This window comes from Anaerovibrio lipolyticus (assembly GCF_021531495.1).
Classification (GTDB): Bacteria; Bacillota; Negativicutes; order Selenomonadales; family Selenomonadaceae; genus Anaerovibrio.
In genome coordinates, this window is the sequence record NZ_JADYTY010000002.1 from 1 (window position 1) to 57,671 (window position 57,671).

Consider the following 57,671-nt stretch of genomic DNA (forward strand, 5'->3'; position numbering starts at 1 on the left):
ATGATTCGAAACCAACTCCTGGCAGATGAACGTATGGCGAAACTCATGAAGCACTATGATGTAATCTACTAAACTTTTTTACACAAAGTTCTTGACACACCCTATCTCAATGTTATTATCCTTAAATTTATGTGCCATTTTCAAAATGTTATCAGCTGACATTAACCTGCTTTTAGAAGCGTTAGCAATATATGTTGGTGTTAATTCTACATCATTTTTTTCAGCGGTAGTAGCAAGCACAAGTGCAGAACCAGCCGCAATGCAAGCCATACGATCTTTTTCATCCATCTTTGCTTGTTTCTCTCTATCTAATTCAACTTATTATTGCAATTCGGGTATTTTTTAGTAATTTTCGACAGCAGCAAATCGAAATTTAGACATACCAAAAGGAGCATACTTGCCTTTTAGACATAGTATGCTCCCTGCTACGAAATATTATTATCTTCGTAATTTTTTCTGTTGTATGCAAATTATCCCTTATTACTTAAGACTTTTAGCAACAAAATCCAGTTCATCTGGAGTATAGCGACCTGTTGCACGCAATTTATCTATGGTTGTAAAACCATCTAAAATCATATCTCTTAAATTCCCAAGTCTGCCTCTGCGCTCTCCTTCAAGTCTGCCTTTAGTTACGGCTTCTTCCCACAGACCTAAACTTAAATTACACATATCGCTCACCTCCTGATCGATTTCCACAGTCATAGGAAGCTGAAATTCTTCCTGTAATTTTTGTTTCTTGGCTTTTACATCCATCTTGCTTAGCAATGTATCCAGCATACCAATAAGCTGATTATGACTGCACTCAGGATTTCCGCTGAGATGGACAACAACCACGCCTACATAGTCATAGGTATAATCAACATTGAGATGATTACTACCTTGATAAAGAATTTCTGGTTTTAGAGAATATGATACAATAGAGTCCTTTTTGTCTTCTGGACAGTCCATGCATATCCAAATACTATAGACCTTTTTCATATTGTCATATTGCGCTGAATCGGAACCATTATTGGTAAATTCAGTGTTTAATTGTGCCGAAAGCAGTCTAGCAATATAAAATATGCCTCGATTGACAATACTATAACCAGGATTGCTTTTACGCTGAGCTTCAATATTGATAATAATCTTGGTATTTTCACCATCGGGCAAATTTACTTCAAAACGCAAATCATATACAATACGTCCCTCGCCAGAAATATCATCCTCCAACTGCTTATTAACAATCTTTGGATTAGTCAGCCCAGGATCTACAAAGGTCTGACCAAGCATAACACTGTTGCCGTCAATACAGCTTTCTATTTGCTGCAACGATAGCCTAGACAGCTCGTGAACCGTGAATTTGAGAACCCGTGCCAATATAGGCTTATTCGCCAACACCTTTTTGATGCTCTTGTCATATTGAATGAAAAGATTTTCCTTTTCAATGTCCGAAGCAAGTGCTGTAGGAGTATCAACCAAATTCACCACTTCCTTATACTTACATTACAATAATTATATCATTTTCCAAACATACAGTCAATCCAATACCAGTCTTGATATTTCTCACCTCTTTCAGAAATTATGTTTGTAGGTATATTCTATCATATTTACAAAAAACATACAATCGAACAGCGAGAAAAATCATTAGCATTTTTATTTTGTCCACTGTATGAAGTCGGAACCTACAATAACTCCCAAAATGACGAAGTAATTTATGCTGATGATGAGATTCCCCAGTATGAGGGTGTTCCTGCTGACGGAATGCAACACGGAACACCTACAGCCTCTCAGCCCTTGTGCCCCAAGTCCTCCTAGTCGCCTAAGAATAAGATAGAAGAAATACCCAAACCTCCTACAGAAGAGGAGTCATATGGACGATACACTTCTCAAAGCTATCTCAACCATAGGCTTCCCCATTGCCGTGTCCTGCTATCTGCTGGTAAATCTCCAGACCACCCTAGAGCGATTCTCCACCAGATTAGACGACCTGATTGTGGAACTGCGAAAGGGATACTATACAGCCACAGTCCAGCCATAAATAAAAGAAATAGGCAATAGATTCATAACAAAATCTATTGCCTATTTTTGTACTTTCTAGAGTAGTACACTAGAAAGTATGCCAATTTCCTTAATGCAAAAAGGTATTTGCAGCTAGATTGGTTAGCTCTGCCAGCTTTTCTGGCCATACACCTATAAGGATAGTGGCCAGGACACTGAGTACAACTGCGGCTCTGGTAGTGCCGGAGATATTCAGCTTGCTGCCATCCCATTTGCCTAGATACATAGCCTTGGCTACCAGCAAATAATAATATACGGAAATCATGGACATTACGAAGCCTACAAAGGCCAGCCACAAATATCCCTGGTCTACAACCGCTGTAAAGAGATACAGCTTGCCAGCAAAGCCTGCTGTTGGCGGTATGCCTGCCATAGATAGCAGGGAAATAGTCATTACCGCTGCCAGCACAGGTGCAGACTGGGCCAGGCCATTCATCATCCGATGGGTGGTACTGCCCTTCTGAGCCTCCACCACTGCCAGCACCGCAAATGCGCCTACATTGGCAAATACATATAAGACAGCATAGAACATGGTAGCCTTCATGCCGGCTGTATCTGCAGCAATAATCCCCACCATCATGTATCCTGCCTGAGCAATGGAGGAATAAGCCAGCATACGCTTAACATCCTTCTGCTTCATAGCCATAATATTGCCAAAAATCATGCAGATAGCACAAAGCACAGCCAGCAAAGGCAGCCAGTACATTCCCAGCATGGGGAATGCCACATACAGTGCCCGCATAAAGGCGGCAATACCTGCTGCCTTGGAGCCCATAGCCAGCATAGCCGTAATGGGAGTTGGTGCCCCCTGATAAACATCCGGCGCCCACATATGGAAGGGTATAATGGATAGCTTAAAGAAGAAGCCAATCAGGACCATGGTAATCCCGGCAATCCCCAATGGGAAGAACAAATGAGGATTACGGCACACCTCAAAGAACTGAATACTGCCAGTAGCGCCATAAACCAGACTAATACCATAAAGCATAGTAGCTGTGGATACAGAGCCAATAATCAAATACTTTACTGCCGCCTCGCTGGAATCCTTGGAGCTCATTCTGGCACCTGTCAGAATGTAGAAGGAAATGGTCATCAGCTCCAGACCAATAAACATGGTAAGGAAATCCGTAGCAGAAGCCAGCACACACATCCCCAGCAGTGCCATTAACAGCAGAGCATAAAACTCACCCTTGTACCGCAGCACAGACTGAACATAATCACTGGCAAACAGCATGGTAAATACTGTGGCCAAAATAAACATCTGCTTGAAAAACAGTGCATAATTATCCACAAAATACATGCCCTGATAAAAAAATTTGTCAGCAATAACAGCCATGGCTTCTGGCTCCATAGGATTCAAAGGCCCCTGATACAGGGTAAACATATAGAGGAACCAGCCTGTCAGGGCAAAAATCAACACAGCTCCAATAGATTTGTGGGATTCCTTAGCTGGCAGGACCAAATCCATGACAATGGCAAAAAGGCCCAGACAAAGAATAAATATTTCTGTACTAATCACCGCAAAATTCATTATCTGACACCTCCTAACATGGCTGATGCATCAGAAAGCTGATCCAACAGCGGCACCAGCTGTTCTGTGCCAGAGCCTACCATCCCCATCAAAAGCTGTGGGAATATACCAAAGCCCACCAGGGCCACACCTAGGATAATCAAAGGCATCATAGCCACACCCTTGGCATCCTGGAAGTAATCAAAGCGCTGATCCCTTGGGCCAAAGAGAATTTTGGCCAACATTCTCAGGGTATAAAGGGCGGTAAAGATAATGCCAGAAATAGCAATTACCGCAAAAACCGGATATACCCCAAAGGAGCCAACAAAGATCGTAAACTCTGGCATAAAGCCAATCAGGCCAGGCAAGCCCAGAGAGGCCATACCTGCCAGCATAAAGCCAGCAGCTACCCTTGGCATCTGATGGGCCAAGCCCCGCAGCTCGTGAACGCTTCTTAAATGTGTTCTTTCATAAACATAGCCAATCATGGCAAAGAACAAAGCACTCATAACACCATGAGCCACCATATTGGCCACAGCACCGCTGACAGATACCACATTAAGAGCAGCAAAGCCCAACAGCACATAGCCCATATGGGACACTGAGGAATAACCAATAACATACTTCAAATCATGCTGAGCCAAAGCAATATAGGCTGCATACATAACATTAATAATAGCCAGCCCCGCAATCAAAGGCGCCCAGAATTTTGCTCCCAAAGGCAATACCAACAGTCCCAGACGAATCAAGCCATAGCCACCGATTTTTTTCAATACACCAGCGTGAATCATAGAAACCGCTGTTGGCGCACCAGCATAACCATCTGGAGACCAGCTATGGAATGGGAACATGGACAGCAGAGAGCCAAAGCCTATCAAGAGCAGCAGGAAGGCAAAAATCTGAAACTCCTCGCTGAAATGTCCAGCCTGAGCTGCAGCCGCCAAGGCCTGCATATCAAAGGTACGCATCTCTGGTGGAAAGGCCTGCAAGTACAAAGCCACCACGCCAACCAGCATAAAGGCAGAACCCATCAACAGATAAATGGTCAGCTTCATACCAGCATATTCCTTGCTAACCCGCTTGGTGGAACCCCAAATAATAACCATGATATAAATAGGAATAACCACAACCTCATAGCACAGCAGGAAGATAAACAAATCCCTGGCAATAAAGGTACCAGTTACACCAGCAATGAGAATCATCAGGAGAATATAGAACTCCTTGGGGCGCTCCGTAATACTCCAGGAGCTAAACACAGCTGCCAAGCCTATCAAATCTGTCAAAAGCAGCATAGGCAGGGAAATACCATCAACTCCCAGAGCATAATGTACCCCCAAATCCTTTATCCAAGGTACATCCTCCGTAAACTGCATTCCCCCAACCGACATATCATAGCTAAAGAATGCATAAACTGTCAGCACCAGAGCCACAGTCATAGCTGCTGCACAGATTACCCGCACAGATTCCTTTGCCTGAGCAGATACAAAGCAAAGCAATAAAGCAGCTGAAATAGGTGCCAGCAGAACCGTTGTCAACAATGGAAAGTTCTCCATCAGAAAGCACCTCCCAGCATAGCCATCAGCTTAGAAGCATAATATACTCCATAAGCCAGCAAAACAATCACACCAAAGAGATATACACCGGCATAGCTCTGAACCTGGCCATTTTCTGCCGGACTAAGCATCTCACTAACAGCCCGTACCAAGCCGCCAAGAGCATTGACAATGCCATCCACAATATGTACATCAATCCAATACAGTACCTTGGCAATACCATCCACAAAGAATTTTATCAAGGCTGCATAGATTTCATCAATATAGAATTTGTGGAAGCTGAGCTGATACAGCACACCCCATTTTTCAGCAAGGGCATCTGCATTCCAGCTTTTGGCCACATAAACCTTCCAAGCCAAGGCAAGAGCAATTACTGCCAACAGGGTGGAAGTACCAGCAATCATCAGATTCATGCCCTCATGAGCTGGTACACCGAAGCGCACCCAATCATCAAAGCCTGCCATGTGAGCCCAGATACCACTAACTACAGACAGTACAGACAGCACAATCAACGGCACCCGCATAAACCAGCCCACCTCATGGGCATGATCATAGGCCTCCTGATTGGCTGGCTGTCCCATAAAGGCCACAAACAGCAGACGAGCCATATAGAAGGCTGTCATAAAGGCTGTAATGGTTGCCAGAATATACAAGGCTGGACTTACCTGAGCCGCTGCTGCCAGAATCTCATCCTTGGAAAAGAAACCAGCAAAAGGCGGAATACCAGAAATAGCCAATACGCCAATGGTCATAGCTGCAAAGGTTACAGGCATCTTCTTCCTCAGACCGCCCATCTTAAAAATATCTGCCTCCTCTGCCATAGCATGCATAACAGCACCAGCACTAAGGAACAGCATAGCCTTGAAAAAGGCATGAGTCATCAAATGGAAAAAGGACGAGGTAAGAGAGCCTACCCCTAAGGCCAGCATCATATAGCCCAGCTGGCTAATGGTGGAATATGCCAAAATTCTCTTAATAGGCCGCTGAGTAATGGCAATGCTGGCGGCAAAAATAGCTGTAAAACCACCTAACCAGGCAATTACCGTCATAACAGCAGGCAGCTGGCTAAAGAGAAAGAAGGCTCTGCCTACCAGATAAACACCAGCTACAACCATGGTAGCTGCGTGAATCAAAGCAGATACCGGAGTTGGTCCCTCCATAGCATCTGGCAGCCACACATGGAGAGGGAACTGGCCGGATTTGCCAATAGGGCCTACGAACAACAGCAGGGCAATGATGGTCAGAAAACCTGCGCCACCATGCATAACATATATAGGCACCAGCTGCTGCAGTTCCATAAAGTCCAAGGTGCCAAAGGTCAGCTGCAAAAGCAGAATGCCCAAAAGCAGGCCAAAGTCACCTACGCGGGTAGTCATAAAGGCCTTTTTGGCTGCTTCTCTAGCAGAAATCTTGTAATAGTAGAAGCCAATCAAAAGGTAGGAGCACAAACCCACCAGCTCCCAGAAGAAATACATCTGCAGGAAGTTTACAGCCAGCACCAGGCCCAGCATAGAACCAGCAAACAGGGAAAGGAAGGCAAAGAAACGGCCATAGCCAGGATCTCCCTCCATATAACCACAGGAATAAATCTGCACCAGCATGGATACAGTAGTAACCACCATCAGCATCATAGCCGTAAGTGGATCAATAAGAACACCCATGGAGATGTTGACACTGCCAATATGGAACCAGGAAAGCTTCTGGACAAATGGCGCATCAACTGTAATATTGCCAGCCACTACAGCCAAGGTTACCCCTACCGCCAGCAAAAAGCTGATAGTGCTCATGCTTACAGCAATAGCAGCAGACAGCTTGCCATAGGAACGGGTTACCATGCCGATAATCACAAAGGAGATTGCTGGCAGCAAGGGAATCAGCCAAGCGTGTTCAAGGGCAAATTCATTAAACATTCAAGCTCCTCCTATCCCTTCATCCGATTCAGCTCATCAACATTAATGGTATTCCTGTCACGATAAATCCTAAAGGCCAAGGCAATACCTATAGCCACCTCGGCTACACCAACCACAATGGCAAAAAGAGCCATTAGCTGGCCTGTTAAATCGTGAACAGGCATAAACCTGTTAAAGGCCACCAGATTAATATTCACAGCATTCAGCATCAGCTCAATGCCCATCAAAACAGCAATAATATTTCGCTTGGAAAGCACTCCAAACATGCCAATGGCAAATAGCATAGCAGCCAAAAGCAGATAGTGGGTTAAACCAATGCTCATGACTCCTCATCTCCCTTCGCCAATATAATAGCTCCCAGCAAAGCAGCCAAAAGCAAAACAGCAGCAATTTCAAAGGGCAGGATATAGCTGTTCAGCATCATATCTGCCAAATCCCCTACTGTATCCTCCGAAACAAAGCCTCCCTGGCTGGAACTGGTAACAAAGGTAGATACCAGGCCCATAACGGCTATAAAGGTGCCAGACAAGGCAGCAGCCCATATCTTTCGACCATTAAAGGGATTGGAAGGTACACCCTCCCCCTTGTGAGTCAGCATAACACCCATAACAATCAGGACAGCCACACCGCCAGAGTAGGTCATAAACTCTACTGCCCCCAAGAAATCTGCTTCCAAAGTGATGTACATAATACCTACCCCGATAAAGCAGGCCGTCATCAAAAGAGCACTATGTACCAGATTATTGCTAAGCACAACCCCTAGAGCTGTTCCTAGAATAACCACAGCCAGAAGGCAAAATACAACAAGGCTAGCTAATTCACTCATTGCCATCCCTCCTGTTCTTTGCTTCCTCTACTGCATCATAAATCAAATCTTCCTTGAAATAAGTAGCAGATTCATAATTTTGATCCCATTTCAGAGCCTTGAAATTACATGCTTCAATGCACAAATCACAATACATACAACGGCCAATATCATGAACATAGGAAGTCATATGACGCTTTTTGTTTTCGTCCATCTCCACTGTCAGCTTTAGAGCTGCATTGGGACAGTTCATAGCACAAACCTTGCAGCCTATGCATTTTTCCACATCCAGCATCAAATGACCGCCCCGGAAGCGTTCAGTCATTGGCAGCTTTTCCTCAGGATAATAGACGGTTTCCTTTTTGCCAAAAAAGTGGCCCCAGGTAACCTTCAATCCTGTTACAAGTCCTTTGCCCCACATATTTGAAGCCTCCTATCATAACAACCATTTAAAGATATAAATGCCAAAGCCTGTCAGTAAAAGATTTACCAAGGCCAATGGCAGCAGCACCTTCCAGCCAAAGCTCAAAATAGTATCCATTCTGGTTCTAGGGAAGGTCCAGCCAATCCACTGATAAATCAAGACCATCAAAAAGGCCTTAATCCAGAACCACAGCTGACCTGGCAGGAAATCTGGCCCCTGCCATCCCCCCAGAAACAGGGTAGCTGTAAGAATACCAATGGACAATAGATTGGCAAACTCTGCCAGGAAGAACAAGGCCCAGCGCATACCAGTATACTCTGTAAAAGGTCCGGCAATAATCTCTGACTCACCCTCTACCATATTAAATGGAGGACGATTGCTCTCCACCAAACAGGTTACCATAAAAATCAAAAAGGCTATAGGCTGCAGGAAGATGAACCAGATATTGCTCTGAGCCTCTACAATGGCACTCATCTTCAAGGAGCCGGTAATCATCACAATACCCATGAGAGCAATAACCATAGGCACCTCATAGGAAAGCATCTGTGCTACAGTACGCATACCGCCCAGCATAGCATATTTGCTATTAGAGGCATAACCACCCATCAGGAAGGGCAGTACCGACTGAGAGGAAATAGCAATCAGTAAAAACAGTCCAATATTTACATCTGCAAAAATAACTCCATCATCAAAGGGATATAGGGCATAAACCATAGCTGCTGGAATAAAAATCAGGATTGGGGATAAAACCCACATCCATCTATCAACCCCATGAGGAATAATATCCTCCTTGGTCAAAAGCTTCAGCATATCCGCTGTAGACTGCAGCAATCCCCAGGGGCCAACCCTATTTGGCCCGATACGCACCTGAATCCAGGCACAAACCTTTCGCTCACCCAGCGTAAATACCAGGGCAGAAACTGCCACCAGCATAAACAGGATGCCGATACAAATCAGTGTCATAATCAGATTTACTATTAGCTCGCTGCCAATAATAGGCAGCATCAGCTCCTTGAGGCTTTGGCCTGCAAGGTATAATATTCCGTTATGCATTTTTCCACCTGCCTATCAAAATCAACAGTCAACCTCACCCATTAACGGGTCAATCGTAGCAAAGGCCGTAACCGCATCAGCCAGCACCATGCCCTTGCACATATGGTCCAAAGCCTGCAAATTAATGAAGGATGGACGACGAATATGAACTCTATAGGGCTTGTTGGTGCCATCACTGACAATATAGAAGCCCAGCTCACCCCGGGTATTCTCCACCCGATGATAAGCATCACCCTTTGGTGGCTTCAACATCTTGGGCACCTTGGCCATAAAAGGTCCCTCTGGCATATTATCCAGACACTGACGGATAATCTTGGCACTTTCCACAATCTCCTGAAGGCGAATGATATATCTATCCCAGTTATCTCCAGTTTTGCCTACTGGAATATCAAAATCCAGCTTGCCATAAATACCATATTTGTCAATTTTGCGAATATCGTAATCCCAGCCGCTGGCTCTTATATTGGGGCCAGACATGCCAAAACGCAGGGCATCCTCCTTGCTAATAATGGAAGTCCCCTGCATACGCTTCTGGAAAATCTCATTGCCCGTAAACAATCTATCGTACTCATCCAGCATTTCCGGTACATAATTGATAAATTCCTCAGTTTTTTGCAAAAATTCATCCTGAGCATCTGCAATTACACCGCCAATGCGAATATAATGACAGGTCATACGGGCACCGCAAATAATATTGAACAAATCCAGAATCTTTTCTCTATCACGGAAAGCATAAATCATACCGGTAGCAGAGCCTAAATCATTGGTTAAAGAACCGATAAATACATGATGGCTGGCAATACGATTCAGCTCACAGCAGATTGTGCGAATGTACTGTGCCCTCTCTGGTACCTCAATACCTGCCAGCTTTTCCACAGCCATACAGAAGCCCAGATTGTTGTTCATGGAGGATACATAATCCAGTCTGTCGGTAAAAGGCACACACTGCTGATAGGTACGGGACTCCATCAGCTTTTCAATACCTCTATGAAGATAGCCCATAACAGGCTTGGCTCCTACAATATTCTCTCCATCCAGCTCCACCTGTACCTGGAGTACACCGTGGGTACTAGGATGCTGAGGGCCCATATTTAGGACAAACTTTTCGGTTGTAGCCATTTCAGCACTCCCCCTTCAATCTTTGGCTGCAAAGGCACAAAATCCTTTCTCAACGGATAAGCCGTATAATCCTCTGGCATGAGAATCCGGCGCAAATCTGGATGATGCAGGAATTCCACTCCCATCAAATCAAAGATTTCCCGCTCCTCAAACTCTGTACCAGGCCATACCTGAGTCATGGACTCTACCACTGGCTTTTCTCTATCCAATTTGCATTTTACTGTAACCCATTTGTCAAACCGTCTGGAATACAGCATATAGACCATCTCAATATATTCCTTGTAATCTACAGAGGTAATATTGGCCATACGGTCAAAGGCCCAAATAGGATTTTCCTGCAGCTCTTTCATAAGAGCCAGCAAATCCTCAGTACCTACATAAATATGAGGCTCAGGCTGCTCACTATCAAATTCAACACTGGCATACTGCTGCTGCAGCTCCTCCAGATATTTTATCTCCAAATAGCTTCCCATATTATTCCACCTTCCCAGGGGCTATAGGACGAATCATATTTTCCAGATTCTCCCTGCTCATATTCATTCTTTCCTCAGAGCCTGCCGCTGTCTCTGGATGCTGAATACGCTTCTTCAGCTTCAGCATGGCATCAATTAAGGCCTCTGGTCTAGGAGGACAGCCTGGCAGATATACATCCACCGGCATAATCTGATCCAATCCCGTTACCACTGAATAGGAATCTGCAAAGGGGCCGCCCCCAATATTGCAATTTCCCATAGCAATAACATATTTCGGGTTTGGCATTTCCTCGTAAAGACGAATCAAAGGAGGCGTCATTTTCCAGGTCAAAGTACCAGCTACAATGAGCAAATCAGACTGTCTAGGACAGGAGCGGAAAACCTCATAGCCAAATCTTGCCAAATCAAATCTGGAGGCCGCCGCGCACATCATCTCAATAGAGCAGCAGGCCAAGCCAGAGGATAATGGCCAGATGGAATTGGCTCGTCCCCATTTAAATAAAGCATCCACGCTGGTTACAATTACGTTGTTTTTCAGCTCAGGAGGCACAAGATCTACTATTTCCATGACAAGGCTCCCTTCTTCCAGGCATACCACAGACCAATAGTCAGAATACCTACAAATACCAGCATTTCACACAGGGCAAATAAGCCTAGCTGGCCGTATTTTACTGCCCAAGGGTATAAAAATACTGTTTCCACATCAAAAAGCAAAAATACCAAGGCATACATAAAATACCCTATATGAAATCTAACCTTGGTTTTGCCAATGGTGTCCACACCACACTCATAGGGTATCTGCTTTTCAGCAGTAGGCTGTCTTGGCTGCAAAATTGGTGCCACAATCAGCGGAAAAACTGGAAAGGCAAAGGCTAAAACAAACATGATACCCAATGCTACATAACCATCCATAATATTCCCTCCCTAAAATCATATAAGAAATTTATTTAATACCTATAATATGGACACTTGCACTTATGTATTATACTATTGACTGACATTATTTTAAAATACTTTTAATTTATGGTAAAATGTACTAAATCACATGAATATTTATAATACTTTTGAAAAAGAGCAATTATAAAACAGGAGCAGTAACAAAATTACCACTCCTGTCAATAATACTCTATGAATCTTCCGGCCCATGTAGGCCGAACATACCGCTTTCCTTGCGCTTCATACTGGCAAGGCCTTTATATATGGTTGTAATGTCAACTTCATTATCTGTAGACTCCATATACTTTTCCAGCTTTCTCTTTACCCTTTGCAGGGCATTGTCAATGGATTTAATATGACGATGCAAATCCTTGGCTATTTCCTGATAGGATTTGCCATCCAGATAATACATGAGAACCTTCCATTCCAAATCGCTGAGAATCTCCAATACCTTGCCTTCAATGACAACGAACTCCTCCTGGCTGATAATCAGTTCCTCTGGATCTGCTACCTGGATACCGGATAAAACATCCAGCAGGGTTCTGTCTGAGTCCTCATCGTATATAGGCTTGTTCAAGGACACATAGGAATTAAGAGGTATATGCTTCTGACGGGTAGCAGTCTTAATAGCTGTAATAATCTGTCTATTAACACACAGTTCCGCAAAGGCATGAAAGGATGCTGTCTTATCCAAGCGAAAATCACGAATCGCCTTGTACAGGCCAATCATGCCTTCCTGAATAATATCCTCTTTGTCTGCCCCAATGAGAAAATAAGATCTAGCCTTGGCTCTGACAAATTTTCTATATTTACTTATCAGATAATACATGGCGATATCGTCTTCATTATCCTTGATTTGTGCAATTATTTCTTCATCAGTGAGTCCACCAAAGAGCTTCTCTGCTGCTTCCTCGCTGATCAGGCCATTCTCCATCCGCCATTTCCTCCATATATCATGAGTTGCCGGGACAATGCCCTGACGATTGATTCAAATCTGATTATACCGCCCTTAGGCAGTGTGAGTCAAGTCATCACACCACCTAGAGGAGCTTTTTGCTTATTTTGATTTCCGCAGAGCATCCAATTTGGCCAGAGTTTCTGCATCTATACGGGAACCGATTTCATTTCTGGAGATGGGCAAAACCACCTTGCCCAAATACTTGTCCTTGATTTCTTTTTTGGCTCTTTTCACCATGCGATGAAATTCCCCAGAAGGATGGCGATAGGCTCCTGCCCCCAAAATCACAGCTTGCTCTGCTCCATCTGAGGTAACTACATGAACCTCGCGCCCCATGCGCACAGAATCATAGGCCAGTCGCTCAATATAGCTATCCGCTGTTTCTCCCTTGCCAGTGTAAACTACCTCTAAATGCTTGTTTACCTGCTCCACACGTTCATCGTCTGCCGTAAATAAAGCATCGAAAACCACGGTCATATCGTACTTCTCGTAGGCTCCATATTCTGCCAGCATATGCACCAGCTTGTCCCTGGCCTCTGACAAATCATTGCGCAGAGCTGTAAGCTCAGGCCAGAGATTGATAACATTGTAGCCATCTACTATATAATGCTCCCTTGGCTTTTTTCTCATACAAATCCCCTTTTCCTTACATCTCTGCCAAATATTAATTCATAGCCTTACGGCGCTGTTTCATAGCCTCATACATTAAAATGGAGCCTGCCACAGAGGCATTCAGGGAATTTATTTTGCCTACCATAGGGATACGAACAACAAAATCGCACTGTTCCTTTACCAGACGGCCTACCCCTTGTCCCTCACTGCCAATAATCAAAAGCAGTGGGCCAGTTAAATCGGTGTCATAATAATCCTTGCCATCCATATCCGCAGCAGCCACCCATAGGCCCTCCTGCTTCAACTTTTTGATGGTCTGCACCAGATTGCCAACTCTGGCTACTGGCACGTGCTCCACAGCTCCGGCAGAGGTTTTGGCTACCGTAGCGGAAAGTGGACAGCTTCTGTGCTTGGGAATAAACACCCCATGCACACCGGCTGCATCTGCTGTACGCAGAATAGCGCCAAGATTGTGGGGATCCTCCAGCTCATCCAAAAGGACAATAAACGGAGGCTCATTTCTATCCTTGGCCACCTGCAAAATATCCTCCAGCTCTGCATACTGTACTGGAGCTACCTGAGCCAGTACACCCTGATGGCGAATACCTCTGGCAATACTATCCAGCTTGCTGCGGTCCCAATAGTGTATATTGACACCCTTTTCCTTGGCTACAGCAATAATTTCCTTAATAGAGCCTTCGGTGCTGCCGTTGGCAATCATCAGCTTGTTGACACTGCGGCTGCCCTTCAAGGCTTCCATAACAGCATTCCGCCCAGCCACCATATCCTCTGGCAGTTCCACCACATCCAAAGGGGCAGATTTTGCCACCTTCCCCCCAGTACGCCTATCCTTCTGAGGGCGATTTTTCTTGGCCATATACTCCAGCTTACTCCCCTTGTGCTCGTTTTCAGCTATAGACCTCTTATCCTTCTTTTTTCTATCATCCATAATTTTTGTATCCCTCTTCACAATATAATATTTATGTATTTTTTATTTAATACATCATTCAGCCATGAAGATAACATAGTAGCTAATGTAACCTAGCTTTTCTGTTGCCGTAAAAGCAACAAATTAAGCTTGTAATAATTTGTCTTTTTTACAGTATTTACAATAATATGTTCCTTGGGTATTTTGCTAAACCTAGCCATAATGGTATTTCTGCTTTTGCCCAGTTGTTTTTCAAGCTGGGCAACAGTCAAGCCCTGACCATATAAAATACTGGCTTGAAATAAAAGCACATACATCTTGGAAGTTATATCATCATCAGTTATATCTTCCAAGACTTTGACATTGGCAACAAATTGCTTTAGCTTGCGTTCCAACAATCTCTGTGTATCTATAACCGCCTGATATACAAATTCTAAAAATTCAATAACAAAGGGTGTTAAATCTCCTCGATTTAATTCTGCATCAGCATTGGCAAACATCTTATAATACTTCTTTGTATTTTTCTTTACAGCTACTGATAGTCTTAGACATACCGTATAATGCAGATTTTTAGACAATCCATAAGAAGCCATAAACCTAGCTGTGCGTCCATTGCCATCATAAAACGGATGAATATAGGCAAACATATAATGAAATATTGCATTTTTTATCAGCACAGGAATATCATGAGCATTGAATACTTCCAAAGCAGTTTCCATATATCCTATAACCTTTTCTTCTGGATACATGCCTCTATGAATTGTCTTGCCTGTACCTGAATCAATATCCACGGGGTTACGCCGAAAAATTTCTCCATCAAGTTCATTAGATGGGTTATCTTCTATAACCTCTTTGTGAGCAAATTCATCATAAAATGCCCTTACTGCTTTAGCATTTTCAAAATTTATCTCGTTTTCAGACAACAGCATTTTATACTTATTCATGGTGCTTACAAAACGATTTTTATTGCTTATGTTTTCCATAGCCTCACGCAATTCGCGCCTTGTACTGTGATTTCCTTCTATATCATTGCTGGCTTTCACCTCATCAATAATACAGAGCAGACAGAACTGCTTCAGTACAACATCAGGAGTCTTATTAAGCAATACCAATAGCTTCTGATTCTCTGCATATATTTTTTCCAACAAAACAACTAATTCTTCTGTATAGCATAAAAAAGCAGTGTAAGCGTATCTATGATTAAACTGCTTTATTTCAAAATCAAAATGCTTAGTAAATAATGCCTGAAAACGTTGCTCATATTCCTGCAAATATATTTTTTCATCTTTGTAATATATATTTTGCAACTTTTGGTATTGCACAATATCACCGCCCTAGCTAAACACATCTTATCAAAAATCGCCTTTTTTGATAAGATGTTCATGTATCTTGTCAAAAATCGCTTTTTTTGACAAGATAATTTGCAAGCAATCCATGCTTCAAAAATACGACATTATTCTGTACGCATTTTTATCATCTCAGCAAATTTGCCACAGGTCATGGCTCCCTCTGGACAATGGCCAGTAGCAACACAGGATGCACCGGCATTCTTAAACAGCAGAGGGGCTGCCTCCTTGGCCTGTTCCAGCATCTTGTAAGCCAGCTCCCGAATCTCCCACTGGGCACGATTACAGCACCGCAGATTAAAGAAATGCATCAAAGAGCGAGCGTTCATGGTAACTACAATCTTGGTTTCTGTAGCATTGGCTAATACATAACGGGCATCCTCCCGAGGAACGCCCATCTCAGCCAATTCATCATAAGTACTGCGAATATTGTCCATCAAGGCCTCAAATTTAGCCTTGGCCTCTGGCTTTTCTTCGATTGTTGGAGGCAGGATATATTCAAAATCATGCTCCGCCACATAGCGCTGGGACTGCTGGCTATAGGAAGCCAAACGATGTCTTACCAGCTGATGGGTCAGCACTCTGGATACTCCCTCAATACCAAAGGTAAAGGTAACATGCTCCATAGTAGAAGCATGGCCCATCTGCACAATCTTGGCTACCAGCTTGGCAACCTGCTCATCACTCATTTTCTCAGCCAGCTCCTCTGCCCCAGAAGCAGAATAGCACAATCTAGCTGCCATAGCCACCACTCGCTCCGGCTGTGGCGTATGCTCCAATAATTTAACCTTTATCAAAAAATAACCTCCCCTAAACAACATTTTATTCTTTCTCTCTATATAGGCTCAATATTTTCCTAGCCCGAAGCTGGATAAATTGAGACATTTTTTCCAGCGTAGCATTTGCTACATTATATTTAGGATGCTTGCGAAATTGGAAATTTAGTAATTTTCTAATACCTGGTATATGATCCGGCCTTATAAACAACTTTACCGCTGTATCAAAATTCATATATTTTCCTGATAAACTGGATATATATGCCTCTAAGTTTTCCATATCATTTTTGGCAGCTCCATATAACAAGGAAAATCCATTATCAAATATAGGGGCAGGCCGTAAATAAGCCCCTGTATTATTATCTGTTAAATAGCCAAAATTTCCCAGATGCCTATCCTTATTGCAAATCAAGGCATCGTAAATCATTAAATCCCCATATTTTTCCCGACCATATATTTCTGCCATTTTATCCTGTACTAAAATATTAGCTAAATTTGCTCTTTTCATCGCCAAGCCCTTAGCTCGGAAAAAATCATAGGCCACAGTATAGCCCACATCCTCACTGGTAAACAGCTTGCATTTACAAACTATTTCTTTTTCCCCATTGCGATGATGAAACATCTCCAAATCATAGGGTATATGCTCAAATCCCATCACCTCTGCCACCTGGACTGCATAATACTCCATAGTGGCCTGAGAGCGACCATCGGTATATTTAATAAAATCATCACCCTTAATGAGATAAATACCGTCTAAACGATTTGACCAGCATTTTTTCAACGCCCCGCTGGAGGTATATTCTGGCGAGGTAACCACACCGCTTATCTTCTCACTGTAGCCAGTAAATGCCACATAGGCCAAAACCTCATTAAAGGAATGGTGATATAGATTAAAATCCTGCCAAGCTATAGGATAAGCAGCATTGGTAATCCACAAAGCATCATTAAGAGACAGGGCATGGGAAATATCCACATAGGCCAAGGGATTTTCATCATCCCCTATGGTTTGCATTAGCTTATCCACAAACTGCCTATTTTTCGGTGCCTTACGCTTGCCTATCCATTGCAGCAAATTTTCTGGAGAGCTATCCTGCTGTAGAGAATAGGGCAACAGGGCTTGTTTTTCCTGATTCATATATTTTATTTGCAAGGAATAATCATAAGCCTCCAAGCCACCTACCTGAATTTTTTCTCGCATTAAGTCAAATTTCAATAGCGTAATATCTTTGTTTTGTAAAATATATGTACCTGCTAAATCTTTATTTCCCATTATATTCACCTGCCTTTGGTAATGCCCCTTGGAATGTATTTACCGATTGCTTAACAAAATCAAATCAACTTATTTTCCTTGCAGAAATGATAAATGCCATCATCATCACAGTTGCCACAGGTTGCCCAGGCGATTTTTTTCAAATCCTCAGAGCCGTTGCCCATTGCTACACAGTAATCAAGAGCCTGGAACATTTCCAAATCATTGTTGCCATCGCCAAAGGCCATAGCTTCTGATGTTTTCAAGCCGAAATATTCCAGTACCTTAGTTACCCCACGGCCTTTGCCTCCATCAGCCGGCACAATATCAAAGGCTCTATCCCACCAAGCCGCAATTTTCGCATTTTCTGTATTTTTAATCATATTAGGACGCTCTGGCACCCGTCCCGCTGCCATAATCTGATACACATCATCCTGTAATACCTGCTGAAAATCTGGCGCTGGCTTCAAATCTATACCGCCCATAATATAATATTCATGCAAGTCCTCATCTACCCAGTTGGCTGCCATTCTATCTACAGTGGCAACTACCATAGGCCGATTTATTTCCTGACTGTTCTTGGCTATCTGCAATACATCCTGCTTGTGAAGAGGATTGTTGAAAAGGATTTCCCCAGCACCGGTATAGCAATAAGAGCCACTATATGTAAGATAAACATCAAAGGTTACACCATCTACCTGAGGCATCTGCATTGGTGCCCGCCCAGAGGCAATACATACCTTAATCCCCTTAGCCTGCAATCCCTTCAACATCTCTACAGTCTTAGCAGACATTCCATCAGCCTTATAATCTATCAAAGTTCCGTCTACATCAAAAAACACAATCTTTATTTGTTCCATATAGCACCTGCTTTCTATTGTGAGAATCATTTAATTAAATTATCCAATTATACTAATCATCTAATTATACTATAGAAAGATATTTTATTCACGAAAAATCAGACCGTCTGCCTGCAAAATAAAATTTGAAAGACAGACGGCCATACAATTTATTTTTCCTTGCGAGGAGAGTTATTGCGTTTTGCACTTACCTGAGCCATCATTTCCTGGGAAATAGCCTGAAAAGCCGCTTCGGCAATTTCGTAAAGCCGTTGGTTATTTTCCTGCAAATAAAGTGTGCCCAACAAAGCCTCAAAGCCAGTACTGGAATGGTACTGAGCTACAGAAGCACTTTTGCTAACACGGCTGCGGCAATTCCTGCCCCGCTTGTAAATAGCAATTTCCTCCTCTGTCAGCATAGGCTCAATGGCTCGATAGGCCTTATCCTGCCAGATAGCAGAAACTATCTGAGCACTAAACTGATTCAGCACCTGCACCTTGCTTTGCTCATAGGAAAGGAGCCTTCCCCGCACAAAAAGATGGAAATAGGCATCCCCTATATAGGCTAGCACCAAAGGATGCAGAGTTCTAGGATTTACCTCCTGATAACGCTGCAACGCGCCTCCTGTGCCATCTGGCACAAACATCATATCTACCAGCTTCTGAAAATGTTCAAAGGTCATAACAGCACCTTATGCCTTTTTCCATTTGGTCCCAGCAGCAGAATCCTCCAGAATAATGCCTTGAGCCTTTAGGCCATCACGGATTTCATCAGCTCTAGCCCAATTCTTGGCCTTCTTTGCCTCTGCTCTTTCTGCAATAAGAGCCTCAATTTCCTCTGGAGAAATTCCGTCTTTTCCATCATCCTCAGTAGGCATTTCCAGACTGCCCTCAAAAATACCAATAACCTCAGCCATTTCATTGTAAACATCCATAAGCTGACCGAAATGCTTCTTGTCAAAATCACCCTTGTGATTAATGACACTATTGGCATAGGTGTTGATTTCCTTGGCCAAAGTAAACATATAGCCAATAGCCAGGGCTGTATTGAAATCATCATCCATAGCCTCATAAAAATCAGCTAGAGCCTTTTGAGCATTTTCAGCCAAAAGAACATCATTCTCTGTATTGCCCTCTCTAGCCTCCAACAGCTCCTGACCGTTGTCGTAGGCGGTTTTCAAACGCAGTAACCCAGCCTGAGCTTCCTTGATACGCTCCTCGCTGAAATCCAAAGGACTTCTATAATGAGTGCGGAGAATAAAGAAGCGCACAACCTCCCCGGGATACAGCTTCAAAATATCCGGTACAGTAATGAAATTATTCAAAGACTTGCTCATTTTCTCATTATCAATGGTAATAAAGCCATTGTGGAGCCAATACTGGGCAAAGCTGTGGTAATTGCCACAGCAGCACTGAGACTGAGCGATTTCATTTTCATGATGTGGGAAAATCAAATCACTGCCGCCACCGTGAAAGTCAAAGGTTTCCCCTAAATACTTCAAAGACATGGTGGAGCACTCAATATGCCAGCCTGGACGGCCCTTACCCCAAGGGCTTTCCCAGAACGGCTCTCCTGGCTTGGCAGATTTCCACAGGGCAAAATCCATAGGATTTGCTTTACGCTGGTCAACCTCTACTCTAGCTCCTGCCTGCATATCCTCCAGCTTACGACCGCTAAGCTTGCCATATTCAGGGAATTTTTCCACGCTGAAGTACACATCCCCTTCCAGCTCATAGGCATAGCCATTATCTATCAGCTTCTGTACCATAGCAATAATATCAGAAATATGCTCCGTAACCTTTGGATAAAGGTCTGCTCTCTGCACATTCAGCTTATCCATAGCCTCAAAATAACTCTTGATATAACGCTCACTTATAACGGAGCAATCCACGCCCTCTGTATTAGCAGCTTTGATAATCTTGTCATCCATATCCGTAAAATTCTGAATATGCTTAACCTCAAAGCCCTTTTTGCGGAAATATCTCTTGATAACATCCCAAGTTACAAAAGGACGGGCATTGCCAATATGAGGGTGATTATAGGGAGTAACACCGCAGACATACATCCCTACCTTGCCTGGCTCCTGAGGTACAAATTCCTGTTTTTTTCTAGTTAATGTATTATATACTTTAAGCATTTTTATCCTCCAATTCCTTTTCCAGCTCATTAACGCGCTTTTCCATTTTGTCCAGCTTTTCCGCCAAATCTGTAATCAAATCCCGCACTGGATCTGGCAGCTCATCATGATTCAAATCCACATCCTGCTCATCTGCCATTTCCTGTACATCCTCATCATTGTCTAAAAGCTTCATCATTTCATCAGTATAGACAGGCTCGCCTACCCTTTTGCCATGCATTACCACGACTCGGCCGGGAATACCTACAACAGTGGCATAGGCCGGTACAGCTTTAAGCACCACGGAACCAGCTCCGATTTTGGCATGATCCCCTACGGAAAAGGAGCCCAATACCTTGGCACCAGAAGCAACAACTACATTGTTCCCCAAGGTAGGATGTCTTTTGCCCTTCTCCTTGCCTGTACCACCTAGAGTAACGCCCTGATAAAGGGTAACATTCTTCCCTAGCTCCGCAGTTTCACCAATAACAATGCCTGTGCCGTGGTCGATAAACAAACCCTCACCAATGGTGGCACCAGGATGAATTTCAATACCTGTCAGGAACCGTCCCAGATTGGAAATCAATCTAGGCAGCAGTACCCAGCCCTTGAGATACAGAGCATGGGATATGCGGTGCAGCCAGATGGCATGAAGTCCTGAATAACAGCAAATGACCTCAATAACGCTGCGGGCTGCCGGGTCTCGCTCGAAAACTACCCGAATATCTTTTTTGATACGGGCTCTAAGTCTTTTAAAAAACATTTTGCCTCCAACTCCATACACACTGTTTCCTAACCTTTGACAACAAAAAACCGCCTCAGCTAAGAGGCGGCTATCAGTCGCGGTTCCACTCTAATTCCAGCAATATTTTCCACACTGGTCTGGCAAATTCCACCATAACCTAGAAAAACTGCTTCTCAATGGTTTTTAACGCATCCCTGCGTCAGAGCCTAACTTCCCGCCAAATTGGCAATAATTCAGCCCTGCAGCTCCCAGGTGCACTTTCCCTCATCGTAGCTCAGATTCCTTACAGCCTGTACATCTCCTATCTTGAATTAGTCAAGTCCAGAAGCTGTCTCCGAGAACCCTCTCTGTCAGCTCGTACAACGTACTCTGCCTGTTCACAGCCTTTAATATATGATATTTAGTATTGTATCAAAAAATTTATGTTCATGCAAGGTGGAAGAATTGTTTTACCTTTCAATTCCTGCTACAGCATAAGAAGAGATACCCTGACCGCTGCCAGTAAAGCCCAAATGCTCCTCTGTAGTGGCCTTTACATTTATCTGGTCTATATCCACACGGAGAACTCTAGCTATGTTTTCCCGCATCTGAGGAATATGAGGCAGCATCTTCGGCTTCTGTGCCACAATGGTAGCATCCACATTGCCTACTACATAGCCCTTTGCTGCCAAGAGATTGCCAACCTCCTCCAGCAGTTTTAAGCTGTCTGCTCCCTTGTAGCGAGGATCTGTATCTGGAAAATGTTTGCCTATATCTCCCAGTGCTGCTGCTCCCAGCAAAGCATCTGAAATAGCGTGCAAGAGCACATCTGCATCAGAATGGCCTAAAAGACCTTTTTCGTAGGGTATATCCACACCACCAATAATCAGCTTGCGATTCTCCACCAGCTGATGAACATCATAGCCCATGCCAAATCTTGTCATAAATTTGCCTCCCTATCTATCAATCATCTTCCCGCAGAAACTTTACCTTGATTTCCTCCACAAAGGCCTTTAAGGTATTTTCCAAGCTTTCTTCCTGTGGATTTTCCTTGGCTGTTTCATGCAAAAAGGCCTTGGCCACTACAATATCCTCTGGCGTAGTAATTTTGATATTGCGATAATCGCTATTTACAATATAAACAGGATAGCCGCAGCGCTCTACCAAGCTGGCATCATCAGTGCCCAAAAAACCATCCTTTACTGCCAGTTCATTGGCCTTTACCAGAATATCCCGACGAAACCCCTGGGGAGTCTGAACTTCCCACAAGGTGCTTCTATCTGGAGTTTCCAGTACCTCCTGCTTTTCATTGCAGATTTTAATGGTATTTTTGGCAGGCACCGCGGCAATAGCCCCACCTTTTTCTCTCGCTGTTTTTATAGTTTCCTGTATAACCTCTGTGGAAATCAGAGGCCTGGCTGCATCATGCACCAGAATAATATCATCATCAGAAGGATTTTCTATGGATTGAATACCATTCCACACCGAATACTGGCGCTCACTGCCGCCAGCCACTACCTGCCAAGGCTTCAAGCTGGGAATCCTTTTTAGGATTCCTTTGACAAACTGTACCTCGCCCTCACCTACAACCACAACCAGATTATCCACCTGAGAGCAATCAGAAAACCGCAGCAATGTCCGTACCAAAATTGGAATCCCAGACAACTCCATAAAAACCTTATTCATGCCAGCCTGCATTCTCTTCCCCCGACCAGCAGCAGGAAAAATAACACTAACCATAATCCCACAACAACTCCCTTCCTATATAGTTAGATTTTACCAATGATTCAAGATTATGTCCACTAGGAAGCACTGATACACAAAATAAATATGGGGCTGGCGACTAATTTCTTAGTATGTCAGCCCCTTTTTATGGTTGATAATTTGCGACAATCCTCTGTATGCAAATATCACCATATTCTAAAAATAAAGCTTTCAATAAACTACGATTAAACTACGATTTTGCCTTTTACGCAATCCATTTTGGCAAGAATATTAGCCAGAGTAACCAGTTCCTCTTCCGTAAAGCTGATTCCCTTCCCCATGCGCTGATGATCCTTGGACCAGGAACGAATTTCAAACTTAGCCTCTCCATCATTCCAGGCAACTTTGTTCAGTTCTTTTTTCCAACCATTTGACATGGTGCTTATAACCCCCTCCTTTTTTTCAACATTATAAGTAATCCCACTTTCTCCTACAATTGGCCTAAACCCCATTTTCTTTTACCTCCTAATAATATGTTTTAAGCTTTATTTCATGGTTATAATATAACATGTTACATATCGCCTGTAAATCGCTCTAAATTTATTATTATTGTTTTTTAGGACATTTTTCTTTATAAAATAATGTATAAAATACCCCTAAAATCTGCAATCCCTTTTGCTAGCAAGTTGAACGCTTATTTATCTCCAAACGCCCTATCACCTTAGCTTTAGACATATGGAGTGTCAATCTAATTTTTACACAACAAAAAGGACATAACCCCAAAAAGGATTATGTCCCTAAAAACATATTATTCACCAACAGGCTTGGCAAAAATCATTCTACCAGCCGAGGTCTGCAAAGCAGATGTTACCTCAACCTCAATGGCTTTATTCAGATGATAGCGGCCATTCTCAATAACAATCATGGTGCCATCATCCAGATAGGCAATTCCCTGTCCCTGTTCCTTGCCTTCCTTGACTACTGTTACATGCATATTTTCGCCTGGAATAACCACCGGCTTTACTGCATTGGACAAATCATTAATGTTCAATACAGGCACCCCCTGCAGCTCAGAAACCTTATTCAGATTGTAATCATTAGTTACAATCTTGCCTCCCAGCTGCTGGCCCAAACGTATCAGCTTGGAATCAACCTCGGTAATATCTTCAAAATCATGATTGATTATCTCTACCTGCAAGCCACTTTCTGTGCGAATTTTTTGCAGAATATCCAAGCCTCTGCGGCCTCGTACTCTTTTCAAAGCATCTGCAGAATCTGCAATATGCTGCAGCTCTTCCAGTACAAACACAGGAATTAACAACTTGCCATCCAAAAAGCCTGTACCACAAATATCTGCAATACGGCCATCTATAATGACGCTGGTATCCAACAGCTTACAGCCTACCAGACTGTCATAGCTGCCATAGCCTCCTGCTGGCATAGCCAGAGCCACGGGAACAGGCTGGGCTACAGGCTGGACAGTGCCATCCTCCCCCAGTTTTTCCCTTGGCTTTTTCTTCAGCTTCATCATTCTGCCAAAAAGCTCACCAATTTCCTTTTGCTTGCGTACAACAATATGAATGCCCAGATAACCAAATACAATGCTGAACAGCACTGGCAGATAGTTACCAATTACAGGAATATTGACAAAGGTTCCACCTAACAAATTCGCAATTATAAGTCCAATGGCCAAACCAACAACGCCAGCAATAACATCCTGCAAAGGCATCTTGCTGAGCTGTCCTTCAACCCAGATAGAAAATTTCTGCAGCTTGGCAACAAAATATGGAGATACCAGATAACCTGCAATACCACCGACAACCATACCGATGCCTATCAGGATAACATTGGCCATAGTCAGCTTGTACAGTCCCATATCAGTCTTTAGTACCTCGGTACTAATCAGCTCTGTCAATACAGGACTAGCCAAATGCAGTATCACACCACCTATTACTGCCAGCAACACAGTAACAAAGAAACGTATAACTCTTATTAGCATTATTTCACCTCCTTTTGCAACGTAAAATATATAGTATCAGAATGAAAATATCCTGTATACTGTCTATTTGCTCCTTTAGTCCCACAATCAGTTAAAGTGTTTATTTGACAAACCATTAGCATAAAAACAGCCTGTCGCACAAACAGGCTGCCAATATTCTTTGTAGAGACTATAGACTAATTATCCTTCTTATCAATCTGCTCCATCAGCCATTCCTCAGCCTGCTCCACAGAGCCAGCCAAGGCATAAGACAACTCACTGAGGAAAATCTGTCTTGCCAGGTCCAAAAGCCGCTTCTCGCCACCGGAAATCCGCTTGCGCCTATCCTGAAGAATCAGGTTGCGAATTACCGCTGCCACCTCCAGAATATCTCCAGACTTCAATCTGTTAAGATTAATATGGAATCTCTTGTTCCAGCTGCCTACAGGCTTCTCACCAGGCTGCTGCAATACCTCAGCCACCTGCTCTATAGTTTCTGGCGGGGAAATCTGCCTCAGGCCGATACCCTCTGTATTGTCCGTGGGAATCATAATCCTAATACCGCCTATTGGCAGCTGGAGAATGAAATACTGCTTTACAGTGCCCATAATCTCACATTCTTCAATACCTGTGATTTCTCCTGCGCCGTGCATAGGATAAACCACCTGATCACCAACCTGCAACAAACACACCCCCTCTTATCAATTAACCACACAATTAAATTATAGCACAAATTAATTCATAAGAAAAGTAGTAATTTTATCATATATATAGAATCATGTCAATATATTATCTAAATTCAACTGTTATTCTCTAGGCATGGCATATCGCAAGGCTTCGGTAAGATCACCTGCGCCATACAGCTTCATGCCAGTCAAAGCCTTTTCTCCCTTTAGTTGTTCATAGTTCTTTCTTGGCAGTACAGCACTGGTAAAGCCCAATCTGGCGGCCTCTCTAAGTCTGCCCTCTGCCTGGCTTACCGCCCGGACTTCTCCAGACAGCCCCACCTCTCCAAAAACTATAGTCTGAGGCCGTAAGCGGCGGTTAGCAAAGCTGGAGGCCATAGCCACACAAATTCCCAAGTCTGCTGCCGGCTCATCTATGCGAATACCACCAGCAACCTTGACAAAAACATCACAGGCACCAATGGCCAAATGAACCCTTTTCTCCAACACCGCCAACAACAGCTGCAATCTCTTGATGTCCACAGAATCCGAAGTTCGTCTAGGAGGCACATAGGGAGTCTGAGCCACCAGAGCCTGCACCTCCACCAGCAGAGGCCTGGTTCCCTCCAAAGTAGGCACAATAATACTGCCTGCCTCATCAGTCCGCTCAGACAAAAACAATTTGGAGGCATCTGGTACATCTATCAGGCCTGTTTCCCTCATTTCGAAAATACCGATTTCATTGGTACTGCCAAAACGATTTTTCACCGCCCGCAACAATCTGTATTCTGAATTGCTGCCGCCTTCAAAATACAAAACCGTATCCACAATATGCTCCAAAACTCTAGGTCCAGCCAAGGTGCCGTCCTTGGTTACATGTCCCACCACAAAGGCAGCAATACCATTGGTTTTGGCTACCCGCAGAATTTCTACCGCACATTCCCGTACCTGGCTGACACTGCCGGGAGCACTTTGAATATCTGGCCGAAAAATGGTCTGAATGGAATCCACCACCAGCAAATCAGGCTTTAGCTTCTCTACATGGTGCTCAATGTTTTCCAGATTGGTTTCGCTTACCACCAGCAAATCATTGTGAACAGCCTCCAGTCTATCGGCTCGCATTCTCACCTGACGAACACTTTCCTCACCAGTTACATAGAGAACCTTTTTCCCTAGAGCCGCTTCATTGGCACACACCTTCAAGGTAAGACTGGATTTGCCAATACCTGGATCACCTACAATCAATACCATAGAGCCGGGAATAATCCCCCCTCCCAGTACCCTGTCCAGCTCCTGAGAGCCTGTGGTCATTCTAGGCAAATCCTCCACAGTTACCTCACTGATAGGGCAGGGGGTGCTGGACTGGGACAACCCCAAATTCAATCCCCGAGAAACATTCCGTTCCTCCTTGACAATCTCCTCCACCAAGGTATTCCACTGACCACAGCCGGGACATTTCCCCAGCCATTTGGGAGTATCATAGCCACAGTTCTGGCATACATACATTGTCTTTTTCTTTGCCATGCTTTTTTATCTCCATTTCCGCCAGCACTGCTTTAAAAGCTTGATAGTCCATCTCCCCAGCCATACTACAGCAATGGCAAAATTCAGAAAAAAATTGCCAAGGCTATACCAAAAGCTTTGCCGTCCCAGTCTGTTGTATTTTGCCATTTGCCACACCTGTCCCTTTCTTTAATAAAGGCTTAGGAAGCTCTTTTCAGGAAAATTGCGCCAAGGTGCTGAACAAAGCCCGCAGCAGCTTGGTTCTAGGCTCAGGAGGCATATTCTCATAGGCAGACTTGGCAGTCTGCAAAAGCAAAGTACACTCTCTGGTACTAATCATTTCATGCTGTATCAAATAACGCAGCATGGCCTTGATTTCCACAAAATCCGTATCCTGGTCCAGCTTCTCCAGCATTTCCTGATAAATAATATTCTTCAAAGGCACCCGTACTACTCTGATAAAGCCTCCCAAACCACGGCGGGATTCTACAGAAAACCCCTTGTCATGGGTAAATCTGGTATTTAGCACATAGCTAATCTGAGAGGGGGCACAGGAAATTTCATCGGCTATATCTGTCCGACGAAGTTCCACCTGCCCTGTCTGCTGTTCCGCCAATCTGGTCAAAATATAATCTTCAATTAAATCTGCTATATTGCTCATAATAACACCCTGTTTCTTTTAATTTGCTTGACAATTTGACCTTTACTTATATTATATTTGACATTTTGACATTCAGCAAGCATTTTTTCTATTTTTAAGAAAAAGAGCCATGATATCTGCCCAAAATGGCATTATCATGACTCTCCCTAGTATTAGCACAACATCCCACCCCTAGAGGTTGGGAACATAGGACACCTGGTTATACTTTTTTGTTAGCAGAATGAATCTGCTCCTTGGCCTGATTCATAGCCTGCATTACGCCGCCCACATCGTTGTGAATGGCATTGATAGCAGAATTCATATTAGCCAGTACATGGTCAAACATCTGCACAGCATAACGCTCAGCATCTTCTTTCAGCTGCTTTACATAAGCCTCGTTTTCCTCCCGCTGCTGCTTCACATAGGCATCGGTTTCTTCTCTCTGCTGCTGTACCCAGGCAGTCGTCTCATCCTGAAGCTTCTTGACACTTTCCTCAGTCTGATTCTTAACATTCATAGCTTCCTCTTTGGCCTGAATTACCAGGACATTTTCATCCACGGTTTTCTGGGCAAAAAGCTTAGCCTTATCAATAATCTCCTGAGCTTCCTTATTGGCTCTTTCAATAATCTGGTCTGCTTCATTCTGAGCCACACTAATAATTTCATCCCTGCGATGGCACACTTCCAGAGCCTCGCTTACCTCCCGGGGAATCTCGTTACGAAGATTATCCATCAAATGAAAAAGCTCATCATCCTTGACCAGTACCTTTTCCAAAAGAGGAACTCTATGTGCCCCAGACACATAATTCTCAATTTCGTCTATTGCCGCATCAATTTTCAGCATAGCTTCTTCATTCATAGATAATACCACCCTTTATTCTAAAATCAAATTCTACTCTTCAAATATCTATATACATTGTGAGGTACCAGTTTGGAACAATTCCCGCCAAATCTGATAATCTCCCGCACCACAGAGGAACTAAAGCTATTGTACTCCGGCTTCCCTAACAGGAACATGGTATCCAGCTCCGGATGCATGGCCTTGATAATCTGAGCCTGCCCCTGCTCATATTCATAATCTGTTACTGAGCGAAGGCCCCGAACTATCACCTGAATATCTTCCTTGATCATATAATCAGCCAACAGGCCGTCAAAGGAGATTACTTTGATATTATCAAGATGATCTGTGGCCTGCGCCAGCAGGTCAATACGCTCCTCCACAGACAAAAGAGGCTTCTTGCGGATATTGTTAAAAACCCCTATATAAACCTCATCAAAAATATGGGAAGCTCTCTGAAATATATCAATATGTCCAAGGGTAACCGGATCAAAGCTGCCCGGACAGATGGCTCTTTTCATATGCAATCAACCTTCCTCTACAGGCAGATGATAAAAATTTATCTGAGTTGTTTTGCCATATTGCTGCTTTTTGACCAGTTGCAGACTAGTGGTAGCTGGCAATTCCGGCTCATCGCCGCCGTACTCCATGATCACAATGGCATCTGGAGCCAGCAATTGGCTATTCTCCAACTGCTCCAAAGCCCTGTGGGCCAATCCCTGATGATAGGGTGGATCACAGAATACCAGGTCAAATTGCTGGCCTGCCGTCTCCAATCTGCGAAGCTGGGCAAAAACATCTCCTTTGAGAATCTGGCACTTATCTGCCAAGCGGGTATGCTTGGCGTTATCCGCAATAATCTCTGTGGTAGCCTTGTCTATAAAGGTACAGCTATCCGCTCCCCTGCTTAGAGCCTCCAGCCCCAAACCTCCAGTACCAGCAAAAATATCCAGCACTCTGCCGCAGGCATCACTGCCTAGAATACTAAATAGGGATTCTTTTACCCGGTCAGATGTAGGACGGGTACTCATTCCCTTGGGAGTTTTCAAATTGCAGCCCTTGGCCGAGCCTGTAATAATACGCATAATCAACCTCAAATTTAAATTTCACACTCTATTTTAACATATTTGAAGCTAATGGTGAATAGAAAATTAATACAATTTTTCTAAGACATCATCATCAATCTTAAAGGTATGCTCGGGAGCAGGATAGCTGCCAGCCTTAACCTCTCTATCATAGGCCTGGAAGGCTTCCTTCATAGCTCCCCCCAGCTCTGCAAAGTGCTTCACAAATTTTGGTGTATATTCGCTAAACAGCCCCAACATATCCTGATAAACCAAAATCTGTCCGTCACAGCCAGCTCCCGCACCAATACCGATGGTAGGAATATCCAGCTTCTTGGTAATCATATCCGCCAGCTTGGCAGGAATACATTCCAGAACCACGGCAAAAGCACCAGCCTCCTGAATAGCCAAAGCATCCTCAATCAGTTTCTGAGCACCGGCCTCGGTTTTACCCTGAACACGATTGCCACCTAATGCGTTAACAGACTGAGGAGTAAGGCCCAAATGTGCCATAACAGGAATACCTGCATCTGTAATAGCCTTAATCTGAGGACATACTGCAGCGCCTCCTTCTAGCTTAACAGCATTGGCCCGGCCTTCCTTCATCAAACGGCCTGCATTCATTACGGCCTGCTCTACAGACACCTGATAAGACATAAATGGCATATCAATAACCACCATAGTATTATGACAAGCTCTGGCTACAGCATGGCCAAAGGTAATCATATCCTCCATAGTAACGGAAATGGTATCAGGCAGTCCCAACATAACATTTCCCAGAGAGTCCCCTACCAGAATACCATTAATACCAGCTTCCTCCTCCAGCTTGGCGGTGGAGTAATCATAGCAGGTAAGCATGGAAATCTTCTCACCCTGCTGCTTCATCTTCAAAAAGGTTGCTACTGTATTCTTCATAATATATCTTCCTTTCTTATCAAAATCGACTCAATTTCTATACCCTTTGAGTCTGCTATATTCCTCTGCCAATAATTGGCTATAGCTGTTATCCAGCAAATCTCTCATGGCTTTTTCCTGATAATCAGCTTTGCCCTTTTTAGCAACTTCCATCAGTCTTTCTGACAAAAGCAGGTACAGCAGTCTATCCTTTGGCTTTTCCAGCACAGATAAGTGCTTGGCCACTGTGGAAACATCTCCTCGCTGTACTGGTCCTGTCAGTGCCTTAACAGGCCCTACCTGAGCCACATGCTTGGCATTACCCAGAAAAATCTTCTTCAAAGCATCCATAGCTGTTTCTGGCTGAAACCCACATTCCATCAGCATAGCCTGAGCCTCAGCAAAAAGAGCTACTACCTGATTGCTGACAATGGAAGCTGCAGCATGATACTTGGGCTTGCATTTAGAATCAATAACCTGCACCTTAAGGCCTGTACTTCTTAGCCATTTCAGCATATCATCCAGCCTGGAAGCTGTTCCCTCTAAGGCAAAAAAAACATCCGTTAATTCCCTGTAGGAGTGATATTTATCACTTACAGCAAATAACGGATGAACTGAGTATCCACAGGCTCCCCGAGCCTCTATATCAGGAAAAGTCTCACCGGCAGCTGCAGCACCGCTAGCGTGACACAGTATCTTCCCTCGAATCGATTCTTGGCACAATTCCCTATATATCTGAGGAATTATTCCATCCGGAACAGTCAAAAACAATATATCACAAGCCTCCAGCAGCTTTGCTGGTACATCATAAACCCGGCTGTTGGTGAACTCCGCTGCCTCCTGGGCAGATTGAATATTGCGGCTATAGTAACCTGCAACTTCTACACCATGTTCACAAAAATACTTGCCTAGGGTAAAACCTACCCTGCCTGCTCCAATAAAACCAATTTTCATATATATCACCACCTTCATACCCGGATGAATTGGCGATTCAAGAAAAAGATAGTACAGTTCCTGCACAGCCAAGGCTGTAATGAATACCGTCCATCGTTGTCATATTAACACATACTATTGCAAAAGTAAAGTACAAGGCAAACAAGAAAAAACACCCCCATGCATAGTACATAGAGATGTTTCCAGAAAAATTATGCTTCTACCTTAGGAATGCGCTTATCCATACCCTTAATATGGCCCTGAAGCCATACAGCCAGAAAATCAATAATCTCCAAGAGACCTGCCTGCTGATTTTCATCAATATTCTTTAAATCATAGGATTCCAACTTTTCGATAAACTGGGTATGCTGATGCATCTGGCTAAATCGCTTGCCATAGTTTATGCTCTTCATATACTCTTCTTCATGACCAAAATGGTACTTGGTATAATCCTTCAGTTCCTCAAGAACATCTGCAATTTCATCATATTTGTCCATCTTGAACTGATTTGTCAGCAATTCATAGGCTCTATTGGCAATTTCAAAAAGCTTGGCATGCTCTTCATCAATCATGGGAATGCCAGTATGATATTCTTCTGTAAATTCGTATTTCATAAAAAAACCTCCCCAATCAGATTTATATCTTCATACCCTTATTATACACAAATTTGAGCAAAAATCCATTATTCTGGTAAACATTTTTTCAAAAAATTTCCTTGACATCCTCTCATCTTATCTGTATAATATTCATTGTTGTGATTGAGCAACGGAACTTCATATAGGGGTATCGCCAAGTTGGTAAGGCACTGGATTCTGAATCCAGCATTCGTAGGTTCGAGTCCTGCTACCCCTGCCATTGAGTATTAACCGCTTCTTTGGAAGCGGTTTTTTTGTGTCCAAGAAAACAGGGAGCACTCCCAGCACAAACCAGAAATACTCCCCTAAAATATATTATTCTATTTTAGAACCGCTTAGGCTGAACAAACAAGGCCTTAATGGTAATATTAACCTTCTTAACCACCATGCCTGTCATATACTCCACATCCTTGCGAACCTGAGTCTGCAGCTTCTGTACCAAAGTAGGAATATGCTTGCCGTAGGTAATAACTACCTCACAGCCAATAACGATACCAGCTGATTCAAAACCTACTTCCCCATCCCCTTTGTAGACATGCTCTATCTTTACATCAGCTACCTTGGTAATATTCTCTCCGTCTACCAGCAGCTTGCGAACAATAGCCTTCAAGGCCCAGTCATCAATAATCAGCTTGCCATAATAGCTGAATACGGGACGTACAATGGATTTTTCTCCTAGAGTCCGCCGTCTATCCCCATCTCCTCGCTTCTTCTTCAAGAAAGAGTTTATAGGATCTACCAGATAACCAGAAAAATGTGGCTTCAATTCGATGGTTGGTACAGGAATAATATGCTTGCCCTCCCGCAATCTATGGAAGCGAGCCTTCTCCATTTCAGACTGAGTAGCAATTTCCTCAATATGCACAAAATGGGAAATCTCTGGCAGTTTCAGCGCTTTGGCTATTTTTCGTGCCATATTCTCGGATGTACCCAGAATAAGAATCCGCACGGGCTTAGTTTCTTCAATTGCTTTGCGTACTTCCTCTGCATGACCTGGCAGCACAAAGATAGCTCGCTTCACAGCCAGTACCTTATTCTGCTCCCGCTTGGCAGATTTACCGGCAATTATTTTGCCGTCCTTTATCAGCAGGCCATCATCAATAATGGCATCTGCCTGGTTGTTATGGGCAACCAAAAGAGCACGATGACTTTTTCCGGTGCCACTTGGCCCCACTAAAGCTATAACCTCCATAGTACCCTCCATTTTCTATATCCAGAAATCCAATCTTGTCTATTTGCAGCATCTTGCTAGAAGAACCCCTTTATAGCTCAGGCTCTCTGTATAGTTCCTCAGCATAGCAATCCTCTACTACAAATTCTCCTATCTGCCGAGGCCATCTGCCTGGTATGCCGTGAAAATCAGAGCCGCCAGTTACCAGCAAATGATATTTTTCTGCCAGCTCCAGATACCGCTTGGTATCCTCCTCATCATGCTTAGGATAAATAGCTTCAATGCCCTCAATACCGTTTTTCAACAGCTCCTCCACCAAAGCATCATTATGTATCAGCTTAGGATGGGCCAACACCGGCGTACCACCGCTATTCTTTATCAAATCAATGATTTCCTCTGCCTCCAAACGATAATGAGACACATAGGCAGGCTTGCCCTTTTCCAGCAACTGCTCAAAGGTATCCTTGACACTGGCACAATATCCCTTCCGCACCATAACCTGAGCAATATGAGAACGGCTAATGGAGGTACTGCCATCGGCAATCTCCAATACATCTGTCTCAGATATATCATAACCCAAATTCTGCAGCTTTTCCACCATAGTAGAAAATCTCATCCACCGGGCTTCTACCACATCGTTTAACCGCTCCACCAATTCCCTATTATAAATATCAACATTATAACCAAGAATATGAATCTCGCTGGTATCATGATGGGCACTAAATTCTATACCAGGAATAATTTTGATACCTGCATTAGGATACAGTCCTGTTTCATACAGCTGACAAAGTCCATCTACTGTATCATGATCAGTAATTGCTATAAAATTAAGACCTGCTTCTTTCGCTGCCTGAACCAGCTCCTCCGGCGTTAACAAACCATCAGAACAGCTGGTGTGCATATGCAAATCGCTTGACATTAATCATACCTCGCTAACAAGGAAAAATATATTTTACACTCACTACTTATTCGCCAAAAAACCAAAAAATCCTGCTTTATTCATAAATATATTTATTCTGTAATAAAAATACGCTCTATATTCACTGTTTTTTTAGTGGCAGTATCAATATCCATTACTACAGCAGAATACACAGCCGGCCCCTCTGCCACATTAAATCGGGCTGGCATACAGGTGGTAAACTTCTTAATAATAATCTCTGGCTCTACCCCCAGTACGGAATGCCAAGGGCCTACCATACCCAAATCTGTAATATAGCCGGTACCCTTAGGCAATATTCTGGCATCAGAAGTCTGAATATGAGTATGAGTGCCAACTACCGCCTGCACCCTGCCATCCAGATAAAAGCCCATAGCCATTTTCTCTGAGGTAGTCTCTGCATGGAAATCCAAAACAAAAATATCTGCCTCATTGCCGATTTCCGACAAAATATCCTCAATTTTCTGGAAAGGACAATCCATATCCGGCATAAAGGCCCGGCCAGAAAGGTTGATTACAGCCACGTTGGCGCTGCGGAAAGGATAAATACACCAGCCCTTCCCTGGCGCTCCCTGTGGATAGTTGGCAGGTCGTACCAGATAAGGCTCTTGGTCAATAAAGCCATATACCTCTCGATTATCCCATATATGATTGCCAGAGGTAATAACATCGGCTCCTCCCCGCAACAACTCATCCATAGATTTGCGGCTGATTCCCTTGCCACCAGCAGAATTTTCGCCATTCACAATAACCATGTCCACATTATATTTTTGACGCAGTTCTTTTGTATATCTATCAAAGGCTTTGCGGCCAGTACGTCCTACCACATCGCCTACAAGCATAATCTTCATCCTAATCTCCTTGTCAATATACCATAACCCGCCCTTCCTCACGGATGCCTACCATATTTTCCCCAATGTGATTTTCCCGCAGGAAACGAATACGATAATCTATCATTTCAGACTGAGCCTCTACAGCATCTTCATCCAGATTTCTCACTCCATCTGTCAGAAGCAAATCGGCAAAATTTTCTCTTACCAAGGTAACCAGCATGTCTATTTCGGTCTTGGTAAGGCTGTCCAGATCTCTAAATATATGCAAGGCTCTTGTTTCATAAAAGAAAGCCATTCTGGCTCCCTGTATTCCTTCAAGCTCATGATAAAGTCTCAAGCTGTCTGTCAACAGTTGATTTACCTTGGTCATCCTCTCCTCAGAGGGCTTCTGACTCAGGGTAAAATCCAGCCATATTCCCTCCTCTTTGCTGTCCAATGTAACCTTCCCCATTTCTGGGAAGCAAATCAGCAGGGAGGCTACCAGCTGGATGCTGTCCATAGATGCCTCACTAGTGGTTTTACGATTTTTCTTAAATTTCATAATTGGTACCTCCTCTCACAGATATTATGAGAGAATTTTTGCCCAGTGTCTTAAAAAAAACAGGCTGCCGCCCCAGGACGACAGCCCAATTTATTTGTCAAAATTATTTTGCGTAATCAACTACGCGGGTTTCACGAATAATAGTGGCCTTAATCTGACCTGGATACTCCAGCTCAGACTCAATCTTCTTGACAATATCGTGTGCCAGAATAACAGCACCTGCATCATCAACCTTGTCAGGCTTAACCATAACTCGAATCTCACGACCTGCCTGAATAGCAAAGCAACGCTCTACACCGCTAAAGCCCTCAGCAATCTCCTCCAAACGGGTAAGACGCTTCAAATAGGACTCCAGGCTTTCGCGACGGGCACCAGGACGAGCAGCGGATACAGCATCAGCTGCTGCCACCAATACTGCTTCCACAGTATTTGGCTCCGCATCCCCATGATGGGCCATAATAGCATTGATAACATCCTTGGACTCACGATACTTCTTGGCAATATCTGCACCGATGGTTACATGAGTACCCTCAACCTCGTTGTCAATGGATTTACCAATATCATGAATGAGTCCGGCACGCTTGGCCAGCATAACATCTACGCCCAACTCAGCAGCCATCATACCTGCCAAATGGGATACCTCTACAGAGTGATTCAATACATTCTGACCATAGCTGGTACGATATCTCAAACGGCCCAACAGCTTAATCAGCTCTGGATGAAGGCCATGAACACCGGTATCAAAAGTAGCCTGCTCACCAGCCTCCTTGATGCGCTGATCCACTTCGCGACGAGCCTTCTTCACCATTTCCTCAATGCTGGTAGGATGAATACGGCCATCAGCAATCAGCTTCTCCAAGGCAATTCTGGCCACCTCACGGCGTACAGGATCAAAGCCGGAGAGAATAACAGCCTCTGGAGTATCATCAATAATCAGGTCAATACCTGTCATGGTTTCCAGAGCCCGAATATTACGGCCCTCACGACCAATGATTCTGCCCTTCATTTCATCGTTAGGCAGAGCAACTACAGATACAGTAGTTTCTGCTACATGGTCAGCAGCACAACGCTGAATAGCCATAGAAATAATATTTCTAGCCTTTTTGTCAGCCTCATCCTTAACTTGCTGCTCATATTCCTTGATTTTCATTGCCTTCTCATGCTGCAGCTCCTCATCAATTTCAGCTAACAGCATAGTCTTGGCTTCTTCAGTGGTCAAATTGGAAATACGCTCCAGCTCAGCCTTCTGCTTCTCGTGAAGCTCATCAATAGCAGCCTGGCTCTTTTCCAGCTTTGCTTCCTTGAAGGCAAGGTTTTCTTCCTTTTTCTCCAAAGAATCCAGTTTCCGGTCCAGATTCTCCTCCTTGGACACCAGACGGCGCTCCTGACGCTGCAATTCATTACGGCGGTCACGGGTTTCACGATCTAATTCCTGACGAAGACGATGTACATCTTCCTTTGCTTCTAATAGCTTTTCCTTTTTTGCAGCCTCGCCCTTGGACTCAGCAGCCTTCACAATACGACGAGCTTCTTCCTCAGCAGAACCAATCTGCTTTTCGGCAGTCTGCTTGCGCATCATATAGCCTCCGGCACCACCTACTGTCAAAGCGGCAATTGCTGCAAGTATAATCTCAATGATAATAACACACCTCCTTCTTTTATTATTCTGCCATTTCATGGCGTTTATTATCATTCATCAGCTGTATTCTCATACAACCATACCATTATATTTTACGAATTATCCGTCGTAAAGTCAAGGGAATATATTCCACTATGCATAGTCATTCCCTAAATAAAATAACATTCCCCTGCCAACTGACAAGAGAATGTTATCTATCAAAGCTTATTATTTCTTTACCATACGGTTAATAGCACTAAAGAGAGCCATCACGGAAGCGGTAATAATATCTGTATCCATACCAGCACCCCAGGTAATCTTGCCATCTGTGCCAGTTACACCAATATAGGCCATAGCACGAGAGGTGGAACCAATTTCCAGAGCGTGCTCGCTATAGGTCAAATCTGTATATCTTACATCAGTGTTTTCCTGAATAGCATTGCTAATAGCATCCAGACGACCATTACCCTTGGCCTTAAATACAGTTGGCTTGCCGTTGATTTCCAGCTCCACATAGCCGGAGCGAGTGCCATCTACTTCCTTTTTCAAGCTGAAATCAATGAGGTTATACGGAGTAGAAACATTTACATAATTATCATGGAATATCTGATAGATTTCATCTCCCAGCAGTTCCTTATGCTTGTGGTCGGATACATCCTTAACACAGTAGCCGAAATCCTCCCGCATCTTCTTTGGCATGGAAATACCATATTTCTGCTCCATAATATAGGCTACACCGCCCTTGCCAGACTGGCTATTGATGCGGATAACATCTGCTTCATATTCACGACCTACATCATGAGGATCTATTGGCAGATATGGTACAGTCCAATGATCTGGATCCTGCTCCTCACGCCACTTCATGCCCTTGGCAATAGCATCCTGATGGGAACCAGAGAAAGCTGCAAATACCAGGGCACCTGCATATGGCTGACGCTCATGGACATGCATTCTAGTAACCTTTTCATAAAGCTCCACCAACTCATGAATATTGGAGAAATCCAGCTTAGGATCTACGCCTAATACATACATATTCATGGCAATGGTTACAATATCAGCATTACCAGTACGCTCGCCATTACCAAAGAGAGTACCCTCGATACGGTCAGCACCAGCCAGCAGGCCCATCTCGGAATCAGCTACGCCACAGCCTCTATCATTATGAGGATGGAGGGAAAGCTCCACCGCATCACGATATTTCAGGTTCTGGGAAATATAAGCTACCTGCATGGCATAAATATGAGGCATGGACATTTCCACAGTAACAGGAATGTTGATAATAGCCTTGCGGTCTGGAGTTGGCTTCCATACATCCAGCACGGCATTACATACCTCTAAAGCGTACTCTGGCTCAGTACCGGTAAAGCTCTCTGGAGAATACTCGAAGCGATAGTTAGCTCCAGCCTCCTCAGTGAGCTTCTGCAAAAGCTTGGCACCATCAATGGCAATCTGCTTGATTTCTTCCTTGTTCTTGCGGAATACCTGCTGACGCTGGGCAAAGGAGGTGGAATTGTATACATGAACAATGGCGTTCTTAACACCCTTTAGAGCATCAAAGGTCTTTTTTATAATATGCTCTCTAGCCTGAGTCAATACCTGAACAGTTACATCATCTGGAATCAGATTTTCATCCACCAAACGGCGCAGGAAGGTATATTCAGTTTCAGAGGCTGCTGGGAAGCCAACCTCAATCTCCTTGAAGCCAATCTTAACCAGCATCTTGAAGAACTCTATCTTCTCATCAAGACTCATAGGTATAACCAGAGCCTGATTGCCATCTCGCAGGTCAACAGAGCACCAGGTTGGGGCCTTGTCTGGGAACTGCTTCTGAGCCCAGCTCATATCAATAGTTGGGGGCATAAAATAACCAGGCTGATACTTTTTTACATTTTCCATCATCAATCTCTCCCTTGCTTGATTACGCAAAAACTATCTACGGAGACGATGGCAACAAAAAAGCTCCGTCTCCTTTTACAGAGACGAAGCTTAAAACTCCGTGGTACCACTCATATTCACACATTGCTGTGTGCACTCATTTACGGATACTGACATATCCTCCTGTTGTAACGGCCAGTTCCCGGCACCGCCTACACCAAAGGTTCAGGGTGCTGCTCCAGGGCCAGTTCACATTGCATTGCCTGCTGTCTCGCACCAACCGACAGCTCTCTGAAGGGTACTGCAATACTACTACTCCCCATCTTTGCATTTGCTTATTAACTTGTGTATTTAAGAGTATATCAAATCATTTGCTTGATTTCAAGTAAAAATTATTTTTTGTTGAATACCAGCTGGCCATTTTCCACTGTCATAGCCACAGTATCACCTTCGCTAACATCACCCTTGATAATGGATTTACTCAGCTCAGTTTCTACAGTATGGCTTAACAGACGACGGAGTGGACGGGCACCAAAGGCTGGATCAAAGCCCTGCTCTGCCAAGAGATTCAAAGCCTTGTCGTCCCAAGTAAGATGCATCTTTATCTGCTTTTCCAGACGGTCATTAAGCTGCTGCAGCAGGAGAGCGGCAATATTCTTTACCTGCTCCTTGGCCAAGCCCTTGAATACCACAATATCATCTACACGGTTCAAGAACTCTGGACGGAAATATTCCTTTAGAATTTCCTTAACAGCCTTCTCTGCTTCTTCTGGAGCCTTGTTCAAAATCTCATGGGAACCCAGATTAGAGGTCATGATAATAACTGTATTCTTGAAGTTTACCACTCTGCCCTTGCCATCGGTAAGACGACCATCATCCAGTATCTGCAGCAGGACATTAAACACATCTCTATGAGCTTTTTCGATTTCATCCAGCAGAATAACGCTATATGGATGACGGCGAACAGCCTCTGTCAGCTGGCCACCCTCGTCATAGCCCACATATCCCGGAGGCGCACCAATCAAACGGGATACAGAGTGTTTCTCCATGTACTCACTCATATCAATACGAATCATGCTGCGTTCATCATCAAAGAGAGCCTCTGCCAGAGTCTTGGCCAGCTCAGTTTTACCAACACCAGTAGGACCAAGGAAGATAAAGGAACCAATTGGCCGTTCTGGAGCCTTGATACCTGCTCTAGCTCGCAAAATAGCCTCACTGACTACCTTAACAGCCTCATCCTGACCAATTACCCGCTCATGGAGCACATCCTCCAAATGAAGCAGCTTCTCCCTTTCACCGGTAAGCATCTTGGTAACAGGAATGCCAGTCCAACGGCTTACTACCTTGGCAATATCCTCCTCACCAACTTCTTCCTTCAAAAGCTGGCTGTCAGCGCCCTTGGCAGCAATGGATTCCTCCTCAGCCTGCAGCTTCTTCTGCAGCTCTGGAAGACGACCATATTTCAATTCAGACAGCTTGTTCAGATCGTAATCTCTTTCTGCACTTTCCATCTGACTGCGAACATTATCCATTTCCTTCTTGATGCCACGAACTCGCAAAATTGCCTGCTTCTCAGAATCCCACTGAGCTTGCAATTCCTTCTGCTGAGCCTGCAAGCCTTCCTTTTCCTTGCGAATGCTAGCCAGCTTTTCCTGACCGGCTGCATCAGTTTCCTTCTGGAGAGCCTGCTCCTCAATTTCCAGCTGAAGAATCTTACGGCGCACCTCATCTAGTGGTGCAGGCATGGATTCAATTTCAGTTCTCAGCTTGGCAGCAGCCTCATCTACCAAATCAATAGCCTTATCTGGCAGGAAACGGTCAGAAATGTATCGGTCAGACAGCACTGCTGCAGATACCAGAGCCGCATCACGAATCCGTACACCATGATGTACTTCATAACGCTCCTTCAAGCCACGGAGAATGGAAATAGTATCCTCTACAGATGGTTCACCAACCATAACCGGCTGGAAACGACGCTCCAAGGCAGCATCCTTTTCAATGTACTTGCGGTACTCATTCAAAGTAGTAGCACCAATACAGCGCAGCTCACCACGAGCCATCATTGGCTTCAGCAGGTTGCCGGCATCCATAGCACCGTCAGTAGCACCAGCACCTACCACAGTATGTACCTCATCAATAAACAGCAAAATCTGTCCATCAGATTTTACTACCTCGTTGAGAACGGATTTCAATCTCTCCTCAAACTCACCCCGATACTTGGCACCAGCCACCAAAGCACCCATATCCAAGGAGAACAAGGTCTTGTTCTTCAAAGACTCAGGTACATCGCCAGCCACAATTCTCCGAGCCAATCCCTCTACAATAGCGGTTTTACCAACACCTGGCTCACCAATCAACACAGGGTTATTTTTGGTACGGCGGGACAAAATCTCAATGGTTCTCCTAATTTCATCATCACGGCCAATAACTGGATCCAGCTTGCCCTGACGAGCCACCTGTGTCAAATCACGGCCGTATTTTTCCAGAGCTTTGTAGCCATCCTCTGGGTTGGCAGAGTTTACATTTTGCTTTCTGTTTTTCTTAATGGAGTTGGCTATACCATTCTTGGTCAAGCCAAAAGCACGACAAATATCTCTAGCCTCGTCACTGCCATCCTCCACAATAGCCAACAGCAAATGCTCAGTACTGATATAATCATCCTTCATGCTGTTAGCCAGCTGCTCAGATTTACCAATAACTCTGCTCAGCTCCACGCTCATGGACAATCTATCCTGTCCCTTGACACTAGGAATCTTCCGCAGCTCCTGCTCCACTCTTTCCTTCAGCATACCCAGGTCAACATTAGCTTCCTGGAAGATTGTTTCCAGCAGCCCCTCTGGTTCCTGAGCCAAGGCCAGCAACACATGCAAGCTGGTGATTTCCTGATGATAGTGCAAAGCCGCATTCTGTTGGGCAGCCTGCAATGTATTCAAAACTCTCTGAGTATATTTTTCCTGTTCCATAATCTCTCCACCTTTCACAATGAGATGATTTCATTTAACATGATTTTATTCTTTTGATTTTTATTATAAACAAAAAAGACAAAAAGTCAAGATTTGTTTTTGACTTTTTGTCTTTTAACTTTTTCACGGTAATTCTACAGCAAAGGTAGTACCCTTGCCCAGCTGACTTTCCACATAAATAAAGCCTTTGTGACCATCTATTATATCCTTGGCGATAGCCAAGCCCAAGCCACTGCCTCCCATAGCTCTGGAACGAGCCTTATCTACCCGGTAGAAGCGTTCAAATATCTTGGCCTTATCCTCTTCATTAAGGCCGATACCATTATCTGCTACACTGAAACGGATTTTTTTGTTTTTCAAAATCTGAGCGGAAACCTTGATACAGCCATTTTCCGGCGTATACTTCACGGCATTATCCACCAGAATGAGTATCAGCTGCTTGATTTTTTGCTCATCACCATGACAGACAATTCCCTCTGGTACATTATCCTGAATTTCAATATGTTTTTTCTCTGCCACAGGCTGCATATTCCGCACCACCTGATGCAAGGAGCCACTAAGGTCAAAATCCTGCAGATTCAGCTTTTCTGCATTGTTATCATTGCGAGCAATTACCAGCAAATCTCCTACCAGCTTGCTCATTTTCTTAACCTCATCCTTTACATCCGCAATAACCTGCTTTAGGAACGGGGACTCTATGGATGGATCATTATACAACAAATCCGCCGAGGACATAATCACACTAAGAGGTGTCCGCAGTTCGTGGGAGGCATCTGCCGTAAACTGCCTTTGCTTTTCATAAGCATTTTGCATAGGCCGTATCACACAGCCAGATAAATAATATCCTAAAATACCCGCCAATATAAGAGCCACAAGAGCCAACATTAAAAGAAAATAGGCATATTTGGTAGCCCCTCGATAGAGTGCACTAATATCTTTACCTAGGTATACCACACCGATAATTCGATCATTAAAAGTGATATAAGAGGCAGTGATAATCATTACCTTATCATCACTAAGCTCAAAGGTGGCCACATCATAAAATGGCACCTGGCCGTCCTGAATCAGGGCCAACACATCATCCTCCAGCCACTGAGGTGCCTTGGAATAATATTGCAAATCCCCATGCAAATCAAAGGCATAGAAAAACATCCTCTCTCTATACCCCAAGTCTTCTGGCATATCGTCCTTTTGCATCAGCAAGGCATCAGCATCAGCTATATCCTTGACCACTCCTAATAGTTCCCTAGCCTGCTCCGAACTAACTGCCCACAACATTCCTCTATAGCCCATAAAGATCATCACCGCAAAAATACAGAACATCATGGAGGTATAGAGAATTGCCAGTCGCCAACGGCTTTGATAAAACATGTTGGTAAGCTTACATTTATTTAATCTCCAGTTTATAGCCAACACCCCTTATCGTATTAATCAGGAATTTCCCCTCAGCAGCCTCCAGCTTTTTTCGCAGCAGCTTCACATAGGAGTCTATATTGTTGGAGCTAACCTCAGATTCCAGTCCCCAGATACGGTCCAAAATAATATCTCTTGGCACCACAATCCCCACATTCTGTACCAGCAAATCAAAAATCTGAAATTCTCTAGGGGAAAGCTGAATAATGCTATCCTTGTGGCGCAAAACTTTAGAGGTTCTATCCAAGGAAAACTCTCCCAGCTCCATAACATCCAGCTGAATCTTCTGGCTGCTGCGGCGCCCCAAGGCCCTTAACCTGGCCATAAGCTCATCAAATTCAAAGGGCTTTACCAGATAGTCATCAGCGCCAGCATCCAGCCCGGCAACCCTATCCTCCACGGCATCCCTGGCTGTCAAAAGCATAATAGCCTTTTGATAGCCATTGGCCCGCAGTTTTTTACATACCTCCACACCGGACATCTTGGGCATCATCCAGTCCAAGATTATCACATCATATTCATCGTAGGAAGCATAATCATATGCCTGCTCCCCATCCTTTACCCATTCTGTAGCAAGCTGATTTTGTTCCAGCATGTACTGAATCAGCTTACCTAACTTGAGATCATCCTCAGCCAGCAAAACCCGCATAGCCAGGCCTCCTTTAAAATTGCGTAATTTTCTAATATTATACTCATTATAGATGAAAAAAGACTAAAAAAACAGCTTGGAAGAAAAAATCTTCCAAGCTGTTAGCAAACAAATTTTAGTGGTTTATGCTGTCACGAAGCACAACATCATGAGATCCACCCTCTACAATACTGGTAGAAGAAACCAAGGTCAGGCGAGCCTTCTTCTGCAGCTCAGGAATGCTGAGAGCACCGCAGTTGCACATGGTGGAACGAATCTTGCTCAGAGTAATGCCCACATTATCCTTCAAGCTGCCAGCATATGGTACATAGGAGTCAACGCCCTCCTCAAAGGACAGCTTCTTGGCACCGCCCAGGTCATAACGCTGCCAGTTACGGGCACGGTTAGAGCCTTCGCCCCAATACTCCTTGTAATAGGTGCCGTTAATCTTAACCACATCAGTTGGGCTTTCATCAAAGCGGGAGAAATAACGTCCCAGCATCATGAAGTCCGCACCCATAGCCAATGCCAAGGTCATATGATAGTCATGAACTATACCGCCATCAGAGCATACAGGAATGTAGATACCAGTAGCCTCATAGTATTCATCACGAGCTGCACATACATCAATCAGAGCAGTAGCCTGTCCACGGCCAATACCCTTGGTCTCACGAGTGATGCAGATAGAGCCGCCGCCAATACCTACCTTGATAAAGTCAGCGCCAGCCTTGGCCAGGAACATAAAGCCCTCACGGTCTACAACATTACCAGCACCAACCTTTACATCCTCACCAAAATTCTCATGGATGTACTTCAAGGTAATTCTCTGCCACTCAGAGAAACCCTCAGAGGAGTCAATGCACAGCACATCAGCGCCAGCCTTCAACAGAGCAGGTACACGCTCCGCATAGTCACGGGTGTTAATACCAGCACCAACAATATAACGCTTGTTGCTGTCAATCAGCTCCAGCTCATGCTCCTTGTTATCGGTATAATCCTTGCGGAATACCATATAACGAAGACGCTGATTCTCATCCACCAATGGCAGCATATTCAGCTTGTTTTCCCAAATCATATCGTTAGCCTCTGGAAGAGTGGTATCTGCACTAGCATAAACCAGCTTTTCAAATGGAGTCATAAATTCCTTGGCTGGAGTATCTGGACTCATACGAGTTACACGATAATCACGGCTGGTAACAATACCCAACAGCTTGCCGGTAGGAGTACCGTCTTCAGTTACAGCCATAGTAGAGTGGCCAGTCTTTTCTTTCAGTGCCAAAATCTCAGCAATAGTTGTTTCAGGAGTAATGTTGGAATCGCTGTCTACGAAGCCGGACTTGAAGTTCTTTACCCGTGCTACCATAGCTGCCTCTTCCTCAATACTCTGGGAACCATAGATAAAGGAAACGCCGCCCTCACGAGCCAATGCTACTGCCATGCGGTCATCAGATACAGACTGCATGATGGCGGAGGTCATTGGAATGTTCATGGAAATCTTTGGTTCCTCACCCTTTTTAAACTTTACCAATGGAGTCTTCAAGGAAACATTTGCCGGAATGCACTGATCAGAAGAATAACCAGGTACCAGAAGGTACTCGCCAAAGGTATGAGATGGTTCACTGAAATAGAATGCCAACTTAATCCCTACTTTCTGTAAAAATCAAAATGAATGCCCAAGGGGCCTTGCTAACCGAATCATATCTAAAGATATTGTTTTAATGTTAGTACAAAGAAGCCAATTTGTCAAACATTTTTCATTAGCAACTTCGATATTACTTATATGTATTTTATCCTCACATCATAACTCAATGATTAAAATATTTTAACATCTGTACAAGTACATCTGATTTGTCTGAATTTTCTCCTACATCTTTTAACCGTTGATTAAAACTTATAAACCCATTTGCTGCATAGAAATCGTAGAGCTTGGGCTGATTATTACACTCTATATATACTGTTTTTCCTCCAATAAGATGTTCCACACACCTTAACCCTCTCCAAGGCCATACCCAATAAATCATTACCTGATACATTTATTGGCAAATATTCAGCAAAATTCTTCCCCAGTTGCGCAATCAATGGCATAGAAATCATATACCGCTGTAAATCCTCATCATATTGAGAAAACTTACCTATTTTCTTCTGCATAGTTTTACTAAGTACAGAACCTAATACCGAAATAAATTTATTGGCAATGGTATAATACCCTGCCAAATATGCATCATTCTCCTGATGCACAAAAACAAGATAGGTAATTGCTATACGCTGTTTAGCAAATTGAATGGCCTTATTTCGAGCAAAATTCTCTACATCACTATTTAATGGACATACAAAAGAGGAGAGGATTTTGCTACATTCATCCTCTCCCAAACTTTCCAGCATATCCAATATATTAATCTGAACATACTCAGCCATGTTTTCTTACAGCTCCTAAAAAATTCTTTATTTCATTTTTTTGCAAATCCCTACTAGGAATAACTTTGCGAGAAATATGACTAGATAGCTTTTCCGCTCTTTCTAACGCATGAACAAAGGAATCTGCCCTACGAGCATCGTCTATAACAATATTGTGAAAAATACTTTGTGTTGCCATATTCATCCCTCCATACATTCTTACTTTAAGTATATTATAACACAGGAATATATCTCCTTCAATTAGCTTTACCTTCTGCTTTTATGAAAATCAAAAGCCCCCGTGAGCGGAGTCACAGGGGCAAAAGAAAATCAAATTACTCTACAGTTACGGACTTGGCCAGATTACGTGGCTTGTCTACATCGCAGCCACGGGTAATAGCAGTATAATATGCCAACAGCTGCAATGGCAGTACAGTCAGCAATGGAATAATCAGTTCATCAGTATTTGGCACATAGATAACATGGTCAGTATATTTCTTCAGCTCAGTATCACCCTGAGCAGCAATACCGATAACCACAGCATCACGAGCCTTTACTTCCTTGATATTGCTGAGAGTCTTTTCATAAACACTCTTCTGGGTAGCCAGGGCAATAACAGGCACACCACTGGTAATCAAGGCCAAAGTACCGTGCTTCAGCTCACCAGCTGCATAGGCCTCAGCATGAATATAGGAAACCTCTTTCAGCTTCAAGGAGCCCTCCAAAGCTACATAATAATCCAAGGCACGTCCCAGGAAGAAGGCGTCGTTATTATAGCCATACTGCTGAGCAAAGGCCATAATAGGCTCCACATCCTCCAGAGTCTCGCTAATCTGGCTAGGAATATTCTTCAACTGAGTCAAAAGCTGAGTCATACGCTCAGTATCCACAGTCTCCCGGAGGCCAGCCATATAGGCACCCAGCAGGAACATAACAATCAGCTGAGTAGTATAAGCCTTGGTAGAAGCTACAGCAATCTCAGGGCCTGCACAGGTATAAATCACCTGATCTGCCTCACGAGCAATGGAAGAGCCAACTACATTGGTTACAGCCATCGTCTTGGAGCCCAGACGCTTTGCTTCCTTCAAGGCAGCCAAGGTATCAATAGTCTCACCGGACTGGCTGACTACGATGGTCAAAGTGCTATCATCAATAATTGGCTTTCTGTAGCGGAACTCAGAAGCAATATCCACCTCTACAGGGATACGAGCCAGATTCTCAATATAATACTTGCCTACCAAGCCTGCATGATAAGCAGTACCACAGGCAATAATAAATACTCTGGAGAAGGAATTTACATATTCCTTGGTCCACTTCAGCTCATCCAACACTACAGCACTATTATCATGGGCAATACGGCCGGCAAGAGTATCTCTTACAGCCTTTGGCTGCTCGTGAATCTCCTTCAACATGAAGTGCTCATAGCCACCCTTTTCAGCTGCCTCAGCATTCCAATTAACCTCAAATACCTTCTTGGTAATAGGCTCGCCACGACGGTTGGTAATCCAAACAGAATCCTTCTTTACTACAGCAATTTCACCATCGTTAATAATATATGTACGACGGGTGCGGGCAATAATAGCAGGGATATCGGAGGCAATAAAGTTCTCTCCCTCACCCAAGCCAATAACCAACGGATTATCCTGCTTGGTGCAAATCAAGGTATCAGGATCATGCTTGGACATGAAAACGATAGAATAGGAACCCTCAATCTGCTTCAAAACCTTGCGAACAGCAGCCTCGAAATCACCATCATAAGCCTCTTCCAACAAATGAGGCAGCACCTCAGTATCAGTTTCAGACTTGAATACATGGCCTTTCTCAATCAACTGCTCCTTAAGCACCAGATAGTTCTCAATAATACCATTGTGTACTACCGCAAAATCCCCACTACAATCAGTATGAGGATGGGAATTCCAATCAGATGGAGCACCATGAGTTGCCCAACGGGTATGACCAATACCCATGCAGCCTACAGGCACATTGCCATCAATCTTCTTCTCCAGCTCTGCCAGACGGCCTACGCTTTTCTCCACACGAATTTTGTCAGCTTCATCATTGTATACAGCAATACCAGCAGAGTCATAACCTCTATACTCCAGCTTGTTCAGACCTTCCAACAAAAACTTTGATGCCTGCTTGTCGCCTACATAACCAACAATACCACACATAATATACCTCCGTATCTGCCAGTATCACAATACTGGCACAGGATAGAAAGTCCCTTTAACATCTACTACAACAATCTATCCGGAAGTCCTGTCTACCCGCGCCATCTGCTTTGTACCATCAGTTACCTGTGGCTTTGACATAGGCTTTCGATGGGGCACCACCGAGAGGCATCCGCTGAAAATTCGACAACCTCTTTCCTCGTCAGCCTGACCATATATCAGGCTCATGCGCTAAATATTGTGAAAACTTCTATATAAAAGACAATCACCATATTTTTTCTCCTGTCAACATAATCTCCCCAGGACTAGAAAGAATAATCTACAGGAAATGGTTTTCTAAAGCAAAGCTTATCCGAAAACTCTCCATTATTCTAATTTATTCATGCGCAATAGTCAATAGCATTTGCTAGCAAAATCAAAATTATTTTTGAAACGAAAATAAATATTTTCAAAATAACAGTTGACAAAAGGCTTTTTACTTGTTATGATATAGCCATAGTTTTGAAACAACAATTTATACTGTTATTTCAAAAGCGTTATTTTCTCAATTCTAATTCTATTTTCTTATGAAAAGCAACAGAAAATCTCGTTGCTAAGTAAAAACTGTTGAACTAAAAGTCATTTTCATTTATGATTAAGGAGGAACTTATTATGAAAGCAAAGGCTGTAAGACTTCACGGTGCTAACGATCTCCGTCTGGAGGAGTTTGAACTGCCTGAGATTACTGATGATGAAATCCTGGTAAAGGTGGTATCTGATAGCATCTGTATGTCCACCTACAAATGCGCTATTCTGGGCACTGAACACAAGCGTGTACATGAGGATGTAGCAGAGCATCCTGCTATTATGGGCCATGAATTTGCTGGTGATATTGTGAAGGTGGGTAAAAACCATCAGCACCAGTTCAAGGCAGGTATGAAATTTACCCTGCAGCCAGCTCTGAACTACAAGGGAACCATGTGGAGCCCTGGCTATTCCTATGAATTCTTCGGTGGCGACACCACCTATTGCATTATCCCAGCAGAGGTTATGGAACTGGGCTGCTTGCTGGAATACAAGGGCAAAGCTTATTATGAGGCTTCCTTGGCAGAGCCTATGTCCTGCAGCATTGGTGCTTTCAACGCAGCTTATCATACCCAGATGGGTGTGTACACTCATGAAATGGGTATCAAAAAAGATGGCAAGCTGGCCATTATGGCTGGTGCTGGCCCTATGGGATTAGGTGCTCTCACCTATGCCCTCCATCGGGATGTGCGTCCATCCATGATTGTAGTTACTGATATCAATCAAGATAGATTGGACCGAGCTGCTCATCTCTTCCCACCAGAGGACGCTAAGGCAGATGGTATTGAACTGCACTTTGTAAACACTGCCAAAATGGCAGATCCTGTAGCAGAGCTTAGAGAGCTTTCCGGTGGCACTGGCTATGACGATGTACTTTGCTATGCACCAGTATCTGCTGTTGTAACTCAGTCCAGCGGTATTCTGGGCAGAGACGGCTGTCTGAACTTCTTTGCCGGCCCTACCGACAAATTATTCAGTGCCACTATGAATTTCTATGATGTACACTACAATTCCACTCATGTTATGGGCACTACTGGCGGCAATACCGCTGATATGATTGAATCCCTGGAGCTGACTGCTGCCAAGAGAATCAATCCTGCTGTTATGGTAACCCACATTGGCGGTCTGGATGCTGCAGCAGAAACCACTCTGAACCTGCCAAAGATTCCAGGTGGCAAGAAGCTGATTTACACCCATCTGGAAATGCCTTTAATAGCACTCACTGACCTGCGGGCTCAGGGTGAAGCAAAAAATGACCAGCGTTATCTGGCTTTGGCAGATATTGTAGAAGCCAACAAGGGCCTATGGTGCCCAGAGGCTGAGGAATACCTGCTGGCTAATTTCATAAAAGAATAATATGTCAGAAAGCCTCCCCTAGGTTTTCTGACCTTACGGGAGGTTTTGTATTATGGATTCAATGGAATTACGAAGAAATGCTATTGTGTCATTGATTAACGAAAGAGGCTCTGTTTCCTTTGGGGATTTGAAGGAAAGCTTTCCCCAGGTTTCAGAAATGACTCTCCGCACTGATTTAAAGGCTCTGGATAAAGCAGGCTCAATTGTCCGTATTCACGGTGGAGCCAAATCTGTGGGCACTGTCCAATCTGTTATCAGCAAGGATGATTTTCTCAACAAGAGATCTATCCTGAATATAGATGAAAAACAGATTATAGCTCAAAAAGCCATTCAACTGCTGCAGCCTGAGGAAACCATCTTTTTGGATTCTGGCAGCACCGCCACCATGATGGCAGCAGCCATACCTGATGAACCACGGCTGATTTATACCTCTGGCCTAACCTGTGCCATTGAGCTGGCCAATCTGGCCAAGCCCCGTATCTGTCTGCCAGGAGGAGTGCTGAACCGTTATAGTCATAGTGTATGTGGTGTTTCAGCCATCAGTGAGCTGGAAAGGATTCACTTTAAGCAGGCCTTTATTGGTGTTACCAGCTTTAGCTATGACACAGGCTTTACCTGTAGTATTGACGAGGAAGCCCGGCTAAAACAGCTGGCCATAGAGCATGCTCAGGAGGTTATTCTCCTTATGGACTCCAGCAAGCTGCAAAAGCACAGCACCTTTACCTTTGCCCATCTGGATAATGTGGATATTATCGTATCTGACAGCAAGCTGCCCCAGGATTTTTTGACCTGCTGCCAGCAACATAATGTAAGGGTTATCTAAATACCATTTCTTCGTTCTTCCTATGTAATCGTCTTTAATTATATTTTAGGAGGAGCCACCATGAAAAATTCTATTCAAAAATTTGGCAAGTTCCTTTCTTCTATGGTTATGCCAAATATTGGCGCCTTGATTGCCTTTGGTTTTCTGGCCGCTTTGTTTATTGATACCGGCTGGCTGCCTAACAAGCAGCTAAGCACTTTGGTAGGCCCAATGCTTACCTATTTAATACCTGTGTTGATTGCCTCCACCGGTGGTTATCTGGTGGCTGGGGAAAGAGGACGGGTAATCGGCGCCATTGCCGTAGTTGGTGCAATTCTCAGCGATTTGAATATTACCATGCTGATGGGTGCTATGATTATGGGCCCTCTGGCTGGATTGGTTATCAAAACCTTTGACAGTTTTATGGAAGATCGCATGCCAGCCGGCTTTGAAATGCTGATTAACAATTTCTCCATCGGTATCCTGGGCATGCTGCTGGCCATCTTCGGCTATTGGGCTGTCGGCCCTGTAATGGCTGCCATTTTGGCAATACTCTCCGTAGGTGTAGATACCTTGGTACAGCACAATTTGCTGCCATTAATTGCTGTATTCATTGAACCAGCCAAGGTTCTCTTCTTGAACAACGCTATTAATCATGGTATCTTTACCCCTTTGGCTACGGCTCAGGTTCTGGAGCATGGCAAATCCATTCTCTATATGCTGGAGGCCAATCCTGGCCCTGGTCTTGGCGTGCTTCTTGCCTATATGTTCTTCTGCAAGGACAAAACCACCAAGGATTCTGCACCAAGTGCCGTAATTATTCACCTGTTCGGCGGTATTCACGAAATCTATTTCCCATATGTTCTGATGAACCCTATGGTTATCATTGCTCCTATTGTAGGTAATATTGCTGCTATTTTCTGGTTTACCATGACTGGTGCCGGTCTTGCTGGCCCTGCCTCCCCTGGTTCCATTATCGCCTTTTTGATGATGGCTCCTGGCTCCGATACCTTGATTGTCCTAACTGGCGTATTAATCGCCGCCGGTGTATCCTTTGCCATTGCTACGCCTATTATCAAAATGGCAGGCAGCAAATCCTTGGAGGATGCCCATAAGGAGGTAGCTGCTAGAAAGGCTCAGGCCAAGGGCGAAGCTCCTAGCTTTACTGGTTTGGAAAAGACCAATGTAAAGAAAATCATTTTTGCCTGCGATGCAGGTATGGGCTCCTCCGCTATGGGAGCTACCAAATTCCGTAACCGCATCAAAGCACAGCGCCCTGAAATTGTGGTGAAGAATACCTCTGTAGATAATATTCCTGCCGATTGCGATATTGCTGTAGTACAAACTACCTTGGCAGATAGAGCCAAAAAGTCTGCCCCTCAGGCTCAGTTGGTAACTATTGGCAATTTCCTGGCAGATCCTGCCCTTGATGCTCTCTATGTACAGCTAACCACTGGTGATGCTCCTGTCATAGAGGTACAGCCTACCGTAGCAGAGGAAGTATCTCATAATGAAAACAATTCTATTATTGTAAAAGAAGGAATTGTACTGGGACAGCTGCCAGAAACTAAGGAAGAGGCTATTGCCAAGGCTGGTGAGCTGCTGGTAAAGCTGGGCTATGTAGATGAATCCTATATTCCAGCCATGCTGGAGCGGGAAAAGCTGGTATCCACCTATATGGGTATGGGTGTTGCTATTCCTCACGGCACCAGCCAGGCCAAGGGCACTGTCAAGAAAAGCGGCATTGTCTGCCTCCAGTACCCACAGGGTGTTTACTTTGGCAGCGAAAAGGCCCAGCTAATCTTTGGTATTGCAGGTGTAGGCGACGAACATCTTGAGATTCTAGCCAATATTTGCACCATGCTGGAGGACGAAAAGGTTCTTGAAGAACTCAAAACCACTAAGGATGTAGATTGGGTTCTGTCCCATCTTTCCTAATTACGATGTAAGCCAGGACGATGCAATCCCATATAGATTGCACCAGCCTGTCTGACATAAATTTTTCCTTATATAGATACGCCTTCCTCGGGTATCTAACCAATCCCTAATATGTCTATTTTAGACAACTAACAATCCCTATAAGAGCAAAAGCCAGTCGACTTCCCCGACTGGCTTTTTGCTATGAAGATTCCTTGACCAGTTCTTAAAAAATGTATATACTATATATATACAAGGAGGTGTTTACTATGGTTACAGCTGTTTCACGCTGGGGAAATGGTCATGCTGTACGTCTTTCAAAAAATGTTATGTCACAGGCGCATATTTCCCCCAATGATACTTTGAATATTGAGGCTTCTGAGAATTGTATTGTGCTACGAAAGGTTCCAAAGACTAAAGCAGAACGCTTTATGGAGCTCTTCGGCAATTATAAGGGAGATTGGAGTTGCAAAGAAATAGACACTGGCAATGAGCTTGGAAAGGAGATTGCAGAATGAGTCAATCTTTTCCATGTACAGGCGATATCATTCTCATTGATTTTAATCCCCAAAGTGGCATAGAAATTATGAAAAGGCGTCCTGCACTTGTAGTTTCCAATAATGCCTTTAACAAACTTACAGGCTTGGCATTAGTCTGCCCTATTACCTCAACCCAAAGAGATTATCCATTGCACGTAATATTAGATGAAAGAACCAACACCCACGGAGATATAGTTTGCGAGCAAGTCAAATCCTTGGACTACAAAGCACGCAACTGGCACTATCTTGAATCTGTTCCTGATTATATATTGGATAAGGTACTATTTAATCTAAATGCCATTATAGGAAAATAAGCAATCTCACTATGCTTTGAAATAATTCTTCCCAAAACAAAACCCAGTAAAATTAGAAATTGCATCTAATTTTACTGGGTTTTTCTATTTCTTAATATTTATACCATGCCTTGCGCTTTTTCTCCACCCGGCGGGCCAAAATAATAGACTGCTTCAGCAGGCTGCGCAGCATCTCCAGATTCTCCTCATCCTCACTCATGCCCTCCAGCCTTTTTAGCTCATCCATTACTTGCTGTCCATAGAAAACTCATACGCAGCCTCCCCAGCCAAATCTCTGCCCAACAGATAATCCAAGGACACACCATAAAAATCCGCAAAATCCAACAATGCCCCCAGCGGAGCGCTTGTCATGCTCTATCAGCGACATAGCCGCAGTAGTATATTTCCTATTAAACCCACGCTGCAGCCGCAGCTCCCGAAATCTAGTCATATCCTTAACACCTTCACCTACAAATAGCCGCTATGGTTTTCATAATAATAACAAAATCCATAGCCACATTATGTCTACACACATAATCCTTGTAATAACCTATCTTGATTGGCAATACCACATCAATATATTCACGTTCAGGATTCTTAGACTTCCCCAATATTTCACTTTCAGCACGAAACTCTATAGAGGCATTGTCTGTTATACCAGGCTTTACAGATAGGACAATATTTCTATCTTCCTCGCTGTATTCCTCAATATACCTTGGCACCTCAGGCCTAGGCCCCACCAAACTCATATCGCCCAACAGCACATTAAATAACTGAGGCAGCTCATCCAGTTTGTATTTGCGCAAAAAATTCCCTACAGCAGTTATCCTTGCATCCCTGCCTACGGTTATTTGCTTTCCATGCCTCTCTGCATTCTCAATCATGGTACGAAATTTGTATATACGAAAAATCTTTCCATACCTCCCCACTCGTTCTTGACGAAAGAAAACCGCCCCCGACGAGTCATACTTTATAAGAATTGCAATTATCACAAAGACAGGAGCCAAAACCACTATCCCAGGTATAGTAAATACTAAATCAAAAATTCTTTTTGCCATATCTCACCATTAATTCAAACATTTGTGAACTGACTCTATAATATAATCAATCTCATCATCCGTTAATCTGGTATGCAAAGGCAATGTTACCTCATTGGCAAACTGAGCATAAGCATGAGGAAAATCTGCTATATCAAATCCAAGTTCCTTATAGGCAGTCATCATAGGCAAAGGCTTGTAATGCACATTGGTAGCTACTCCCAGCTGAGCCATAGCTTCAATGAATTTATTTCTCTCCTCTATGCTCTTGTTTTGCAAACGCATCATATACAGATGTCCGCTGCTTAAATGAGTTTTGCCACTATGCTCCAACACCTCTACAGGCAAATCCTTCAAACCAGCATTGTAGCGACTGATAATTTCCTGACGCCTCTGCAGCAATCCTTTATATCTATCCAGCTGTACCAATCCCATAGCAGACATAATATCTGTCATATTGCATTTGTAATAACAGCCCTGTATATCATATTCCCATGCCCCCAGCTTGGTTTTGGCCAAGGCATCCTTATTTTGTCCATGCAGAGACAGCAGCTGATACTGCTTGTACAAGGTATCATCCTCAATTCCGTCAATATGCCGCCAAGTGGCACAACCACCCTCTGCGGTAGTAAAATTCTTGACAGCATGAAAGGAAAAACTACTAAAATCTGCAATAGAGCCAGCCATCTGTCCATGCCATTGAGCACCTAAAGCATGGGCACAGTCTGCCATAACAGCAACTCTCCCCATAGCCCTCTGAATATCATTGTTTGGTGAAAAAATATTTTTCTTACTCTCAACAATGGCGAAAATTCTATCATAATCACACACAATACCAGCAATATCCACAGGAATAACAGCTTTGGTGCGAGGAGTAATAGCTGCTTCCAAAGCATCATAATCCATTTCATAGGAATCCTTGGCTGTATCAACTAATATAGGTGTAGCTCCCACATGCACAATAGGACTAGCACTAGCAGTATATGTATAGGCGCTGGTAATAACCTCATCACCAGGCCCAATCCCCAGCACCCGCAAATTAAGCTCCAAGGCTGCTGTAGCAGAATTCAGACACACTGCCCCTGCACTATGACAGAACTCAGCCAATCGCTTCTCCAGTTCCTTGGTACGAGGCCCCGTAGTAATCCAGCCACTTCTCATGGCAGCCGCAACTTCCTGAATCTCAGCCTCCGTTATATCAGGTGGAGAAAAAGGTATTTTCATCATTTATATCGCTCACCTTTCTAGCACTTGATTCATAATATCAATAAATTTCAATGGTAACACATCATAGTTAAAATACTTCAATACAGCTTCATGACCTCTTTGTCCCATGTCATGCCGCTCTCCGTCTGTCATGTGAATTAATTCCTTAATTCCACGCATTAAATCTTCCGCATTTTCAGGCTTAACATTAATACCACAAGAATAATCCTTTATATAATTATTCGGAGCATTAACAGCATACAATATTGGCTTACCTGACATCATGGCATCAAACAATTTATTCATACATATACCAAAGGAAAACATTGTATTGTCTACTGCTCCCACATATATAGCATCAAACATCTTTGTCAATATCGGTATACTTTTTTTGCTAATTGGTGGCAAAAAATAAATACTGTTATTTAAATCACTTGCCATCTTCATTAGCTGTTTCTTATAAATACCATCACCAACAAATACAACTGAAATGCTATCATCCTGCAATTTTCTAATAGCTTCGATAAGATGTTCTAAGCAATATGATTTGGTATGACTACCGAAAAATCCTATTACAAACTGGTGATTATTGTGCAAATAATTTAACAACTTTGCGTGCTCATTTGGTAAAGGCTCAGCATCAACCCATTCAGATAATACAATACCATTAGGTACATGAAAAAATTTATTTTTCTCCATACCATGTTCTACAAAGTATTCCTTAGCACAGGGCAGTAAGGACACAACCCCATCTGAATTTCGACAGAAGCTATTTTCCCCCCACTGCATCAGTTGTACAAATGGGTGCTTTCTTGACATGCCACCAACCTCTATCAAAGTAGCAGGCCACATATCATGTACCTCATGAATCAGCTTGGCATGAGCTAGCCTAGCAATCCTCTGACAGGCAAAAGTATCTATGGGATAAGTAGAGGAAGCAATAACAATATCAGGCTTATACCTATCCACCAAATACTGCGCATTGAACCAAAGCTTTCCCACAAACCTAAACATAGTCAAGGCACGAGCCGCACCATTCCCATGATAAGCACCTGTTTTTACCCAGCAATACTCAATGCCCTCAATATTTTGCTCCTGAAAATCTCTTGTCACTTCAGGATTGTTTTTTCGCAAATGAGAAAAATCTCCCGCCACAATCGTTACATTATGCCCCATCTTTACCCATT

General features: G+C 43.7%; 61 protein-coding genes, 1 tRNA gene and 1 other annotated feature (1 of these 63 running past the window's edge). Of the genes, 7 read left to right on the forward strand and 55 right to left on the reverse strand.

The window, feature by feature from the left end; translation table 11 throughout:
• Positions 1 to 78: 78 nt before the first annotated feature.
• Positions 79 to 288 carry a hypothetical protein gene (locus I6E26_RS01555; protein WP_235320080.1) on the reverse strand — a complete coding sequence of 70 codons (210 nt, stop codon included), beginning with the start codon at positions 286 to 288 and terminating at the stop codon, positions 79 to 81.
• Positions 289 to 480: 192 nt separating this feature from the next.
• The gene (locus I6E26_RS01560) at positions 481 to 1,458 is read right to left on the reverse strand and encodes an Rpn family recombination-promoting nuclease/putative transposase (protein WP_235320081.1); all 978 of its coding nucleotides are present in this window, start codon (positions 1,456 to 1,458) and stop codon (positions 481 to 483) included.
• Between the two features lie 391 nt (positions 1,459 to 1,849).
• On the opposite strand from I6E26_RS01560, the gene I6E26_RS01565 reads away from it, so the two are divergent.
• Positions 1,850 to 2,017 carry a YvrJ family protein gene (locus I6E26_RS01565; RefSeq protein ID WP_235320082.1) on the forward strand — a complete coding sequence of 56 codons (168 nt, stop codon included), beginning with the start codon at positions 1,850 to 1,852 and terminating at the stop codon, positions 2,015 to 2,017.
• Positions 2,018 to 2,107: 90 nt separating this feature from the next.
• Here the strand turns inward: I6E26_RS01565 and I6E26_RS01570 are convergent, their stop codons facing one another.
• The 35 genes from I6E26_RS01570 to I6E26_RS01740 all read right to left on the reverse strand — a co-directional run bounded on the left by I6E26_RS01570 (position 2,108) and on the right by I6E26_RS01740 (position 32,202).
• Positions 2,108 to 3,568, reverse strand: coding sequence for an NADH-quinone oxidoreductase subunit N (locus I6E26_RS01570; protein ID WP_235320083.1), 1,461 nt, complete (start codon positions 3,566 to 3,568; stop codon positions 2,108 to 2,110).
• Complete coding sequence (locus I6E26_RS01575) at positions 3,568 to 5,100, reverse strand: complex I subunit 4 family protein (RefSeq protein ID WP_235320084.1); 1,533 nt, start codon at positions 5,098 to 5,100, stop codon at positions 3,568 to 3,570. The genes I6E26_RS01570 and I6E26_RS01575 overlap by 1 nt, the downstream gene beginning before the upstream one ends.
• Entirely contained in the window at positions 5,100 to 7,010 is a 1,911-nt protein-coding gene (gene nuoL / locus I6E26_RS01580) for an NADH-quinone oxidoreductase subunit L (RefSeq protein WP_235320085.1), read from the reverse strand. Before nuoL ends, I6E26_RS01575 begins: the two co-directional genes overlap by 1 nt.
• 11 nt (positions 7,011 to 7,021) lie before the next feature.
• Positions 7,022 to 7,333 (reverse strand): NADH-quinone oxidoreductase subunit NuoK, encoded by a 312-nt coding sequence (gene nuoK / locus I6E26_RS01585; RefSeq protein ID WP_235320086.1) that lies wholly within the window; start codon positions 7,331 to 7,333, stop codon positions 7,022 to 7,024.
• Positions 7,330 to 7,836 (reverse strand): NADH-quinone oxidoreductase subunit J family protein, encoded by a 507-nt coding sequence (locus I6E26_RS01590; RefSeq protein WP_235320087.1) that lies wholly within the window; start codon positions 7,834 to 7,836, stop codon positions 7,330 to 7,332. The genes nuoK and I6E26_RS01590 overlap by 4 nt, the downstream gene beginning before the upstream one ends.
• Positions 7,829 to 8,236, reverse strand: a complete 408-nt coding sequence (locus I6E26_RS01595) for a NuoI/complex I 23 kDa subunit family protein (RefSeq protein WP_235320088.1) — start codon at positions 8,234 to 8,236, stop codon at positions 7,829 to 7,831. Before I6E26_RS01595 ends, I6E26_RS01590 begins: the two co-directional genes overlap by 8 nt.
• A 15-nt stretch (positions 8,237 to 8,251) precedes the next feature.
• Positions 8,252 to 9,292: an NADH-quinone oxidoreductase subunit NuoH gene (gene nuoH, locus I6E26_RS01600; RefSeq protein WP_419179895.1), complete on the reverse strand. Its 1,041-nt coding sequence runs from the start codon at positions 9,290 to 9,292 to the stop codon at positions 8,252 to 8,254.
• Between the two features lie 21 nt (positions 9,293 to 9,313).
• Positions 9,314 to 10,411, reverse strand: a complete 1,098-nt coding sequence (locus I6E26_RS01605; protein ID WP_235320089.1) for an NADH-quinone oxidoreductase subunit D — start codon at positions 10,409 to 10,411, stop codon at positions 9,314 to 9,316.
• Positions 10,384 to 10,884 (reverse strand): NADH-quinone oxidoreductase subunit C, encoded by a 501-nt coding sequence (locus tag I6E26_RS01610; RefSeq protein WP_235320090.1) that lies wholly within the window; start codon positions 10,882 to 10,884, stop codon positions 10,384 to 10,386. The genes I6E26_RS01605 and I6E26_RS01610 overlap by 28 nt, the downstream gene beginning before the upstream one ends.
• A 1-nt stretch (position 10,885) precedes the next feature.
• The gene (locus tag I6E26_RS01615; protein WP_235320091.1) at positions 10,886 to 11,452 is read right to left on the reverse strand and encodes an NADH-quinone oxidoreductase subunit B; all 567 of its coding nucleotides are present in this window, start codon (positions 11,450 to 11,452) and stop codon (positions 10,886 to 10,888) included.
• The gene (locus I6E26_RS01620; RefSeq protein ID WP_235320092.1) at positions 11,443 to 11,796 is read right to left on the reverse strand and encodes an NADH-quinone oxidoreductase subunit A; all 354 of its coding nucleotides are present in this window, start codon (positions 11,794 to 11,796) and stop codon (positions 11,443 to 11,445) included. The genes I6E26_RS01615 and I6E26_RS01620 overlap by 10 nt, the downstream gene beginning before the upstream one ends.
• Before the next feature lie 214 nt (positions 11,797 to 12,010).
• The gene (sigH, locus tag I6E26_RS01625) at positions 12,011 to 12,754 is read right to left on the reverse strand and encodes an RNA polymerase sporulation sigma factor SigH (RefSeq protein ID WP_235320093.1); all 744 of its coding nucleotides are present in this window, start codon (positions 12,752 to 12,754) and stop codon (positions 12,011 to 12,013) included.
• A gap of 123 nt (positions 12,755 to 12,877) precedes the next feature.
• Complete coding sequence (locus tag I6E26_RS01630; protein WP_235320094.1) at positions 12,878 to 13,408, reverse strand: NYN domain-containing protein; 531 nt, start codon at positions 13,406 to 13,408, stop codon at positions 12,878 to 12,880.
• Between the two features lie 34 nt (positions 13,409 to 13,442).
• Positions 13,443 to 14,339, reverse strand: a complete 897-nt coding sequence (gene rlmB / locus I6E26_RS01635) for a 23S rRNA (guanosine(2251)-2'-O)-methyltransferase RlmB (protein WP_419179896.1) — start codon at positions 14,337 to 14,339, stop codon at positions 13,443 to 13,445.
• A gap of 92 nt (positions 14,340 to 14,431) precedes the next feature.
• Entirely contained in the window at positions 14,432 to 15,640 is a 1,209-nt protein-coding gene (locus I6E26_RS01640) for a Fic family protein (protein WP_235320095.1), read from the reverse strand.
• Positions 15,641 to 15,771: 131 nt separating this feature from the next.
• Positions 15,772 to 16,458, reverse strand: a complete 687-nt coding sequence (gene thyX, locus I6E26_RS01645) for an FAD-dependent thymidylate synthase (RefSeq protein WP_235320210.1) — start codon at positions 16,456 to 16,458, stop codon at positions 15,772 to 15,774.
• A 28-nt stretch (positions 16,459 to 16,486) separates the two neighbouring features.
• A complete protein-coding gene (locus tag I6E26_RS01650) occupies positions 16,487 to 17,710 on the reverse strand; it encodes a hypothetical protein (RefSeq protein WP_235320096.1) in 1,224 nt (407 codons plus the stop codon).
• 59 nt (positions 17,711 to 17,769) lie between these two features.
• Positions 17,770 to 18,549 (reverse strand): Cof-type HAD-IIB family hydrolase, encoded by a 780-nt coding sequence (locus I6E26_RS01655; protein WP_235320097.1) that lies wholly within the window; start codon positions 18,547 to 18,549, stop codon positions 17,770 to 17,772.
• Between the two features lie 149 nt (positions 18,550 to 18,698).
• Positions 18,699 to 19,211 (reverse strand): Mini-ribonuclease 3, encoded by a 513-nt coding sequence (locus I6E26_RS01660; RefSeq protein WP_235320098.1) that lies wholly within the window; start codon positions 19,209 to 19,211, stop codon positions 18,699 to 18,701.
• Positions 19,212 to 19,220: 9 nt separating this feature from the next.
• A complete protein-coding gene (gene cysS, locus I6E26_RS01665; protein WP_235320099.1) occupies positions 19,221 to 20,666 on the reverse strand; it encodes a cysteine--tRNA ligase in 1,446 nt (481 codons plus the stop codon).
• Positions 20,659 to 21,408, reverse strand: a complete 750-nt coding sequence (gene cysE / locus I6E26_RS01670) for a serine O-acetyltransferase (RefSeq protein WP_235320100.1) — start codon at positions 21,406 to 21,408, stop codon at positions 20,659 to 20,661. Before cysE ends, cysS begins: the two co-directional genes overlap by 8 nt.
• A gap of 431 nt (positions 21,409 to 21,839) precedes the next feature.
• Positions 21,840 to 22,313: a 2-C-methyl-D-erythritol 2,4-cyclodiphosphate synthase gene (gene ispF, locus I6E26_RS01675; protein ID WP_235320101.1), complete on the reverse strand. Its 474-nt coding sequence runs from the start codon at positions 22,311 to 22,313 to the stop codon at positions 21,840 to 21,842.
• Positions 22,314 to 22,332: 19 nt separating this feature from the next.
• Positions 22,333 to 23,109 (reverse strand): 2-C-methyl-D-erythritol 4-phosphate cytidylyltransferase, encoded by a 777-nt coding sequence (ispD, locus tag I6E26_RS01680; RefSeq protein ID WP_235320102.1) that lies wholly within the window; start codon positions 23,107 to 23,109, stop codon positions 22,333 to 22,335.
• 209 nt (positions 23,110 to 23,318) lie between these two features.
• The gene (locus tag I6E26_RS01685; RefSeq protein WP_235320103.1) at positions 23,319 to 23,510 is read right to left on the reverse strand and encodes a YdbC family protein; all 192 of its coding nucleotides are present in this window, start codon (positions 23,508 to 23,510) and stop codon (positions 23,319 to 23,321) included.
• A 371-nt stretch (positions 23,511 to 23,881) separates the two neighbouring features.
• A complete protein-coding gene (locus I6E26_RS01690) occupies positions 23,882 to 25,072 on the reverse strand; it encodes a PIN/TRAM domain-containing protein (RefSeq protein ID WP_235320104.1) in 1,191 nt (396 codons plus the stop codon).
• A gap of 176 nt (positions 25,073 to 25,248) precedes the next feature.
• Entirely contained in the window at positions 25,249 to 25,743 is a 495-nt protein-coding gene (locus I6E26_RS01695) for a CarD family transcriptional regulator (protein WP_235320105.1), read from the reverse strand.
• A 114-nt stretch (positions 25,744 to 25,857) separates the two neighbouring features.
• Positions 25,858 to 27,240 (reverse strand): DNA repair protein RadA, encoded by a 1,383-nt coding sequence (gene radA, locus I6E26_RS01700; RefSeq protein WP_235320106.1) that lies wholly within the window; start codon positions 27,238 to 27,240, stop codon positions 25,858 to 25,860.
• A gap of 6 nt (positions 27,241 to 27,246) precedes the next feature.
• Positions 27,247 to 27,387, reverse strand: a complete 141-nt coding sequence (locus I6E26_RS01705) for a hypothetical protein (protein WP_235320107.1) — start codon at positions 27,385 to 27,387, stop codon at positions 27,247 to 27,249.
• 46 nt (positions 27,388 to 27,433) lie between these two features.
• On the reverse strand, positions 27,434 to 27,880 hold the full coding sequence (locus tag I6E26_RS01710; protein ID WP_235320108.1) for a CtsR family transcriptional regulator: 447 nt from the start codon (positions 27,878 to 27,880) through the stop codon (positions 27,434 to 27,436).
• Positions 27,881 to 28,079: 199 nt separating this feature from the next.
• Positions 28,080 to 28,718: a hypothetical protein gene (locus tag I6E26_RS01715; protein WP_235320109.1), complete on the reverse strand. Its 639-nt coding sequence runs from the start codon at positions 28,716 to 28,718 to the stop codon at positions 28,080 to 28,082.
• A 26-nt stretch (positions 28,719 to 28,744) separates the two neighbouring features.
• Entirely contained in the window at positions 28,745 to 29,218 is a 474-nt protein-coding gene (gene coaD, locus I6E26_RS01720) for a pantetheine-phosphate adenylyltransferase (protein ID WP_235320110.1), read from the reverse strand.
• Positions 29,219 to 29,224: 6 nt separating this feature from the next.
• Entirely contained in the window at positions 29,225 to 29,782 is a 558-nt protein-coding gene (rsmD, locus tag I6E26_RS01725; protein ID WP_235320111.1) for a 16S rRNA (guanine(966)-N(2))-methyltransferase RsmD, read from the reverse strand.
• 66 nt (positions 29,783 to 29,848) lie between these two features.
• Positions 29,849 to 30,676: a 3-methyl-2-oxobutanoate hydroxymethyltransferase gene (gene panB, locus I6E26_RS01730; protein WP_235320112.1), complete on the reverse strand. Its 828-nt coding sequence runs from the start codon at positions 30,674 to 30,676 to the stop codon at positions 29,849 to 29,851.
• A gap of 30 nt (positions 30,677 to 30,706) precedes the next feature.
• Positions 30,707 to 31,609: a Rossmann-like and DUF2520 domain-containing protein gene (locus tag I6E26_RS01735; RefSeq protein WP_235320113.1), complete on the reverse strand. Its 903-nt coding sequence runs from the start codon at positions 31,607 to 31,609 to the stop codon at positions 30,707 to 30,709.
• A 191-nt stretch (positions 31,610 to 31,800) separates the two neighbouring features.
• Positions 31,801 to 32,202: a bacteriohemerythrin gene (locus tag I6E26_RS01740; RefSeq protein WP_235320114.1), complete on the reverse strand. Its 402-nt coding sequence runs from the start codon at positions 32,200 to 32,202 to the stop codon at positions 31,801 to 31,803.
• A 165-nt stretch (positions 32,203 to 32,367) separates the two neighbouring features.
• Between I6E26_RS01740 and I6E26_RS01745 the strand changes: the two genes are divergently transcribed.
• A tRNA-Gln gene (locus I6E26_RS01745) sits at positions 32,368 to 32,443 on the forward strand.
• Between the two features lie 105 nt (positions 32,444 to 32,548).
• On the opposite strand, the gene I6E26_RS01750 is transcribed toward I6E26_RS01745, so the two are convergent.
• The 13 genes from I6E26_RS01750 to glmS all read right to left on the reverse strand — a co-directional run bounded on the left by I6E26_RS01750 (position 32,549) and on the right by glmS (position 48,770).
• Positions 32,549 to 33,415, reverse strand: a complete 867-nt coding sequence (locus tag I6E26_RS01750; protein WP_235320115.1) for an Asp23/Gls24 family envelope stress response protein — start codon at positions 33,413 to 33,415, stop codon at positions 32,549 to 32,551.
• A gap of 70 nt (positions 33,416 to 33,485) precedes the next feature.
• Positions 33,486 to 34,313, reverse strand: coding sequence for a PHP domain-containing protein (locus I6E26_RS01755; protein WP_235320116.1), 828 nt, complete (start codon positions 34,311 to 34,313; stop codon positions 33,486 to 33,488).
• A gap of 92 nt (positions 34,314 to 34,405) precedes the next feature.
• The gene (locus tag I6E26_RS01760) at positions 34,406 to 35,182 is read right to left on the reverse strand and encodes a TIGR00282 family metallophosphoesterase (protein ID WP_235320117.1); all 777 of its coding nucleotides are present in this window, start codon (positions 35,180 to 35,182) and stop codon (positions 34,406 to 34,408) included.
• Between the two features lie 13 nt (positions 35,183 to 35,195).
• Positions 35,196 to 35,705: a hypothetical protein gene (locus I6E26_RS01765; protein WP_235320118.1), complete on the reverse strand. Its 510-nt coding sequence runs from the start codon at positions 35,703 to 35,705 to the stop codon at positions 35,196 to 35,198.
• Positions 35,706 to 35,808: 103 nt separating this feature from the next.
• Positions 35,809 to 37,398, reverse strand: a complete 1,590-nt coding sequence (gene rny / locus I6E26_RS01770; RefSeq protein ID WP_419179897.1) for a ribonuclease Y — start codon at positions 37,396 to 37,398, stop codon at positions 35,809 to 35,811.
• Between the two features lie 153 nt (positions 37,399 to 37,551).
• Complete coding sequence (locus I6E26_RS01775; protein WP_235320119.1) at positions 37,552 to 39,219, reverse strand: 2-isopropylmalate synthase; 1,668 nt, start codon at positions 39,217 to 39,219, stop codon at positions 37,552 to 37,554.
• Between the two features lie 76 nt (positions 39,220 to 39,295).
• Positions 39,296 to 39,533: a binding site (T-box leader), on the reverse strand.
• Between the two features lie 57 nt (positions 39,534 to 39,590).
• Positions 39,591 to 42,164, reverse strand: a complete 2,574-nt coding sequence (gene clpB / locus I6E26_RS01780) for an ATP-dependent chaperone ClpB (RefSeq protein ID WP_235320120.1) — start codon at positions 42,162 to 42,164, stop codon at positions 39,591 to 39,593.
• Positions 42,165 to 42,287: 123 nt separating this feature from the next.
• A complete protein-coding gene (locus I6E26_RS01785) occupies positions 42,288 to 43,535 on the reverse strand; it encodes a sensor histidine kinase (protein ID WP_235320121.1) in 1,248 nt (415 codons plus the stop codon).
• Positions 43,536 to 43,551: 16 nt separating this feature from the next.
• Entirely contained in the window at positions 43,552 to 44,226 is a 675-nt protein-coding gene (locus I6E26_RS01790; protein ID WP_235320122.1) for a response regulator transcription factor, read from the reverse strand.
• 115 nt (positions 44,227 to 44,341) lie between these two features.
• On the reverse strand, positions 44,342 to 45,841 hold the full coding sequence (locus tag I6E26_RS01795) for an IMP dehydrogenase (protein WP_235320123.1): 1,500 nt from the start codon (positions 45,839 to 45,841) through the stop codon (positions 44,342 to 44,344).
• A gap of 302 nt (positions 45,842 to 46,143) precedes the next feature.
• Positions 46,144 to 46,575, reverse strand: coding sequence for a hypothetical protein (locus tag I6E26_RS01800; protein ID WP_235320124.1), 432 nt, complete (start codon positions 46,573 to 46,575; stop codon positions 46,144 to 46,146).
• A 37-nt stretch (positions 46,576 to 46,612) separates the two neighbouring features.
• Positions 46,613 to 46,798, reverse strand: coding sequence for a hypothetical protein (locus I6E26_RS01805; protein ID WP_235320125.1), 186 nt, complete (start codon positions 46,796 to 46,798; stop codon positions 46,613 to 46,615).
• A gap of 136 nt (positions 46,799 to 46,934) precedes the next feature.
• Positions 46,935 to 48,770 carry a glutamine--fructose-6-phosphate transaminase (isomerizing) gene (glmS, locus tag I6E26_RS01810; protein WP_235320126.1) on the reverse strand — a complete coding sequence of 612 codons (1,836 nt, stop codon included), beginning with the start codon at positions 48,768 to 48,770 and terminating at the stop codon, positions 46,935 to 46,937.
• A gap of 651 nt (positions 48,771 to 49,421) precedes the next feature.
• Here glmS and I6E26_RS01815 point away from each other — a divergent pair.
• From I6E26_RS01815 to I6E26_RS01835, 5 genes are all read left to right on the forward strand, one after another.
• Entirely contained in the window at positions 49,422 to 50,690 is a 1,269-nt protein-coding gene (locus tag I6E26_RS01815) for a zinc-binding dehydrogenase (protein WP_235320127.1), read from the forward strand.
• Positions 50,691 to 50,742: 52 nt separating this feature from the next.
• Complete coding sequence (locus tag I6E26_RS01820; protein WP_235320128.1) at positions 50,743 to 51,513, forward strand: DeoR/GlpR family DNA-binding transcription regulator; 771 nt, start codon at positions 50,743 to 50,745, stop codon at positions 51,511 to 51,513.
• A 60-nt stretch (positions 51,514 to 51,573) separates the two neighbouring features.
• Complete coding sequence (locus I6E26_RS01825) at positions 51,574 to 53,430, forward strand: PTS mannitol transporter subunit IICBA (RefSeq protein WP_235320129.1); 1,857 nt, start codon at positions 51,574 to 51,576, stop codon at positions 53,428 to 53,430.
• Positions 53,431 to 53,678: 248 nt separating this feature from the next.
• Positions 53,679 to 53,927, forward strand: a complete 249-nt coding sequence (locus I6E26_RS01830) for an AbrB/MazE/SpoVT family DNA-binding domain-containing protein (protein ID WP_235320130.1) — start codon at positions 53,679 to 53,681, stop codon at positions 53,925 to 53,927.
• Positions 53,924 to 54,262, forward strand: coding sequence for a type II toxin-antitoxin system PemK/MazF family toxin (locus I6E26_RS01835; protein ID WP_235320131.1), 339 nt, complete (start codon positions 53,924 to 53,926; stop codon positions 54,260 to 54,262). The genes I6E26_RS01830 and I6E26_RS01835 overlap by 4 nt, the downstream gene beginning before the upstream one ends.
• Positions 54,263 to 54,353: 91 nt before the next feature.
• Here the strand turns inward: I6E26_RS01835 and I6E26_RS11195 are convergent, their stop codons facing one another.
• The 5 genes from I6E26_RS11195 to I6E26_RS01850 form a co-directional block, all read right to left on the reverse strand.
• Positions 54,354 to 54,488 (reverse strand): hypothetical protein, encoded by a 135-nt coding sequence (locus tag I6E26_RS11195; protein ID WP_268824746.1) that lies wholly within the window; start codon positions 54,486 to 54,488, stop codon positions 54,354 to 54,356.
• Positions 54,488 to 54,613: a hypothetical protein gene (locus I6E26_RS11200; protein ID WP_268824747.1), complete on the reverse strand. Its 126-nt coding sequence runs from the start codon at positions 54,611 to 54,613 to the stop codon at positions 54,488 to 54,490. The genes I6E26_RS11195 and I6E26_RS11200 overlap by 1 nt, the downstream gene beginning before the upstream one ends.
• 92 nt (positions 54,614 to 54,705) lie before the next feature.
• Entirely contained in the window at positions 54,706 to 55,299 is a 594-nt protein-coding gene (locus I6E26_RS01840; RefSeq protein WP_235320132.1) for a sugar transferase, read from the reverse strand.
• A gap of 9 nt (positions 55,300 to 55,308) precedes the next feature.
• Entirely contained in the window at positions 55,309 to 56,505 is a 1,197-nt protein-coding gene (locus I6E26_RS01845) for a DegT/DnrJ/EryC1/StrS family aminotransferase (RefSeq protein WP_235320133.1), read from the reverse strand.
• 9 nt (positions 56,506 to 56,514) lie between these two features.
• Positions 56,515 to 57,671, reverse strand: partial view of a glycosyltransferase family 4 protein gene (locus tag I6E26_RS01850; RefSeq protein ID WP_235320134.1) — the 3' portion only. It continues 79 nt past the right edge of the window; the window shows 1,157 of its 1,236 coding nt (coding positions 80-1,236); its start codon lies off the right edge, out of view; its stop codon occupies positions 56,515 to 56,517.

Coding starts and splice junctions, on each gene's coding strand:
- I6E26_RS01775 (WP_235320119.1), bottom strand. CDS start 39,219: ATGGAAAATGTAAAAAAGTATCAGCCTGGTTATTTTATGCCCCCAACT.
- I6E26_RS01685 (WP_235320103.1), bottom strand. CDS start 23,510: ATGTCAAATGGTTGGAAAAAAGAACTGAACAAAGTTGCCTGGAATGAT.
- nuoL (WP_235320085.1), bottom strand. CDS start 7,010: ATGTTTAATGAATTTGCCCTTGAACACGCTTGGCTGATTCCCTTGCTG.
- I6E26_RS01740 (WP_235320114.1), bottom strand. CDS start 32,202: ATGAAATACGAATTTACAGAAGAATATCATACTGGCATTCCCATGATT.
- panB (WP_235320112.1), bottom strand. CDS start 30,676: ATGAAGAATACAGTAGCAACCTTTTTGAAGATGAAGCAGCAGGGTGAG.
- I6E26_RS01595 (WP_235320088.1), bottom strand. CDS start 8,236: ATGTGGGGCAAAGGACTTGTAACAGGATTGAAGGTTACCTGGGGCCAC.
- I6E26_RS01715 (WP_235320109.1), bottom strand. CDS start 28,718: ATGAATGAAGAAGCTATGCTGAAAATTGATGCGGCAATAGACGAAATT.
- I6E26_RS01820 (WP_235320128.1), top strand. CDS start 50,743: ATGGATTCAATGGAATTACGAAGAAATGCTATTGTGTCATTGATTAAC.
- I6E26_RS01750 (WP_235320115.1), bottom strand. CDS start 33,415: ATGGAGGTTATAGCTTTAGTGGGGCCAAGTGGCACCGGAAAAAGTCAT.
- I6E26_RS01620 (WP_235320092.1), bottom strand. CDS start 11,796: ATGGATGGTTATGTAGCATTGGGTATCATGTTTGTTTTAGCCTTTGCC.
- I6E26_RS01710 (WP_235320108.1), bottom strand. CDS start 27,880: ATGAGCAATATAGCAGATTTAATTGAAGATTATATTTTGACCAGATTG.
- radA (WP_235320106.1), bottom strand. CDS start 27,240: ATGGCAAAGAAAAAGACAATGTATGTATGCCAGAACTGTGGCTATGAT.
- I6E26_RS01655 (WP_235320097.1), bottom strand. CDS start 18,549: ATGGAACAAATAAAGATTGTGTTTTTTGATGTAGACGGAACTTTGATA.
- I6E26_RS01555 (WP_235320080.1), bottom strand. CDS start 288: ATGGATGAAAAAGATCGTATGGCTTGCATTGCGGCTGGTTCTGCACTT.
- I6E26_RS01615 (WP_235320091.1), bottom strand. CDS start 11,452: ATGGAAATAGTAGATCTTGTGCCTCCTGAGCTGAAAAACAACGTAATT.
- I6E26_RS01825 (WP_235320129.1), top strand. CDS start 51,574: ATGAAAAATTCTATTCAAAAATTTGGCAAGTTCCTTTCTTCTATGGTT.
- I6E26_RS01705 (WP_235320107.1), bottom strand. CDS start 27,387: ATGGCAAAATACAACAGACTGGGACGGCAAAGCTTTTGGTATAGCCTT.
- cysS (WP_235320099.1), bottom strand. CDS start 20,666: ATGCTTAAAGTATATAATACATTAACTAGAAAAAAACAGGAATTTGTA.
- I6E26_RS11200 (WP_268824747.1), bottom strand. CDS start 54,613: ATGACAAGCGCTCCGCTGGGGGCATTGTTGGATTTTGCGGATTTTTAT.
- I6E26_RS01840 (WP_235320132.1), bottom strand. CDS start 55,299: ATGGCAAAAAGAATTTTTGATTTAGTATTTACTATACCTGGGATAGTG.
- sigH (WP_235320093.1), bottom strand. CDS start 12,754: ATGGAGAATGGCCTGATCAGCGAGGAAGCAGCAGAGAAGCTCTTTGGT.
- I6E26_RS01590 (WP_235320087.1), bottom strand. CDS start 7,836: ATGAGTGAATTAGCTAGCCTTGTTGTATTTTGCCTTCTGGCTGTGGTT.
- I6E26_RS01815 (WP_235320127.1), top strand. CDS start 49,422: ATGAAAGCAAAGGCTGTAAGACTTCACGGTGCTAACGATCTCCGTCTG.
- I6E26_RS01575 (WP_235320084.1), bottom strand. CDS start 5,100: ATGGAGAACTTTCCATTGTTGACAACGGTTCTGCTGGCACCTATTTCA.
- nuoK (WP_235320086.1), bottom strand. CDS start 7,333: ATGAGCATTGGTTTAACCCACTATCTGCTTTTGGCTGCTATGCTATTT.
- rsmD (WP_235320111.1), bottom strand. CDS start 29,782: ATGCGTATTATTACAGGCTCGGCCAAGGGCTGCAATTTGAAAACTCCC.
- I6E26_RS01630 (WP_235320094.1), bottom strand. CDS start 13,408: ATGAGAAAAAAGCCAAGGGAGCATTATATAGTAGATGGCTACAATGTT.
- I6E26_RS01790 (WP_235320122.1), bottom strand. CDS start 44,226: ATGCGGGTTTTGCTGGCTGAGGATGATCTCAAGTTAGGTAAGCTGATT.
- glmS (WP_235320126.1), bottom strand. CDS start 48,770: ATGTGTGGTATTGTTGGTTATGTAGGCGACAAGCAGGCATCAAAGTTT.
- I6E26_RS01605 (WP_235320089.1), bottom strand. CDS start 10,411: ATGGCTACAACCGAAAAGTTTGTCCTAAATATGGGCCCTCAGCATCCT.
- I6E26_RS01830 (WP_235320130.1), top strand. CDS start 53,679: ATGGTTACAGCTGTTTCACGCTGGGGAAATGGTCATGCTGTACGTCTT.
- I6E26_RS01570 (WP_235320083.1), bottom strand. CDS start 3,568: ATGAATTTTGCGGTGATTAGTACAGAAATATTTATTCTTTGTCTGGGC.
- rny (WP_419179897.1), bottom strand. CDS start 37,398: ATGATAATAAACGCCATGAAATGGCAGAATAATAAAAGAAGGAGGTGT.
- I6E26_RS01760 (WP_235320117.1), bottom strand. CDS start 35,182: ATGAAGATTATGCTTGTAGGCGATGTGGTAGGACGTACTGGCCGCAAA.
- ispD (WP_235320102.1), bottom strand. CDS start 23,109: ATGGTTAGTGTTATTTTTCCTGCTGCTGGTCGGGGGAAGAGAATGCAG.
- coaD (WP_235320110.1), bottom strand. CDS start 29,218: ATGAAAAGAGCCATCTGTCCGGGCAGCTTTGATCCGGTTACCCTTGGA.
- I6E26_RS01755 (WP_235320116.1), bottom strand. CDS start 34,313: ATGTCAAGCGATTTGCATATGCACACCAGCTGTTCTGATGGTTTGTTA.
- clpB (WP_235320120.1), bottom strand. CDS start 42,164: ATGGAACAGGAAAAATATACTCAGAGAGTTTTGAATACATTGCAGGCT.
- rlmB (WP_419179896.1), bottom strand. CDS start 14,339: ATGGATGATAGAAAAAAGAAGGATAAGAGGTCTATAGCTGAAAACGAG.
- cysE (WP_235320100.1), bottom strand. CDS start 21,408: ATGTTTTTTAAAAGACTTAGAGCCCGTATCAAAAAAGATATTCGGGTA.
- I6E26_RS01845 (WP_235320133.1), bottom strand. CDS start 56,505: ATGATGAAAATACCTTTTTCTCCACCTGATATAACGGAGGCTGAGATT.
- I6E26_RS01735 (WP_235320113.1), bottom strand. CDS start 31,609: ATGAAAATTGGTTTTATTGGAGCAGGCAGGGTAGGTTTTACCCTAGGC.
- I6E26_RS01660 (WP_235320098.1), bottom strand. CDS start 19,211: ATGACCTTTGAACATTTTCAGAAGCTGGTAGATATGATGTTTGTGCCA.
- nuoH (WP_419179895.1), bottom strand. CDS start 9,292: ATGCATAACGGAATATTATACCTTGCAGGCCAAAGCCTCAAGGAGCTG.
- I6E26_RS01610 (WP_235320090.1), bottom strand. CDS start 10,884: ATGGGAAGCTATTTGGAGATAAAATATCTGGAGGAGCTGCAGCAGCAG.
- I6E26_RS01565 (WP_235320082.1), top strand. CDS start 1,850: ATGGACGATACACTTCTCAAAGCTATCTCAACCATAGGCTTCCCCATT.
- I6E26_RS01690 (WP_235320104.1), bottom strand. CDS start 25,072: ATGCTAATAAGAGTTATACGTTTCTTTGTTACTGTGTTGCTGGCAGTA.
- I6E26_RS11195 (WP_268824746.1), bottom strand. CDS start 54,488: ATGGATGAGCTAAAAAGGCTGGAGGGCATGAGTGAGGATGAGGAGAAT.
- I6E26_RS01835 (WP_235320131.1), top strand. CDS start 53,924: ATGAGTCAATCTTTTCCATGTACAGGCGATATCATTCTCATTGATTTT.
- I6E26_RS01765 (WP_235320118.1), bottom strand. CDS start 35,705: ATGAAATTTAAGAAAAATCGTAAAACCACTAGTGAGGCATCTATGGAC.
- I6E26_RS01785 (WP_235320121.1), bottom strand. CDS start 43,535: ATGTTTTATCAAAGCCGTTGGCGACTGGCAATTCTCTATACCTCCATG.
- I6E26_RS01805 (WP_235320125.1), bottom strand. CDS start 46,798: ATGGCAACACAAAGTATTTTTCACAATATTGTTATAGACGATGCTCGT.
- I6E26_RS01650 (WP_235320096.1), bottom strand. CDS start 17,710: ATGGGAAATAAAGATTTAGCAGGTACATATATTTTACAAAACAAAGAT.
- ispF (WP_235320101.1), bottom strand. CDS start 22,313: ATGACAAGATTTGGCATGGGCTATGATGTTCATCAGCTGGTGGAGAAT.